Here is a 57671-nt window from a genome sequence, read left to right as displayed (position 1 = left end):
CTCACCCGCCATCCGCGCCAAGAAACCCGCCAGCAAGCCAAGCGCTTGCTGTTCATTCTCGAAGCCCCCAAACTCAGTATCCCTGATGAATGGACGGTAAAAATCCCCGATTTAGCAGCTTTAGATGAAAATCAATCAATCAGTTTTCAAGCAAATCCCAACGCTGATATCAAGTACGCCAAACCAAAGCCCGCCGTACAAGAACCTGTAGATTTGAGTCAGGTGAATACCAAAGATAATAGGTTTATCTGGGTGGCGTTAATTGCCATATTTTTGATTTTAGGTGGCTTGTTTATTAGTTATTAAGACCAACTGTTGGTTCAATCCAAAATTTAAAATCCAACATCTACAATCTACAATCCGATGACTTCACTCCCCACCAACCGCGCCAAAACACTCAAAGAAGCTTACCGCGCTTGCGATGTCAAGCCTCTAACGGGCGATGATATTGCACGATATTATGTGGATTTGTCCGCAGTACGCAACACAGTAGCGATCGACGATGTTAGCACGGATTTGGATCTTCAAGAACCGGGAGAATTTAACACAATTTTGTTTACGGGACATCGGGGATGTGGCAAAAGTACAGAATTAAAACGGATTCAGTCGCGATGGGAAAATGAATATCGGGTGATTTATATAGAATTCGATCAGGAACTAGATGTTCTTGATGCTGAATATACCGATTTATATTTGTTAGTTATCAACAAAGTAGCTGATGATTTAACTGAATTAGGATTGAAGTTTGATCAAAAACTATTACATAGTTTTGAATTGTGGTTTAAAGAAGTCACTAAAGAAACAGAAGAAAGTGTTCAACTTTCCGCTAGCATCGAAACCGAAGCAAGTGCAGGTGCAGAAATTCCGTTTATTTCTAAGTTGACTGCAAAATTAATCGGTCAAATCAAAGGTTCTAGTCAACAAAAACAAGTGATTCGCGAAACTCTTCAGCGTAATCTATCCCGCTTGCAAGCAGATATTAATCTGTTATTGAAAGATGCTTTTAAGAAGCTGAGACACAAATATCCCAACCGTTACCAAAAAGGATTTTTGCTGATTGTTGATAACTTAGACCGGATTCCTCCAAATGTTGGTAATCATTTGTTTTTTGATTACGCTCCTCAACTCCAAGAACTAGACTGTACAATCATCTATACAGTGCCGATTTCGGTAATTTATTCATATAAAAATGTTAGCAACTTGTTTAGCAATCCCAATATCGTGCCAATGGTGAATATTTATGAATTTAATCGTAGTGAGTGCGATTTAAATTACAATCAGCAAAGATTAGAGGGAGTTGCCCGTTTAATTGAACAGCGGGTTGATATTAGTGCGGTATTTGACGATCGACAACGGCTGCTAGATTTGGCAAAAGCTAGTGGCGGTCACGTCCGACAATTGATGCAGATAACTCGATCGACTTGTCGCACAGCCATTACTCGCAAACACAGTAAAGTTTTGGCTGAAGATGTCACTTACGCTTTAAATCAACAGCAATTTGATTTTGAAAGGTCTACTCCTACGCCAGAATATTATACTATATTAGCGCGAGTTTGCATCGACAAAGATATCGATAAAGAAGAAATCGGACAAAATTTATTATTCAATCTTTCTGTCTTGGAATACAACGGGAGTAGTCGGTGGAATTATGTCAACCCACTCGTAAAACAAAGTTATGCTTTCCAACAAGCCCTTAGATCAATTCAAGGAAATCCCTGAAATAGATAGACAAAGGATTGTTGAATTCAATCAAGAATCTTTTGACCAATTGCTGACATTTGTTGATATTGTTCCCGACAATGCCTTTGATTTGGGATTTATCCAAAGTAATTTTGCGAAGGATAGAGATGCGATTATTCAGGCATTGATTAACCATCCCGATTGTCAAGATATGCAGTTTGAGATTTGGGATTTTCCCGATTCTGATATGCGCTTTTTGATGGATGAAATTCTGAAGGTTTTGCCAACAGTTGAGGTTCAAGCAGACAAGAAGTTGATTTTCATTGTGCGGGGGGTGGAAAATGCGATCGGGATGACGGGAGAATATCCGCCGATGTTGGTTGATTTTAATTGGGTACGAGATGCTTATCCGGTTAAAGTACCGCATCTAATGCTGTTTTGTTTGCCAGATTATGCGATTACGCGAGTTGCTAATTTTGCGCCGGATTTCTGGGCCTGGAATTCGGGAACTTTTGTATTCAAAACTCCTGCAAATACTAGAGATGATGCGATTTCTCAAACTCTGGATGCTCGCAAAGGGATTAGCAATTGTGAGGTTCCAGAAAAGCAGGAACGGATCGATTTATTGAAAAGGTTATTGATTGAATACACTCCCTCGAATGGGCGGGAGCAAACTCACGAGGATTTGAAAACTCGCATTAGAGTTTTGAATGATCTGGCAATTGCTTATCGCAGCCGGAGTGAATACTCGACAGCAACATACTATTTGAAACAAGCGTTAGATTTGGTGAAAGATGATGAAGATTTTATATCTTTAAAGGCAAATACTTTATATCAATTAGGATGGATTCAGGACGATTGGGGAAATCCCAAAGAGGCGATCGCATTTTATCAACAATCTCTCGAAATTTACGAAAAAATTGGCGATGTTCAAGGGAAAGCTGCTACTTTGCACAATCTAGCAATAATCTATGCCAATCAAGGGGATGTAGAAAAGGCGATCGCATTTTATCAACAATCTCTCGAAATTTACGAAAAAATTGGCGATGTTCAAGGGAAAGCTGCTACTTTGCACTGTCTAGCAGGAATCTATGCGAATCAAGGGGATGTAGAAAAGGCGATCGCATTTTATCAACAATCTCTCGAACTTAAGGAAAAAATTGGTGATGTTCAAGGGAAAGCAGCTAGTTTGCACCAACTAGCAGGAATCTATGCGAATCAAGGGGATGTAGAAAAGGCGATCGCATTTTATCAACAATCTCTCGAAGTTGAGGAAAAAATTGGCAATGTTCAAGGGAAAGCTGCTAGTTTCGCAATGCTTGGACAGTTGTTAGCAGATGAGAAGGGAGATTTTGACAAAGCTTTGAATTATTTGCAGCAATCTTTAGAGATTTTACAGCATTTGCGATCGCCTGATGCCGAGATAGTGAAGGAAATTATTGCGGATGTTCAGGCGGGGGCGGGTTTATGAGATTATCGATTATGGGCAATTATTGCTGGCATCGCCCTACAAAATTTAACATCATACAAGTCCGAATCAAACAGAAATGATCTGATATCAAATCAGCTAGCATCGTCCTGTATTCATCTCTCAATACTCTTCCTCTGTGTCCTCTGCGCTCTCTGCGGTTAAATCATTCCGATGCAATTCCTCCAAATTTTGCGAAAAAACCCAGTTTCCGCCCACACCCAAAATCGCTAAAATAGAACAAAGACCAAACCAGAAAGGCGATTATTGTGAGCGATTCCACCATAGAACAGATATTGAAATTGGCAAGTCAGCGAGCTGATGCTGCTGAAGTATACTACCTATCCAGTCAAGACACGCCGATCGAATTTGAGAACAATCGCCTCAAATCCCTGCAAACCAAAGCACTGCAAGGCGTAGCACTCCGGCTGATTTACAAAGGCAAAATCGGCTTTGCTAGTTCCACAGACTTAACCCGGATAGACGACTTAGTAGATGCAGCGATTCAAACAGCCGAAATCGGCGACCCCGCAGAATTTGAACTCGCCTCCAACTTCCATCTAAAAGGCCCGGAAACCACCTACACTCCGCCCACAACCCAAGAATTAGTCGAAAACGGCAAAAACCTCATCGAGCAAGTTCACGCCTACAATCCCGATATTATGGTAGATGTAGGCTTTCACGTCCGCAGCGGCCGGGTGAAAATTGCCACGACGCGCGACGTGTATGCCGAAAGAAGCAGCCAAATAGTCAGCGGGACGATCGCAGGCAACTTGGTAGTAGGAGAAGACTTTATGCAAGCATACAGTTATGATGTCGCGCGCGATCGACCCCTGGACACCAACAGCATCCTGCAATCACTCCTCGAAAAATACCGCCTCGCCGAACATCCAGCCAGCATCACCAGCGGTTCCTACCCAGTCTTATTTACCCCCAGAGCCGCCGCCAGCACATTAGGCAGCCTCTTTGATACAATCCTTTCAGGTCAAGCAGTAGTCCAAAAAGCCTCTCCCCTAGCCGACAAAATCGGCGAAACCTTATTTGACGAACGCTTCACCTTTTTTGAAGACCCAACTTTAGGGCCTTCCGCCTGTCCCTTTGACGACGAAGGTACACCCACCACCCGCAAAACCTTGATTGACAAAGGAACCGTCACCGGATTTTACTGGGATCGCAGATGGGCCGCTCGCGCCGGTGTACAATCAACCGGTAACGGTTTTCGTGGCGGATTGTCTCGCCCAGGCCCAGATTTGACTAACTTCTGCATTTCCCCAGGAAATACCAGCACCCAAGACTTGATTGCTAGCATGGACGAAGGCCTGATAATAGAGCAAGTTTTAGGTGCCGGCCAATCCAATCAGTTAGCTGGCGAATTTTCTGTCAACTTGGACTTAGGCTATAAAGTAGAAAAAGGCAAAATTGTCGGTCGCGTCAAGAATACAATGGTGGCAGGCAGCATTTTTGAAGCCTTTAAAAATTTGGCAGATTTAAGCAGCGAAGCCGAATGGGTAGGCGGTGCAGCATATTTGCCGAGTATGCTGTTTCAACAGTTGGGTGTAGCTTCGAGGCAATCTTAAATAGTTGACAATTGACAGTTGACAGTTGACAGTTGAATGAGTTCTTCAGTCCTCTTGAGATGACTTCAGCTTTGAGGCAGGGGTTTCAACCCTTGCCGGACTATTGGTTGTACCTTAAACAGTTGACAGTTGACAGTTGACAGTTGACAGTTGACAGTTGAATGAGTTCTTCAGGTTTTTAGAAGCGGTTTAAAGGTAAAAATAGGAAAAAAGGTAAAATGAAGCAGGAAATTGTCAAGGATGGAACTGGGAAGAGGAAAAAAAAGTTTTTCTTTCTTTTACCTTTTGTCTTGTGTCTTTTAACTCTAGTGACTGGCTGTGTTCAGTACGATGTCGGAGTTAACTTTGAGAGTCAAACTCGCGGCGAAATCGTGCAGCACATTAAACTGGGGGAAAGGTTGACGAGTTTCAGCAGCGAAACCGTTCGAGATTGGTTGAAAAGCGTAGAACAGCGGGTGAGATTGCTGGATGGAAAAACTAAACGGCTTTCCGAGACAGAAGTTATGGTGACTATTCCTTTTAATAATGGAGCCGAGTTAGAAGACAAGTTCAACCAATTCTACAATCCGATCGCACAAACCAACAAATCTCGCGTCGCAAGTCCCCTAGAAACAGATTTACCCAAGTTTGAATCTCACCTGAATGTCAAGCAGAATAATTTGTTATTGGTGCTGCGCAATCGGTTGAGCTTGGAATTGGATTTGCGCTCACTTTCTCTGCTTTCCTCAAACGGCAGTCCGCTGCTGAGTCCGGGGGGACTTTTGGAGCTAGACTTTAGCTTGAACACGCCTTGGGGTGCCGAAAATATTGAAACTACTGTCGCCGGTGCGCTGGTTCCCCAAAGCTATCAGCAGGGAAAGCAGTTAGTTTGGAAGCTGAAGCCGGGGGAACTTAACTATTTGGAGGCGACATTCTGGATTCCCAGTCCCGTAGGCATTGGGGCGCTGATTATTGCCTTATTTGTAGCGGCAGGTATTGCTGTGAAATATCAAATATTGCCAGCGCTGGGAATTAGCAAAAAACCGCAAAACATCAGCCAAACCTAAAAAGGATATGTTCGCTCCAGGGCGGGTTCGCGGTTCAATAAACTCTCAAAGTTCCCATAAACCCGCCCCTAGGATATTATCGTTCATTGACCAGATTTGATATTATCAAAAAAAACTGGGAGCCTCTGCAAAAAAAGTTGACAAATGGCAAATAATTTGCATAACCGGAATTGAGAATTAGGAACAGAAAATGCGAGTATTAAACTTCTTCTTCATCTTTCTGATTTGCTTGGCTCTAGTATTATTCAGCATCGAAAATACAGAGCCGACTACCGTTCAAATTATCAGAAAATTGGGTTTAAAACCCAATTTTCTGATCAAGCAGAAGTAGAAGCTAAACCACCTTTGTTAGAAAGTGCAGATTCGACTGAGGTCAAGACTGCTGAAATGAGTACCAATTAAGTTGATATGCTCTCTCGTTTTCGGAGAGTACAAATCTAAAATATAAAATATAAAACATAAAATCGAATGGCTGTTTCCAGAGATCAAAATGGTTTAGAAACTATTTCTGAGGGGATCGCAATTTTAATTGACTTAGCAGAACGGGGAGAAATCGATCCTTGGGACGTTAAAGTCATTGAAGTGTTTGATCGATGTTTGAGCCAACTCACCAACGCCTCCGATGCCGATCAGAGTTCGGATTTCTCCGATTTGTCCCACTCCGGCCAAGCGTTTTTGTACGCTTCAATGCTGGTTTTGCTCAAAGCAGAAAGTATTGTCCTCTCAGAACCCCCGCCAAATCCCGAATTGGACGAAGCCGCCCTCGAAGACGCAGAACGAGGGCGAAATTTGCCGCAGCATCTGGAGCGGCAATTGCGCCGTCGCGGTGTAGCTCAACTGCCACAAAAACGCCCGGTGACTCTCCCAGAACTGATCGAGCAGTTGCAGTTGATGAAAGCTGCAATGGAGCAGACAGTTGCTCCCCGGCGCCGCCCGACCTCAAAAATGCGATCGCAAGCAGCCCAGGCTATATTTGAGCTGGCTCACCAAGAAAATCTCGTGGAAACGGCTAATGAACTCGATCAGTTTCTCGCCCAGCGCGGCTCAGAAATTGACGAGGGTTGGCTCGAATTGGACAAATTGCTGGAACTCTGGCATCATAACGGTTTGCATTCCTCTGTTGACCATCAGCCCCCGCTATCGACTGGGGAAGTTCCCTTGCCCAATTATGACCGCGTGGGTGTTTTTTGGGCGCTGTTGCTGCTGTCGGCTCAGTCTAAAGTAGAGTTGCTTCAAGAGGAGTTTTATCAAGACCTCAAAATCAGGGCGCTGTGAGCTTGGATGTGCATCAGATAGGCTTCCGGGGCGGGTTGACCGGTCTCTGGAACTCTTGACGGATATCCGGGCGAACCCGTCCCTAGCGCAATGTACCTGCATTCACCCTGACTTGATATTATTTCTGATTTCTGATTCCTGGTTGGTTAAATCCAGGCAAACAGGCAAATTGGGCATAAATGATTGATAGCCTGGTACGATGTCGCCTATAAACAGGTCAGGATTTTGCTGCGATCGCCATCGATGCGATCGCAACCGCTAGCATCTAATTGTTGAGTTGATATCAATTAACAGAGGGTTGAGGAAGTTAAGAATGAAAGCGATGATTCTGGCGGCAGGTAAAGGCACTCGCGTCCGTCCCATTACTCAGACAATACCCAAACCGATGATTCCCATCCTGCAAAAGCCTGTGATGGAGTTCTTGGTAGAATTGCTCCGCCAGCACGGATTTGACCAGATTATGGTCAATGTTTCCCACCTCGCAGATGTGATTGAAAACTACTTCCGTGACGGTCAAAAGTTTGGGGTACAAATTGGCTATTCTTTTGAAGGGCGAATTGAGGACGGAGAACTGATTGGAGAGGCTCTCGGTTCCGCTGGCGGCATGAGGCGAATTCAGGACTTCTCGCCGTTTTTTGACGATACTTTTGTGGTGCTGTGCGGCGATGCTTTGATTGACTTGGACTTGACTGCTGCTGTGAAGTGGCATCGGGAAAAAGGGGCGATCGCTACTATTGTGATGAAATCAGTTCCCCGCGAGCAGGTTCCTAGTTACGGAGTTGTGGTAACAGACGATTCTGGCAAAATTAAAGATTTCCAAGAAAAACCTTCTGTAGAGGAAGCTCTGAGTACCGACATTAACACTGGTATTTATATTTTTGAACCGGAAATATTCAATTACATCCCTTCGGGTGAGGAATACGATATCGGTTCGCAGTTATTCCCGGCCCTAGTAGCAGCAGGAGCGCCTTTTTACGGGATTAGCATGGACTTTGAGTGGGTGGATATCGGAAAAGTTCCTGACTATTGGCGGGCTATTCAGAGCGTGCTGTTGGGAGAAATCAAAAATGTTTCGATTCCGGGAATTGAAGTGCGCCCGGGTATTTACGCTGGTTTGAATGTAGCTGTGAACTGGGACAAAGTTGATATTACCGGGCCTGTTTACATTGGCGGGATGACGAAAATTGAAGACGGAGCAAAAATTGTCGGCCCGACAATGATCGGCCCAAATTGTTGGCTTTGCAGCGGGGCGACTGTGGAAAACAGCGTGATTTTTGAGTATTCCCGTTTGGGGCCGGAGGTGCGGTTGGTTGACAAACTGGTGTTCGGGCGCTACTGCGTTGATAAAACCGGGGCTTCGATCGATTTGCAAGCGGCGGCTCTCGATTGGCTGATTACTGACGCTCGCCAAGTTTTACCAACTGTACATGGAGAAGAGCAGCGGACGATCGCACAAATTCTCAGCGACACTGGTGGTGAATAATTGGTAATTGCTAATTGGTAATTGCTAATTGGTAAATTTCTCCTTTTGCACTCTACCTCATCCAAGGTCATTAGTCATCAGTTGTCAACTAATGACTAATGACCTTGGATGAGGTTCGCGATCGGGGACAGCACTCCTAATGACAACTGTCAACTGTCAACTGTCAACTGCCAACTGCCAACTGTCAACTGTCAACTGTCAACTGTCAACTGTCAACTGCCAACTGTCAACTGTCAACTGTCAACTGCCAACTGCCAACTGTCAACTGTCAACTGTCAACTGTCAACTGTCAACTGACTAGGACTGCAAATAAGTATATTGACTGAGACTCCGCTCGTAATTTTGCAGCAAAAGTTGGGCCTCGGAAAGAGTAATTTTATTTTGCTGCAAAGCTGCTTCTGTCTGACGGCGGATGCTTTCAACCAAACTTTCTGCATCATATTGTACGTAGCTGAGAACTTCTTTCATAGTGTCCCCTTTCACAACGTGTTCGATATGATAGCCAGAAGGCGTTAGCTGAATGTGAACTGTATTTGCATCGCCGAATAAGTTGTGAAGATTGCCCATAATTTCTTGATAAGCACCTCCCAAAAATAGCGCCAAATAGTAAGGTTCTCCGGGTTTGAGAGTATGCAGCTCCAAAACCGACTTGACATCTCGCAAATCGATAAATTGGTCAATTTTGCCGTCGCTGTCGCAGGTGAGATCAGCTAAAATTCCTCGTTGAGTCGGTTCTTCGTCGAGTCGGTTAATTGGCATAATTGGGAACAATTGGTTAATTGCCCAACTGTCTGGTACTGACTGAAAAACAGATAAGTTGATGTAATAAATGGACGCCATCACCTTTTCCAGGTCTTCCAAATCGTCCGATACGTAGTCTTTTTGCCGCGCGATTGTCTGTATTTTATCGCAGCAAGCCCAGTACAACTGTTCGGTTTTTGCCCGTTCCGCAATTCCCAAATAGCCTAAGTTAAATAAACTGATTGCTTCTTCCTTGAATTGGATAGCATCGTGATAGACTTCTTGGTAATTTTCGGGAGTGATAGATTGGTAGATTTCGTAAAGATTGCGCGGAATTTGGTGTGCGTTTTCGTCTACTGGTTCTGGTACTTCTCTGGGGACATCGCTAGTACCGAGTACGTCAAAAACTAAGACTGATTGGTGAGATGCGATCGCCCGCCCGCTTTCACTAATGATAATTGGCACCGGCAGTTTCCGCTCATCACAGGCATCTTTAACTCCCGCTACTACGTCGTTTGCGTAGTTTTGCATATTGTAGTTTTTGGAAGCGTGGAAGTTGGTTTTAGAGCCGTCGTAGTCAACGCCGAGCCCGCCACCTACGTCCAAGTAGTTCATGTTAGCTCCCAATTTCGCTAATTCTACATAGATGTGGCTGGCTTCCCGAATGGCGTCTTTGATGACGCTAATTGAGGAAATTTGAGAGCCGATGTGGAAGTGCAGTAACTGCAAACAGTCGAGCATTCCAGCTTTTTCTAGTTCCCCGACGGCGCGGATAATTTCAGGAATTGTCAAGCCAAATTTTGCCCGATCGCCCGTGGAACCTCCCCAGCGGCCAATACCTTTGGTAGTGAGTTTGGCTCGCACCCCCAAAATCGGTTTAATTCCCAATGCTTTGCTCGCTGCGATTGCGAGTTCTACTTCCTCAATTTGCTCCAGCACAATCACGGAAGTTTGCCCTAGCCGCTGAGCCAAAATTGCGGTTTCGATGTATTCGCGGTCTTTGTAACCGTTGCAAATTAACAAAGCGCCTGGGGTTTTTAAGGTCGCCAAAGCGATCATTAATTCTGGTTTTGAGCCGGCTTCTAGTCCGAAGTGATGGGGTTGACCGAAACGCACCAAGTCTTGAATTAATTGTCGGTGCTGGTTGCATTTGACTGGAAAGACACCGCGATAGACGTTTTTGTAATTGTAGCGGGCGATCGCTCTGGCAAAACAGGAATTTAGGCGATCGATCCGATCTTCCAAAATATCAGAGAATCGAATCAGCAGGGGCAAAGCCAAATTTCGCTGTTTGAGCGATTCTACCAGTTCGCACAAGTCGAGGGAACCGCCGCGATCGCCCTTGGGAGAGACTGTAACGTGACCGGCGGCATTGATCGAAAAATAGGGTTCGCCCCAACCTTGAATGCGGTATAGTTTCTCGCTATCTTCTATTGTCCAAGATTTTTGTGGCAGTTGAGAAGCGGCTACCAAAGCACTGTGCGATACAGCCAAACTCGTGACTGTTTGTGGCTGAGTCGATAGCGGATCGAGATCGGAGGAAGCAACGGTGGCAGGGGAACTCATTTTCTCGGAAACCTCGAAATGACTGGTCAAATAGATAGTTTATCGCACATATTGGGTTTCCTGATGTAATTGAAAATTCACTTTGGGGACACGATTGGGGGATTTGAGATTTTGAAACTTGGCCTGTGCCTAGAGTGTTGTCGGGCGATCGATCGCCCAACAACACTCTAACCAAAAATCACCTCCGGCGGAGCCATGTCAGCCCCCATAATCATTCCTCCGTGACTGTTAGACTTCTTCAAACCCGGTTGAGGTGTCGGGGCTTGGCTTTTCGGAGACGGTGCAACTGAGGCTGGCGGTGTCACCTGCGTTGGAGGTGCTGCATTTGCCCCCGGCACCACGGGTTGCTGCGACAGCCAACCTACACCTCCTATCGCCCCCGCCATCAAAGCGGTGTAGCCGATGTACAAATGCACTGGACGCATTTGAAAGCCTTCGTCTGACTGTGAGTTGGAAATAGACAAATATGTGCTAGAAATGTCGCTCGGAGCGGGTTTGGGCAAAGCATTCGCCATCGCGGTGCCGTCTAGCCCCAAAGCGTCGCCGAGTCTGCGGATAAAACCTCTAACGTAAATATCTTGGGGCAGTTTCTCCATTTCCCCATTTTCGATTGATTCGATGTGGTGCAGCGGGACGAGAGTTTGACTGTGGAGTTGCTGGAGGGATAGCGATCGAACTTGTCGCCCCTTGCGCAATTCTCTGCCCAACTCCTGCAAGCACTCTTCTCGCTGTTGAACTGCCATTACTGCTGCTTCTTCGTTGGTGAGTTTTTTAGGTTTCTTGGGAAAACCGAACCCTGGCAAGGATTTGGCGGGGCTGATGACAGTTGCAGTTGCAGCCGACTCGACTTGAATTTCGTCTTGGGGCGCTGGTTTGTTGTCTTCTAAAGTGTTAGACTCTCGATCGCAATTTTCATTATCGGACTCGGTGTTAGAAGGCGCTTCGACACTAGCACTGCGCCAATAGAAAACAGGAGCATCTACTGGTGGCTCTAATTCTTTAACAGAGGGTGCGGCGCCAATTGCAGTCGCCAAACTTTCTTGGGCAACTTGTATTTCCGTTTTGTTTGGTTTAGGAAACCGATCGAATGCGAGCTTAACGGCTTCTCTGCTAACTGCTCTAATTAAAATTTCGGCAGCGGAGGCTGCTTCACCCAACATCGTTTGCAAGCTAGCTAGAGCTTGGCTGTAGGTGTCGCTACAGAGGAGTTCAGCTTCTATTAGACCGAGGACAGAACGAAAACTTTCTTGAGAAATTTCAATAGTTGCGTGATCTGTCACCCCAAAATAAGCCTCGGGTTTCAGTGCCATGATGTTTATGTTGTCTTGCTAGAAGGTATCTGAGTAAGTTCTTCTAAAGCTTGGCAGTGATTCCGGATGTCAGTTGGGGGAGAGGGGGAGAGTCGCAATTACCAATTCCCAATTCCCAATTCCCAATTCCCGATTTTCTATTGCTTGTGGATGCGATCGAGCAACCAAAGAGCACCGATAATCCCGACAAAGTGGGCAACCGTGGCGTGAGTATTGGCTAGTACCACAAATATGTCTAAAGGCTGAATAAATCTGCTGAAATCGACTGCCGCACCGAACAAAGCTTGCGGCTGAGCTAAAGATTTGGCTAAAAGCGTGCCACTGATTGCCTCTGCACCGATCAGTGTCAGGAGCATTCCTGATAAGTTGCTGATCAGAGTTAACTGCACTTGTTTGATGGTGTCTGCTTTTTTGGGGCGGACTGTATTGGCGGCGGGCGATCGCAATTCTCTCGACAAGCGGGTGAAGCGGAAAGCGCGATATACGCTGTAAACCAGCACTGCCAGCCCGCAAAGGGCAAAAAATACGCCGCCGCCGGTGCCGGCACTGGTTGAACTCCCAGGGGCCGTGGCGCTGGGGATAGCGAAGGGGATGGCAAAGAGCAAAATGATCGTCGCCACCACCGCCAGCACTGACTGCACCCAGAAGCACACCCAGCCTGCTGTACGAAGGGCAAAGGCAACTCGCTGTGCGGCTACCGGAAGCTTATCGTTATCTAACTGATTAGTCATATTTTGAGCGGATATAATTGAGTGGCTTTAATTGGCAGCAGTTTTTTGAGCGGGGACGGTTGACGGTGGTTAACCCTCCTTATAATAGAAGCAGAAATGTTTAAGATTTGTAACTAACATTCGATTTCACATTTGAATAGCGTCGATCGCAAGGTATCCAAAGCAATGGCACAACTACAACCCACCGTCACTCCCAAACTGGAACAACCAAAGTTTGGCTTCAACAGCTACGCGGAACGCCTGAACGGTAGAGCCGCGATGATCGGTTTTTCCCTAACTTTAATTATCGAGTATGTCACAGGGCAGGGGTTGCTGGCCTGGTTAGGTCTCAACTAATCTTAGCAATGGCGCGGTCAGCCTCACACTCAATGCTGACCAGGCAACAGTGGGTGTCACCTCTGCTGACCGCGACACGTGCAATTGATTAGAATATTAATTAGGAACCAGCCCAACGGCTTGTCTGTCGAGAGATCTAAGTTCGCCGAAGGCAATAGTTGGCTTGTGGAGGTGTATTTGGGGCAAATATTTTGATTGGACAAGCTTGGCAATTTGACCGTGCTCCCGTACAATTCCGCACAGGCGAGAATATAAATTTAGGTTCAGCTAGTTTCAAGACTAGAAATCCCGATCGCACCGCCAACTCTAATTTTTAGAGCTTGCAAATAAATATAGAACAGAGTAAAACCAAATGAATGCTTCGTGGACGCGACTTTTGAGGTCTGCTTACCGTAAAGAGCCAATTACCAGCTTTATTGTGACGGTGGGCGTTGTCGATGCAGCGATCGGCAGTATCGGTGCCAGCGGCTCTTTATTCGCTTTTGGGCTGGGTACTGCTGGGGTGGCGATCGCCCTCCGCTGGTGGCAAATTTACCGCTCTGGAGCCGAACAACCCGCACCTGCGGCCGAATACTATCTTCCTCCTCAGTCTTCTCGACCTCAGTTGCCCACGCTCAACAACGTGTCCAAGAAAAATCCTCCTTATTAAGATTAGCGGGCAACGGCGACTCGGTGAGGTGGCGATCGCGCCAGCCTGCATCTGAGGCAATACTAAAAGATAGGATCAAAAAAGTCTTTCGATCTTCGATCTTTGAGGCTTGGTTATGAATATTAATGTTGCCGACAAACTCTACAAAATTGGCTCTGTAGCGGGTTGTAGCGGTTTATCGGTAAAAACTGTTCGTTACTATGAGGAGATGGGCTTGCTGTCTCCGGCGGTAGAGCGCTCGCCGGCTGGTTATCGCTTGTTTAGGGAAGCGGTATTCAACAGGTTGGCGTTTATTAAACGATCTCAGGCTCTCGGTTTGAGCCTTCAGGAGATTAAGGATATTTTACAGGTTCGCGATCGGGGAGAGTTGCCTTGCTCTGAAGCAAAGCAGCATCTAACGGCGAAGGTAGAGGCAATTTCCGGGCAAATTGCAGCGTTAGAAACTTTGAAAGGGGAGTTGCAAGGTATTCTGAACCGCTGGCAAGAGCAACCCTCACCCGCGAGCATTACTCGCACGATTTGTCCGAACATTCAGCGGGATTGAGCAACGGCAGGAAGATACAAAAAAAGGGAAGGAATTATCGGTTTCCTTCCCTTGCTGTTTTGGTTTGTGGTTTTGAGCCTTTAACTTTTTCCGTAGAGTTTGCTGTTGCTTTTTGAGCTGTCGAGCTCTAGCCGAGCCGCCTTTGCCTTTGGAGTTTCTGCCCTCGCTTCGAGGAGACTCCCAACTTTTTAGTCTCATGTTTTTATTTGTTAGCACTACTTCCATTATAAATTACCACAATTTTAGTGTCAAGTAGTTGGTTTAACCAATTTCAAAAATTAATGCAATATATGTACAGTACGTCGCCATCGCTCGTACTAAAAACATAGCGAAAATCTCATGACGACGCACAAGCGAAAATATTGAACTATACAATCCTCCATTTCACTTCGCTTAAACCTTGTGTGATAGCAAGATTTTTTATGGCTTGAAAATATTGTGATCAGTCCAAATATTCCCTCGGAATTGCAGCATCTGTGAAAATTGGCAGCATTTCCCAAATTTTCACCCATTCCGGCAATTCAGCTACTTTTTTGAGCTGAAGCGACATTTCTATTAAGGAAAATTCTAAATTGTGGAAATCTTGAATAAGTTCGGCTTTCAAGAAAATTTCATTTCTAGCTAAATCTGGAGCATTCGTGGCGAACGCAATGCTGTTACCAGCGTCTAAATTACATATATAAACTTGTGCGAACACAGTTTGAATCGTTTTCACCGCTGCCGCATTAAACTCTTGTTTGTGGAACAGGTGAATAGCTACAACACCCGTATTTGATAAGTGAGTTTGGCAGAGTTGGTAAAATTCTTGTGTCACCAATTGATAGGGCATATAGCCGCTGCCAAAACCAGCATCCACAATAATTATATCATTTTTTATAGTGGGATTTTGTGCGGCGAGATATTGACGACCATCTTGAATAGCTACTTTTAGTTTGTCATCGAATTGAATGCCAAAAAACTTTTGAGCAACTTCGACTACTGTGGCGTCAATCTCAGCAGATTCGACTATCGCGTCAGGGAAAGAGGAGTGAAAATATCTGGGAAGAGTGCCACCGCCAAAACCGATTATATAGATATTTTTTGGTTGATTTTTCCATAATAATGCTAGCAGCATTGATCGGGAATATGGAAAGATTAATTTGAGTGGATTGTTGAGGTCTAGAATTGATTGAGCAACACTTGTACTCAAAGTTTCTCTGTCTACCAAAACCATGAGTAAGCATGATTTGTCTTTTTTGACTGCTACAATGCTGTCGCCGGAATTTTGTTGAAATATGATGCCATCTGGCTGTTGTTGAAGCCAGTTGATTTGTTGGCAGGTAACTGCTAAACTGTTAACTTGCCGCTCGTTTGGAGCATAACTCATACTATTTTAAATTTGAGAATTACTGACGAGTATCGTGATTTGAGGCTGATATATAGTTTTATTCTTGTTGGGAAGTTGTATCAAGTATAAAATCTGAAACTTAAAATCTCAAATTTCAAATTGAATCACCTTAAACCCAATAATAGCGCGATTCCGGCGATCGCACAAACCACGCCCACAACAGCCCGGAGACTAACCTTTTCGCCCGCGAGCACGGCTAAAGGCAATATAAATAGGGGACTGGTAGAACTCAGTGCTTGAGCGATGGCTGCGGGTGCATATTTCAGCGAAGTCTGTTGCAGGCAAATTCCGAGATAGGTTCCTAAAAAAGCTGCTAAAATTATTGCACCTAATATTTTTGGCGCTTTTAATTGTTGGAAAGTGTCAAGGTTTGTGGGGTTGAGGAAGCACAGCATAACTGCCATACCGCCGCTCAAACGCAAGGCCGCTGTCCACAAGGGGTCAATATCTATTTGAGTGAAGGCGGCGCGGGATAAAACTGCTCCTCCGGCGTGGGCTGTTTGTCCTAATAAACTAATGCCTAATCCCTGCCAAAGATGTTTGGATGGTAAGGTTGTTTCGGCGGTTCTTTCGGCAATTACCCAAGCTACACCGCAGATTGTTAAAAGGATACCTGTACAAGCAATGGGCGATAGCTTTTCTTGTAAAAATATGAAGCCGAATAATGCTGTTAAAGGGGGAGATAGGGTTTCTAAAAGCAGCGCTCGTCTTGCACCTAAATATTTTAAGACAATAAACCAAGCGGTGTCTCCAATGCCAATTCCTAATGCGCCGCTGATGAGCAGCATTGCTAAAATATTGGGGTTGACTGCTGGTAAGGATTTGCCTAAAATTAGTATAGTGGCGAGGAGCATGAAAAGTGCGATCGCACCTTTGACCAAGTTTAATACGACTGCGGGGATTTGCTGTCCGACTCGCTGCCAAATTGTGGAAGATAGGGCCCAGACAAATGCAGCACCTAAAGCGGCAATTTCACCCATAAAATCTGTTGACGGTTAACGGTTGACTGTTGACTGTTGTTACCAATTGCCCACTCCCTATTCCCCATTCCCCATTCCCCATTCCCCATGCCCCATGCCATATAAATTAGGGTTCCCGGTGGCCTACCTGGAACCCTAGATTTATTAAGCTTTTTTAGCAGTGGGCGGTGAACATAAATCAATACCATCATGTCCGAATAGAGCAACGAAGCAATTCGCTTGCGGTTTGGGATGGCTTCGTTCCTTTCTTCGGACACCCAATATATATGTCTACCTACTGATTAACGTTGTGGTAATTGCGGAGGTTGCATAGGTTGAAATTGTGACCGCATATCTGTTCTTACCCAAGAAGCAAAACGATCGGGACGAACGCATTCAGCATTATCTAATTCGTCTTTGAGTTTATTGGCGAAAGATTCAAACATTTCCACTAAAGCCTGACGATCTGTTAAGCAACCTTGGAGAGCAATAAGTTGTTCCAGCGTCCAGTTATACAGTTGAGTGTCCCCTTGTTCAATGCGTAAATAGAACTGATTCTCAAACTGTGCAAGATTAGAGTAGAAGTTCTCAACTTCTGACTTAATCAAGTTCATGTCCAGGTAGAATTGTTGCTGTCTCAATTCTGCAAAAATCGTATTTTTGAGGTTCTGCGTGAAGTTTTGGTTCAGCTCCTGATTGACGAGAGTAGAGACATCATTACGGAAGTTGAGAATCTTGTTATCCAAGCTAGTATTAATGCGATTGTCAAGATCGTTGACAATATTAGTAGTCACTAACTGCACGTTGTGATTGCTAGATTGATTAACAACCGTACTGATGCGTTGATCCATGTTAGCTTCAATCTGCTGAATGACCAGATTTTTAATGTTTTGGCTTTGGTCAGCAATTTTGAGATTAACTACCGCATTAATCCGCTGATCCATGTCGTGTTGAATTTGCTGAACAATTTGAGTGTTAATATCTTGAGAGAGATTAGAAACTTTGAGGTTCACGACATTATCGATGCGTTGATCGATGTAGGTTTGCATTTGCTGAATCACCAGATTCTTCACATTCTGGGTTTGATCAGAAATCTTGATGCTCACCACATTCTCAACACGCTGATCAATATTATGTTGGAGTTGCTGAATTACCTGATTAGTGATCTCTTGAGATTGATTCGCGATTTGGACATTAACGGAGTTACTAATGCGCTGATCAATATCAGCCGACATTTGATTAATTACCTGGGTATTAATCTCTGTAGACTGATTGGCAATTTTGATGTTAACTGCATTCTCAATCCGTTGATCGAGTTCAGTTTGCATTTGCTGAACTACGAGGTTCTTAACTTCTTGAGTCTGATTAGATACTTTGAGATTAACGACGGACTCAACACGCTCATTGAGTTCGGTTTGCATTTGTTGGAGCACTAAGTTTTTAATCTCTAGGGTTTGTTCAGAGATTCTTAAATTCACCTGCTCACTAACAATGCGGGGGATTCGGGAAATAAATAAGTCGTTGAGATTTTTGTTGAAGTGCGCCGACCAATTGTGGAAATTCTGATTAAAACTAACTTCCATTTGTTGGGTAACAGTCTTCAGCATAAACTCCAGCCGTGCTACCTTCATCCCTAAGTCTTTAGCTTGAGTTTGATAGCCTTTAAGCAGCCATTTTTCCAAATTGTCCCAATAAGCTTCTTTTTTCTCGTTCGGGTCACCTGTTACTGTGATGGAAGTATTGATTTGGGCTGCCATTTGCTGCCACATTTCTTCCATCTGAGCTTGGTCAAAACTGAAGTTAGGTCCACTGCTAATAGTGATATTTTCATTACCAGAGCTAGTTGTACCACCAGAGCTAAATCCTGTACTACTAGAGCTACCACCAGAGCTAAATCCTGTACTACTAGAGCTACCACCAGAGCTAAATCCTGTACTACTAGAGCTACCACCAGAGCTAAATCCTGTACTACTAGAGCTAGTTGTACCATCACCCACTACACTAACAGTGCTTCCGCTGCTGCCCATACCAGCTTTTACTGGTAACTTTGCATATTCTTGGGCTACTTCTACATCACTGATGTTGTTGATTTCTAAAACAACTTGCCCTTCGTTATCTTCTATGTAGGTATCAAAAAAGAAGCCGGAGATGGTTGTTTTTTGTTTGACTTCAAAAATAACTTCATCTTTGAAGCCATTTAAGGAACACCAACTTTCGCTAAGTTCAATTCCTGTCAACTTGGAGATAAATTTTCCCCCTTGAATCAACAGTAAGGCCCAAGGTTCTAATTGGAAATTTTTTGCTTCTGCTCCATAAGTGGCATTGCTTTCCCGAATCTTGACGCGATAGTTTCCTGGGGCTAACTCGATAGAATTAGCATTGGCTTTTTTAAGATTTGAGAGAGAATTGCTATCAAGCGGATAGCAGTTTGTCTTGCTATCAACGGTTAAAGTTTGGGGATTCTGTTGATTGCCAGTGATTGAAACAGTGACTTGTCCTTGATTATCAGCACTATAGATATCAAAGAATAAAGCACAGACTACAGCTTTTTCTTTGATATCTAACTGCAATTTGTCGTTATTGCCGTTTAAAGTGGCCCAAGTTCCACCTGTCTCAACACCTGTCTTTGTGTTGATAAAGGTACTGCCATCAAGTCCATAAATCCAGAGAAAAACAAAAGGCTCACCGACGGTATCGGCACTATAACTGTAGCTACCACTGGTAATTTGGATGTCAAAAGTTCCTTTGTCTAATGTCAGAGACTTAGCAACATTTTGTTGCAAGTTATTCATCTGATCGGTATTGATAAGGTAACAGTTTTCTTTGGTATCAATTGTTAACAGTTTCATAGTTTCCTCACGAGTTGTAGTAGTTGTTTGTGCCGCTTGTGTAGCTTCAGTGTTAACTTTTGGAGTGATAGTTGCGATCGCTTCTGCTGCTGGTTGATAAAGTGCAATTCCTGCCCAACGACCGCTAGGCTTGGTTTGAGCCACTAATGTGCCTTTACCTGTCTGGGTATTAATGCGGATTAATTGACCGTCTTTTCCCAAGTTAAAAAATCTGCCCGTAACGCCATAAAGGACATTGCCAACAAATTCCATACTACCAATACCAGGAAATCCGGTATCACCAATCGTTTTAACTTCGCTAGTATCGAGATTGCATCTAGCAAGTAATTTCTTCTTTTGGTAACCAATTAATGTGATATATGCTATGCCATTGCTATCAAAGGCAACTTCACCACAGTTGTAGTCTTTATTAGCTATGGTAGCTACTGGTGTACCTTTTCCTGTTTTGATATCAATGGCAATCAGTTGTTTAGCTGTGCTGGCATAAAGGGTTTGACGTTGGGCATTATAAGCCAAGCCGGCTGTAGCAAAGCCCGTATCCCCAATCACAATCGTATCGCCCGTTTTGATGTCTATTTTAACGAGCTGCGTTGTGCCGCCTTCTTGCTCAATGCCATAGAGTTGTGAATCAACAAAGGCAATATCATACACTTCTGTAATGATCTCACCGATGAATGTTGCTTTACCTGTGGCTAAATCAAGAGTATACAGTTTACTTAACTGATTCGAGACACAATCTTGGATATAAACTGTGCCTGGAACGATAGCTAAATCCACAGAAGGTATATTGCTTGCCTGATTACTCATCTTTTTCTGTTTTTATTACCTAAAAAAGCAGATGAAAGTAATAGTGCGGTTGCTCACCAGTTATTTCAACTGAATTTTGGAAAATACTCGGCTAGCAACGACAGCCACCAGCAAGGGCGAGCTCAAGTGATGAGATATGCACTCGGAGCTAATGGGCTACCTAGCACACAGTTCTTTATTAATACATCACTAGCTTTTCTAGTAGTGGGCGGGGAGAGAATCGAACTCTCATACCTTTCGGTGTCAGATTTTGAGTCTGATGCGTCTACCAATTTCGCCACCCGCCCTTTTTGGTGTCACCATCATAAAACGCCGATCGATTTTTGTCAAGCAAAGATTCATAATCTTTTGAACTTGCCCAGCGATCGATCTATCTGGCGCGCAATACTGGTACAGAATGGGACAACTGAGCCGTCTGAGCTTGGTTTGAGCATTTCTCCCAGTTGAGTGCTGCTCACAGAGTTCTTTATTAAGACATCAGCATCTTTTCTAGTAATGGGCGGGGAGAGAATCGAACTCTCATACCTTTCGGTGTCAGATTTTGAGTCTGATGCGTCTACCAATTTCGCCACCCGCCCTTTTTGGTGGTGTCAGCATCATAATACACCGATCGACTTTGTGCAAGCAAAGATTCATAATCTTTTGAACTTGCCCAGCGATCGATCTCTCTGGCGCGCAATACTGGTACTGGATGAGATAATTGAGCTGTTTGAGCTTGCTTCAACATTTCCCCAAGTTCTGTACTGCTGAGGTCATCGTAAGCTCGCGCTTGAACCAAGAACGCATCTAGATTAAGTTTCGGTGCTAACGTCGGCGAACCTCCGGCCAGTTTCATCAACACCGATGCTACCACTCTGGGGTCTTGGGTGGCGAGTAAGGCTGCGCGATCGCACGTAAATTCGGCACACCGCAGCCATTCCAACATTTGCGCCTGCAAACCCTGGGCGAGTATGGTTCCCACAGGCGAAATTTGACCGGCGGCCAACACAATTAAATTAGCCAGAGTTAGGTAAACTCCGTGCTCGCACTTCAAATGTCCCAATTCATGACCGATTACTGCCTTAACTTCCTCGTCTGTGAGCAAATCAATCAGGGAAGTGTGCATCACCACAAACGGCTGTTTTCCCCGCATCGCAAAGGTGTAAGCATTGGGCATCGGATGCTGGCGGACATAAAGCTGCGGCACCTCCAAATCCAGAGTTTTGCAGGCATCCACCAGCAATTGATGCAGGTGCGGCAGTTGATTTTCGCCGACTTGGACGCTGGAAGCCAGATTTTCGAGCCTGAAAAACTGTTCACCAAGTTGTCCCAGCAACTGCCGCACCATCAAATCTAGTCCGGGCAGTTGTTTGAGAGTGTTGGTGGCTTCCAAGTCTAGCGGGTGGCGAAACTGGTCTGCTTTCAAACCGATGAGCGGTATGTTCGACATTTTAATCCTGAGTCAATGGTCAACAGTTAGCAGTCAACAGTTAACCGTCAACTGTCAACTGTCAACTGTCAACTGACTACTTAACAGTTTAAACTCGATCGCACGGGATTGACAGGAACCTCAGCATTAGCCGGGTCTGTGCCCTCCTTGACGCGCCGCAACTTAGCTCCCAATTTTTGGAGTTTCACCTCTAACTGCTCGTAGCCACGGTCTAAATGCTGCAAGCTGCTGATTGTGGTGACACCATCGGCTGCTAGTCCCGCCAGCACCAAAGCCGCCGAAGCCCGCAAATCTGTTGCGACTACTGGCGCACCAGACAACATCGGCACTCCGCGCACCACGGCGACATTGCCTTTAACCCGAATGTCGGCGCCCATGCGGTTGAGTTCTGCTACGTGGCGCAAGCGGTTCTCAAATACGGTTTCTTTGATCATGCTATCTCCTTCGCTCAGCGTCAGCAAAGCCATAAACGGAGCTTGCATATCTGTGGAGAAACCTGGGTAAGGCAGAGTTTCGATGTCTGTGGCGGTGTGAATTTTGCCTGGAACTATCCGCACAATGTCGGATTCTACAATTATTTTCGCCCCCATTGTCTGTAATTTGGCAATAATTGCCGTCAGGTGGTCGGGAATTACCGACGACAAACTGATTTCTGAGTGAGTGATGGCTCCTGCTAATAAAAATGTTCCGGCTTCGATGCGATCGGGAATAATTGCATAGTCTACCGCGTGCAGTCTCTCAACTCCCGAAATGACGATCGTATTTGTGCCTGCGCCTTGAATTTTGGCTCCCATAGCGCGGCAGAAATTCGCCAAATCGACGACTTCCGGCTCCTGGGCCGCGTTTTCAATCACCGTTTCTCCCTCAGCCAGAGTCGCCGCCATCATCAAAGTTTCAGTTGCGCCGACGCTGGGGTAGTCCAAATAAATTTTGGCTCCTTTCAAGCGACGGTTCGGCCCTTTGACGTAAGCGTGAACTGTACCGTGCTCGATGTGGACTTCGGCGCCGAGAGCTTGCAGGCCCCGAACGTGAAGCTCAACGGGCCTGGCTCCGATGGCGCAACCTCCCGGTAAAGGCACTTTGGCAAATCCCAAACGCGCTAGCAGTGGCCCGATGATGAAGAAGCTCGCCCGCAGTTGGCTGACTAATTCGTAGGGGGCTTGAGCGTCTATGAGGTTGCTGGCGTTCATATCTAAAACGTCGCCGTTCTGCTGTACTTTGACTCCTACAGCCGAGAGAATTTGCCCCATGCGGGCGACATCGACTAGGGCGGGAACGTTGCGGATGTGGCAATCGTCGGGACACAGCAGAGCTCCGGCCATGACTACTAGGGCCGAGTTTTTGGCGCCGCTGATTTTTACCTGTCCTTTCAGGGGCTGGCGACCCCAAATTTGCAATACTTGTTGGTCGCTTTCGGGTGAAGCTGGCAGGTTAGACGTGTTCTGAGCTGGTGTAATGATTTTGCCCTCCATAATATTCGCTTTGCTACTTTATACATTATTAATTTTGGTTCGATTTTACCGGAAAGTTTTTATATGTCTAGGGGTAACATTAGGAATTCTGGGAATTATATTTGCTAGCATTGAGTCTGGGTAAGCTTTTCAGGTTTAATCGCACAAATTATGTCGATCGAGTCTCATGGAGTTATTTGTATCAAAATTTACGTTCATTTGTAGCGATCGCTCGGATCACAGATATTGTACCTTTGTCAATGAACTTTTTAAGTAAAAGCCGGCTGGGTTGTTGACAAAGGTGTAAGATATCGGTTCGATCGACAATGCCGGAAATTTCATAAGTTGTCGATCGCCCCAATGCCTGTGCTACCCTGTGACAACACCCTAGAGCCAAAGCTACTCCTAGCATATGGTTCACATTAAGCGGATCGAACTAACTAACTTTAAATCTTTTGGTGGCACAACGTCCATTCCCGTGCTGCCAGGTTTTACTGTGGTTTCCGGGCCCAACGGTTCAGGGAAGTCCAACATCCTTGATGCTTTGCTGTTTTGTCTCGGACTTTCGACTTCTAAGGGAATGCGGGCTGAACGTTTGCCGGACTTGGTGAACACCGCCCAAAATAAGCGCGGTACGATTGAAGCTAGCGTGACTGCTACCTTTGCGCTGGAAGATGTGGGTGATGAATGGTTCGCCCAGGATGAAGATGAGGACGAGGATGAGGAAGAAAAGGCAGCGGATGATTTGTCTGTTGAAGCAGAAGATGTAGAAGCGGTCGAAATTCCAGAAACTCAAGACAATAAGGGACAATCATCTACTACCAATCCAAAATTGGAAGAGTTATCTGCTGAAGAAGTCGAAGAAATAGCAATTGCCACAACTCAAGACAACAACGGACAACTACTCGCTACTAATCAAAAATCGAAAATTAAAGATCAAAAACCGGACGAGTGGAGTGTGACACGCAAACTCCGAGTCACTCGTCAAGGAACTTATACGTCAACTTATTACATTAATGGCGCACCTTGCACACTCACTCAACTGCACGAACAACTTAACCGTTTGCGAATTTATCCCGAAGGTTATAACGTTGTTTTGCAAGGAGACGTTACCAGCATTATTTCGATGAATGCTAAGGAACGCCGAGAAATTATTGATGAATTGGCAGGAGTGGCTCAATTTGATCGCAAAATCTCTCTCGCAAGGCAGAAGTTGGATGAAGTTAAGGAAGTGGAAGAACGCAGCGGGATTGTCGAAAAAGAACTGATTTCTCAGCGCGATAGACTTGCTTCTGATCGCACAAAAGCCGAAAAGTATCAAAAATTGCGGGCGGAATTCCAAGAAAAGTCGCAGTGGGAAATTGTGCTCAAGTTCCGTCAGTTGCAAAAGCAAGAATGGAAACTGCGGGAACAAATCGAAACGGGCGATCGCAATTCTACCTCTCTCACCGAACAACTGCAAGCAATTAGCACCCAAATTCAAGCCTCAACTGCCGAACTTGACGCGCTGAATGCCCGCGTGAAAGCTTTGGGAGAGTCGGAATTGTTGGCTTTGCAAGCGACGATTGCGACTCAGGAAGCGGAACGGCGACAACTCCAAAATCGCAAACAGGATTTGGAAACAACTGCTGGACAAATGGCGGCAAACATAGCACAAACTGAGCAAGAAGTTCGGCAATTTCGGCAAAGTTTGGAGCAAATTGAGATTGAAATATCCTATGTTATGTCTCAAATAGGCACTTTTCAGGAACAGCGGGATGAAGCGCGGGAAAATTTAGATAAGAGTCGGGAAGTTGCAAATGCGATCGCCTCGACGGCCGAAGTTTGGGTACAGCAGCAAACGGAACTGCACCGCCAAATCGAAACAATTCAACAAACTTTGGAACCGCAGCGTACAGAACAAGCTACCATTGGCGAAAGAGTCGATCGCCTCCAGAGTCAAATTCAAGAACAAAACCAATCGCTGCAAGGATTGGAAGAGGAAATTGCAGGCAAAAAAGTTCAGCAATCTCGCCTTGGGGAAACCAAAGGCATCGCTGCTTTGCAAGTAGAATCGCTGAATCAGATTTTAATCCAAGCTGAACAAGAATTGCAACTGCAACAGGAAACTCAAACTCGTTTGTTGGAAGAACAACGGGAAAGACAGCGCAAGTTAGATAAGCTCGAAGTGCAGTTTCAAGCACTGCAAGAAGCGACTGGCACGTTTACTGCAAAAATTGTCGCGCAAAGCGGAATTGGCGGAGTTTGTGGCTTGGTGGCTCAACTGGGCAGGGTGGAGCCGCGTTTTCAGTTGGCGCTGGAAATTGCAGCGGGCGGACGGATGGGTAATATGGTGGTGGAAAATGACAGTGTGGGGGCGGCGGCGATCGAATTGTTGAAACAAAAACGGGCGGGAAGGATGACGTTTTTGCCTTTGAATAAGATTAGAGGTGGCAGGTTTTCGGTGAATGAAAATTTGCGGCGGGCGGCTGGGTTTGTGGATGCGGCGGTGAATTTGATTGATTGCGATGCGCGCTATCAGGAGATTTTTGCTTACGTTTTTGGCAGTACGGTTGTGTTTAGCAATCTCACTGATGCCCGCCGCTATTTGGGACAGTATCGGATTGTCACTTTGGATGGGGAAATTTTGGAAACCAGCGGCGCGATGACTGGGGGAAGTTCTACTAATAGGTCAACTTTACATTTTGGCACGGTTGATGCTAGTGTGGCGGCGGATGAAGCGCGGACAATTGCTTCTCTGCAAGAACGTCTTGAGGAAATTGAGCGGATTTTGGAACGGTGCAAAATTGCGATCGATCGCGCGGCTGTTGCTGTCAAAACTCGCAGCCAAGAATTGATGGAGGCGAAGCAAAATTTGCGCGAACATCAGTTGCGCTTGGAACAGTTGGAGTCGGAAATTAGGAATTTACAAGCGCAGCAGTCACAAGTGCGATCGCAAATTACGAAAAATACTCAGGAATTGACTAATTCGCAAACCCGATTGCAGTTGCTGGAAGCAGAATTGCCCGCACAGGAAACTCAATTGCAGCAGTACCGCCAAACTTTGGCGCAGTTGGAAGAGTCGAATAGTCACAGCGAATGGCAGCAAATGCAGTCTGGTTTGCGGACTCTGGAAGCGCAATTGCAGGAGCGAGAATTGGCTCACAGAAACGCCCAGCAGCGCCAAGGAGACTTGCAAAATCAATTCGGGCGTTTGGAGGAGAAAATTAAGGAAGGTAGCGAGAAATTGCAGGAATGGCAAGTGCAGCAAAATGCGGGAACTGATGCTGTAAACCGGATTGTTTCGCAGCAGTTGGAACTCGATCGCCAAATTGCGACAGCTAAGGCGGCTTTGGCCCAAATTGAGGAGAAATTGGGTGTGGAAAAGGGCGATCGCGATCGGGCGGAATCTCAACTGCGAGAGCAGCATTTGGCGAAACAACAGTTACAATGGCAGTTGCAAAAACTGCACGAAACTCAGCAGGAACGTCGCGAACAATTAGCCGCAGTTCGCACTCTCATGGAAACGCAGCGGGCGGAAATGCCCGATCCGGTGCCGTCGATTCCAGAAGATGTCGAGAAAGCTAATTTGACGGAGTTGCAGCAGGAAGTAAAGGCGATCGCCAAACGCATTCAAGCCCTAGAACCGGTGAATATGTTAGCATTGGAAGAGTACAATCGTACTCAAGAACGCCTGCAAGAATTGAGTCAAAAGTTGACGACATTGGCAGGAGAACGTACTGAACTGCTGTTGAGAATAGAAAATTTTACCACACTCAGGCGGCGCGCTTTTAAGGAAGCTTTCGATGCGGTTAATGAGAACTTCCAGACTATTTTTGCGGAACTTTCCGAAGGTGATGGCTATCTCCAGATAGATGATCAGGAAGACCCCTTCAGCAGTGGCTTGAATTTGGTCGCTCACCCGAAGGGGAAACCCGTTCAGCGGTTGGCTTCTATGTCGGGAGGCGAAAAGTCGCTGACGGCGCTGAGTTTTATTTTTGCGCTGCAACGCTACCGCCCGTCTACGTTCTACGCTTTTGATGAGGTGGATATGTTTCTGGATGGGGCAAATGTGGAGCGATTAGCTAGAATGATAAAACGACAGTCTGAACAAGCCCAGTTTATTGTTGTGAGTTTGCGGCGACCTATGATTCAATCGGCTGAGCGTACAATTGGTGTTACTCAAGCGCGGGGAGCTTATACTCAGGTCATAGGACTGAAGTTGTAGTCCCGGAGTCTCTGTTAACGATCGTGTTGAGTGATATATGTACTTAATAAATCAGGATTAAACTTAGAATGACATCCGAACAAATTTGCCAACGCTCCGATATTCTCGGCACTCAGGTCATCACCCGCGACAGAGGTAAACGCTTGGGTGTAGTCAGTCAATTGTGGGTGGACATCGATCGGCGGGAAGTTGTGGCGATCGGTCTACGTGATAATATATTTGCGGTCGCTGGACTACCGAGGTTTATGTTCCTCAGCAATGTCAGCGAAATCGGCGACGTGCTGTTGGTGGAAGATGAAAGTGCGATCGAAGATGATGTTGATGTTGAAGTCTACAGCATTTTGATTAACAGCGAAGTGATCACCGAAACCGGCGAACTTTTGGGAAGGGTGCGAGGCTTTAGGTTCGACCCCGAAGACGGTAAGTTAGTTTCTATAATTATCGCTTCCCTGGGAATCCCCCAAATCCCCGACCAAGTTCTCAGTACCTATGAGTTGGGGATTGAGGAAATTGTCAGCAGTGGCCCGAACCGCTTGATTGTGTTTGAAGGTTCCGAGGAAAGGCTGAGACAGCTTAGTGTGGGTTTGCTGGAGCGCGTCGGTTTGGGCCAAGCACCTTGGGAACGCGAAGAGGACGAGCAAGGTTATTATCCGAAACCCGTGGCTACGGGAAATCAATTGGGCCCGGGCGTGCGGATTCCTGCACCGGAAATGCGCAGCCGAGTAGCGCAGCCTGTGGTTGAGGAAGTTCCTTGGGATGAGGATTCGCAGTGGAATCGGCCACCGGTGCGCCAGCCGCAGCAGATGCGCGTGATGCAGCCTCAGCCGATCGACGATTATGATGAGTACGAAGAGGATAATTGGGGCGGCGAGGATGACGATTACGAGGACGATGAGTACGAGGCGAAGCAGTACAGCCCTGAGGTTTCTAGCCCGAAGGAGTCGGTGGTTGAGTACGAGTACGAGGATGATGTGGAGGCTGATGCTTGGGCTGACGATGAAGCGCCGAAGCCTTACAAGGCTCCTCGCGTGAATATCCCTGAGAAGACTAAGACTCCTGAGTATGAGGAAGAGGCTGGTTATTAGGAATTAATCAATTAGCTCAAACCAATATTTTGCACTCTTCTTAAGGACGGGCAAGATGCCCGTTCCACAATCAAGTTTATTTTTTGTGGAACGGGCATCTTGCCCGTTGCTGATGTCAAGAACAGGCTTTCCGGCCTGTTCCACAATAAAATTCATCTCTTGTGGAACAGGCCGGAAAGCCTGTTCCTAAACAAGTAATTGAGAATGGTGCAATATCTCAGTTTAAACCAATATTTTGTAGGCACGGGTTTTACGAATAATATTTAATTCTGGCAAACAATCGAGTGGGGTAGATTGGGGGATGCAGTAAAGGCGCTGAATCTAATTAAATTAGATCGATGAACTATAGCAATCCTAAATGATTTTCTGTAGGGACACGGCATCTTGAGTGTCCCTACAGATGGATTTTGGGGAAATCACATTTATGTTCGCGGTAGGGATAATGATTTAGGATTGCTATAGATAATACTCGCATGGCAGTTTACTATACTTTGGCTGACATTTCATCTTATGTTAATGATCCAAAAAGATTTTGCTAAAAATGTTGTTTTCAGATTAATAACTTATATAATTATCCCAATATTTATATCTGCCGGCAGTGCTGAAATTGTCTTGAGAGTTGCGGGATACAAACCCTGGCAAATAGAAAATGTCGATGTAGCAGTCGAACCAAAAGGTAACTTTTTCACCAAAGATTCGGATCTCGGCTACAAGCATTTGCCGGGAAAGTTCAAGGTCACGCTTAACGGCAATTACTCATTTAAGGCAACTCATCTCAATAATAGTTTAAGGATAACACATTCACTCAATACTTACAATCAATTGTCAAACAAGCCGGAAATATGGATATTTGGCTGTTCTTTTACCTACGGTTGGTCATTGAATGACAGCGAAACTTATGCTTGGTTGCTGCAAGAGAAATTACCTAAATATGAAATAGTAAATTTTGGCGTTAACGGCTACGGCACGCTGCACTCGTTTATTCAATTCAAAGAAGCACTGAAACAAGGAAAAAACCCAAAATAGCGGTGATTGCTTATGCGGGATTTCACGATAGGCGCAATACTTTATTGAGGGCGAGAAGCAAGCAAATGGTTGCTTGGAATAAACTCGGCATTCTCTTGCAGCCCGATGCTAGGCTGAGTGGAGAAAATAATTTTACCTACAGCATGGCTAAACTGGAATATCGCGAGTGGCCGCTGATGCGGGTTTCAGCATTGGTGAATTTGCTGGAGGTTAATTACAATCAATTTGAGGAGGGATTGTACAAGAGTCATGATGTTTCTAAGGCAATTATTAAAGAGTTTCACCGCGTGGCTGAGGCTAATAATGTTAAGTTGGTTGTGGCGGGAATTAATGCCGGTTCTGCTAAGATGTTGGATGAGTTGAGTCAGGAGGGAATTGCTACGGCTGATATTTCGGTTGATTTGAAAATACCGGGAAATAATAATTTGCCTCATGATATTCATCCCAGTGCGGTGGCGAATCGGCAATATGCGGAAAAGTTGGATGTTTTTTTGCAAGGTACTGTTTTAAAGTAAAGTTAACGAACCGCGTGTAGGCTGCGCGAAGAACGCGAAGGAAGAAAGAGGAAGTTTAGGAATTATTTGGGGTTGTTCGAGTGATGGGATTATTTGATTTTAAGTTGCGTCGCAAGTTTCTGATTGATGGGTTGTTCCTGTTTTTGCTGGTTCTGGCAACGGTTGGATTAACGTCAATTTATGTATCTAGCGAACGTACTTTTTATTGGTGGGATTACGCGGGATACAACACCGCTACAGTTAACACAGCTAATTTATTTCGAGACTCGCCGGATCAAGCATGGCGCGGAGTTATAGATTCGCTATCTAAAGAAAAAAACCTGTTAATCACGCTGCCATTAGTGCCGTTTATTCTGTTATTTGGCGAATCTCGCCTGAGTTACATTCTCAGCATTTCGCTGATTTATGTGCTGCCGTTTCGCCTGTTGTTGGGGGCAATTTCTGTACAGCTAATTCCAGTTGATCCGCGCCGGGTGTTTTGGTCAACTGTGCTGCTGAGTTTATTGATTCCGATGAGTTGGATACCGACTCTGCGGGGATATCTCGATACTGGCGGCTGTGTGTTTATAGCGTTGGCAATTTGGGTTTATTTGCAGGATGTTAAGCTGAAATTTTGGTGGAAGATGCCGTTAATTGGATTGTTTCTGGCGGCGGCGATTCTGTTGCGGAGACATTTTGCTTATAGTGCGATCGCATTTTTGGGTGCGGCTAGTTTACAGGCTTTGGTGGAGTTTTGTGTACAGTATAAAAATCCCAACTCAGTTATGAATTTTGATGGGGACGCTGCTCAAAGCCATCCCACAATTTATTTAGGATTTCTAGATAAAATTATTCAAAACAAAGCGTGGAAAAATTTGTTTGAATCTGGCGTTAAATTGGGTTTGATAGCTGCAACTAGCTTGACTGTTTTAATGTTGGTAGCGGGGGATTTTACTCGCAGTGCTCTGACAGTTAATTACGGCAATTTGTATGCTGCTTGGAGTTTACCTGTTAATGATATTTTAACTCGTTATGCGTCTTTTTACGGTTTGGGAACTTGGGTGCTGGTACTGATTGGTTTTTCGGCGGGGATTCTCACCCGAATGCTGGTTCCTAGGGCGACTATTTTTGTTTGTTTGTTTGGGGTTTTGTCGCTGGTTGAATGGTTGTTGGTGTTGCGTTACGGCTACTTGCACTATACAATTCATCTGACACCGATCGCACTTTTGGGTTTGTCAGCATTTTTCTGGACAACTTGGCTGACACTCAAGGGAAAAATCCGCTATTTGATGCTGGGCGGGGCGGCTTTTTACCTGATTGTGAATGCAGCCGTCGGGTTGATTCCTGTGAAGGTTGATTTGTCAAGACTGTTTGTGAGTAATTTTGGGCCGTTAGTGCGATCGGACTACGGCGAAGTGGTAAAATTAGTTGAGTTTCTGCGAAAATTAGCACCGGATGAAGAACCAATTTATATTGCAGGTGCTTCTAACAGCTTTAATGCTAATATACTCAGACAAGCTAATCGCAAATTAAACCCGCCGGAGGGTTGGTGGAAATTAAACACCATCGGGAGGCCGCAAATTGACTCCCGCGATACCTACCCGCTACCGGAGTTGTTACAGGCGCAATATGCGGCGGTTGCTACACCTTTTCAGCAGGTGTTACCGGGTGATGAGCAAGTTTTGCGATCGCACGAGCAAGATGTTGTTAAAGTTGTGTACGATGCTTTTACTCAAAACTGGGAAATTGCCCGCGATTTCCAATTGCTACCGGAACAGTTTAAGCTGGAAAACGGCGTAACTGTCAGCGTTTACCGGAGAATTCGTCCGACGGATACAGGCACAGCCGTTCGCACTTTATACGCGATGCAGCAGCAAATAGTCGATCGACCAGGCACACAGTTAGATTGGATTAGTTTGCAGCAGTCAGTCTACACAAGTGCTAATTATTCAGTCAGTCGAGAATCGGATAACCTATATAAAATTGTAACTCATCCCATTAAAAATAGCACGAAACTCGATACTTCTTTTCTGTATTTAGGTGCTATTTCAGACAGGGCGCAAGTTACCGGCAAACTCAGTTTACTTAACCAGCAATGTCCGGGAGTTGCCCTGCGCTTGACTTTGTGGAACAAACAAGGTAAGTTGATAGACTCTGCGAAGATGGAGTATGGTGGCAAAAGTGCGATCGATCTAAATCTATCTGTTGGGGGTAAAAATCCAGTTTATTTGCTGCTTGAAGTATTGAGTAACGACAAACAGGATTTAACAAAGCAATGTCAACTGGAGATTAACAATTTAGCTGTCGATAGGTAAGTTGAACCGCCAACAGACAAGTTTGCATCAATCATGAATTAATACGAAAACCGCAGATTGCAGGCGGATAAACACAGATGAACGCAGATATATTTTAGGATGATTTGGGAATGAGCGATCGAGGTATAATGCAGAAATATCAAAAATCTAACAAGTATTTTAATCTATCTCTCTATACTTTTGTCATCATCGGTTCCCTGATGGCAACTGGCTATATTTTCCCCATTGGTGGCAATTTTCCCGAAGTGCCACCAATTGAATTTATGCTAAATCCTGAACTGTACAAAAACGATTATTACGTTCAGGAAATGGTTAAGTTTAATCCCCGATACTACTATTATTATATCATCTATTTGTTAGCAAACTTAGGAACAAGCATTCCCCTAGCACATTTTATTTATCAATTCCTAGCCTTCGGTTCATTTATCCTAGCTTGCTACGCAATTATCAAGATTTATACTAATTCCCAACTTCCCGCAGCAGCTATGGCTTTTTTATGTATAGCCGCTTCATTTACAGATGTTGGCAATACGCTGATATTTTCCACTAAATCAGTACCGAGTACCTTCGCGATGGGTTTCGCAATCTGGGGAATTTACTTTAGTTTGCGTCAAAAATGGTTGAGAGGATATTTCTTTTTTGGACTAGCTTGTCTGCTGCAATTCTTAGTGGGTTTGCTACCGGGATTGATGATGGTTCCCGTTTTAGTGATTGAATCTGTAAGACGGCGGAAGATTAAAACGTTGATTTGGGCGATCGCGCTTTTAGGCACAATGGCAAGTATAGTATACGTACCGATGTTATTGACAGGTACTACCAGCACTCACACTATCGACAATGCCGAGTTTGTCTTCATTCACGCCCAAGTCCGCAATCCCCACCACATCCTCCCGTCAAATTGGGCTGTCGGGAATTGGTTCAACTTTATCTGTTTTATTCTTGGCGGCTTGCTTTGCATCAAAAAAACAAATTTACTCCCAAAAGAAGACAAAATAAATTTTTACGTAATTCTCGGAACCTCAATCTTTGCACTATTCCTAAATTACATATTTGTCGAAGTTTACCCCCAGGCTTTTATTGCCAAACTACAACTAGCTAGAACAGTACCTTTTGCTCAAATAATTATATTTATTGCTGTTGCTTTGACGTTAGATGAAGTTGACCCACAAAAACAAGCACCTGTTAGCTTGCTGGTACTCTCTGTAATGACTTTGCCTTTTCGAGGTGTCATTTTCTTAGGATTCGCAGTTTGGCAAAATAAAAACTACATACTCCCCAAAAGATACAATATATTGTTGTGGATTTTGGCAGCAGGAACGTTTGTATTTAGCTTAACATATCCGCTGACTGATTCATCGGAAATAATAGGCGATCGAATAATCACCCTCCCAGTCTTTTTCTCAATCCTTACTTTTCCATTCATCCTAGAAAAAACATCATTGACTACATCTATAAAACAGACTATAACTCATATTTTAGCATTGCTAACTACTGCAATTTTAGTTTTAGGAGTAGCCGGAATTCTACCCAAACCCATATTAAATGTATTTCAAACAAGAATTAATATCAATGCCGTTCCCACGGACGATTTAAGCAGATTAGCTGTGCGATTTTCGCAAGTTAGCAGCCGCGACGCACTCGTATTAATTCCACCATCAGTTACCAATTTCCAGTTTTTATCCCAAAGAGCAATTGTCGTCAACTTCAAAAACTTTCCTTTTACCGACAAAGGCATTAAACAGTGGAAAAATCGCATGGAAGCTGTTTTAGGAGTTCCCTTAAACCCACAAATGATTTGGGGAGGAAATGACTTATTCATCCGCCGTAACAGTGCGGATTTAGTCAAAGTAGCCATAAACTATCATGCCGATTATATCCTGACTCGCAGCGATTGGCATCCAAATATTGACGGAGAAATAGTAGATAGACAAGGTAAATGGATTATCTTTAAAATCAGGTAGCCGACAGACAGGGCGGGTTTTTGAGATTGTCAATTATTGGCAAATATTGTTGGTGAACCCGCCCCTACCATAGACACATCTGCGTTTATCTGTGTTTATCTCCCCGACATCTGCGGTTAAACATCAAAACCCGAATCATCAATAATTTCACAAATCTGCTTGTCCACATAATCAGCAGCCACATTCCGCGCAATCAACTCAGCCAAAATCCCTAAAGAAATCAATTGTACCGACAGAATTGTACACAAAATTCCAAAAAATAACAAAGGTCGATTACCGATAGGCCCAAAACTCATCCCCGCCAAATTGAGAAACCAAATAACAATCAAATAACCAAGCGAAATAGTGCCCACCAAGCCAAAAGACAATCCCAATCCCCCAAACAAATGACCCGGTTTGTGCAAATAGTGCGTTGTGGCTAACACCGTCAACAAATCAATAAAACCCCGCGCATAACGTTCCCAACCATAATTAGATTTTCCATATTTTCGTGGATGGTGTTCGACGACTACTTCACCAATTTTAAAACCCAAATTGTTTGCTAAAGCGGGAATGTAGCGGTGCAATTCTCCGTACAATTTAATCGACTGCAAAACTTCCCGGCGATAAGCTTTAAAACCGCAATTCATGTCGTGCATTTTTACTCCAGTCATCAAACACGCAACGGCATTAAATAGCTTGGAAGGTAAGGTTTTAGAAAGCGGGTCGTTCCGCTGTTTGCGCCAACCAGAAACTAAATCGAATCCCAATTCTAAACTATCTAAAAATTTGGGAATTTCGGCTGGGTCGTCCTGCAAATCGGCATCAAGAGTAAAGATAATTCTCCCTGCTGCATTGCGAAATCCGGCTGAAAGTGCGGCGGATTTGCCAAAGTTGCGGCGCATTTTTATGGCTTTAATGAGTTTAGGATGTTGGCTGGCTAATTCTGCAATTTCTTGCCAAGAAGCATCGCGGCTACCGTCGTCTATAAAAATAACTTCGTAACTGTCATTTCCGGTTTGGGACATGACAATTTGGATTCTTTCAAACAACATTTTGAGCGTTGCTTCTTCGTTGTGAACGGGAATTACGAAACTGAGATTTTTTGGCATGGGGCTATTCTATTTCATTGGTGTTGTTAATGATATTTTTTTTATTAACCGCAGAGGGCACAGAGGAGAATACAGGGAGGTTTTTTAGTTTGGATTGATAACTTGGGAGTTTCGCAAAGCTACCCAGCCTTGACGGTTTTTAAATGAGGCATAGGCTGTCAATAATGTATCTGTTGGTGATGTTTGAACGTATCCTTTCCAAGCTGCTAATTGATAGGCTGGGCCAAACAATTTCACTAAGTCTGGACGCGGAAATCCTGACATTGCGAAACCTCGAACGACATTTTCTTGGTTAAGAATGGCAATACATTTGACATTATTTTCGGGGTCTCCCACCCAGCCAATTACTCTGGAGGCGGCTGGTGCGAGGGTAGTTACTGTATCAAAATATCCGGGTACTCCGTCTTTTGGTGCTGAGAGTAAATTGGGATTAATTTGTGTGTCTAATGCTGCACAAAAATTGTTTTTTTTGATGTTTCGATTGAATGGTACTAAGTTGTTAGTTTTTAAAGCATCGATTAATCCGACAAAGGCCGCCGGTTTGTTGCCTACTTTGTCTTTAATTAATGTTATGTCGGTGATGCCTAATTGCAGTGACAGTGCTACTAATGGTTGATAGGTTGCTCTGCGGGCGATCGCCATTGCAGTTTCGCCACCCATCCCGTACATTAAAATCACGGCGACTGTGGCGACTGCAAACAGTGGTGTCAGCCAACGTCCTTGAATTCTCGGTGTCGGCTGAAACTCACGTACAGCAAGCACTGTGAGAACAATTGTACTCATCCAAAACAAGGCTGGGAGTGTGGCGTAGCGGGAAGCGGTGGCCTGTTCGATGCCAAATCCCGATCGACTAACTGCGGCCATTAACGCCGTTTGCAGCGCGTACAATTGGATTGACAGCCAAGGCAGCCAATTTAGGCGATCTATTTTTTTTATAAATAGCCAATAACAGACCAAACCCATTACAGCAATCAAACCAATTATACCAATAATTGACGCAATGATAATATTTTCGCTAAAAATTCCACCGAGATAAATCGGAATATATTCGAGAGCTTTGAGTGGGTTAACTTTAGTTAAAGAAGGGTGATTTGATGGTGTTTTATAAGTTAAAAAATAAATACCAATTACTGCAATCGAAGCAGTAAAATACAAATAAGTTACCCGCCGAGGAAACCGCAGCACAATCGCAGCGCCACACAATATCGGCCACAAACCCAAAGGAGTGCTGTAACTAACACAGCCTAAAATCCCAAACACAATACTACCAATTACCCAGTTATTTGGTTTCCATCCCTCGTTTTTAGGCTCTGCCTGGGAATGAATATTTAAGAGTTCCGCCTCTTTTTTATCTGACAAAAATTTCGCATAAAATTGCAAACAAAATATCGAACAAATCACAAATAAATTAGCAATTATCCAGTGAACACCGCTGAATCCCCGCATCCAATTGTGAGCCGCCGCCGGAGTAAAGCTAAAAATAGAAATGCTAAGGACAATTAAGATAAATTGCAGAGGATCGCGCCTCAATTTTAATGGCAGCAAAGCAATTAATATGTGGCATTGAATCAAAGCCAAAAACCAGGCAACTAAGCACAAGCCAATATTTGAACCTTGAGTGACAGCGATATTCAAGGCATAGATAATTGCCGGAATGAAGACAAAATGCTCGTTTGCCCGAAATATCCAATTAAAAGGATTTGTTGAAAAACCATCTACTGAATAAAAATTCCATGTCATCCACCAATAATCAAAATTAGACAAGTCTCCGGCTTGCGATATCAAGTACAAAATATATGAAGCTGGTATGAGAATGCCGAGCACTGATGCGGCAATTAAAATAGATTTTTCTTGAAGTTTCATGAATTAGTAAACACAAATAATTTTTATTCCTAGGGGCGGGTTTAGCCGAGAAACCTTGCATATAACAGATAATTTCTGAACAAAACCCGCCCTCGCCTCGCTTTTTCAATTTTTTACTTACTTACTTCATTTCTCTTGCCAGCATTTGTCTGAGCCCTTGCCGCCAGTGGGGAGGATGCGCGCCCAGAAGTGCTGATATTTTCACTGTAGAAAGAACTGAAAAAGCGGGACGTTTTGCGGGTGTCGGATATTCGGCGGTAGTGATAGGAATTACGCGCTTAATTTTGAGGGGAAAACCCAGTTTTTCTGCTTCTTCAAAAATGGCGATCGCAAAATCGTACCAACTACAAACACCGCTGTTAGTATAGTGGTAAGTTCCAAAAATTTCCGACCCTAGATTCGGGATAATTTGGGAAGTCGCAGCAGCCAAATCTGCCGTCCAAGTTGGACTGCCAATCTGATCTGCTACTACTCTAATTTCTTCTCTTTCCTTTCCCAACCTCAGCATGGTTTTGACAAAATTACCTTTGCCGCCGTTACCGTAAACCCACGCGGTTCTAATAATAATATGTCTGCTTCCCGCTTGCCGAATTGCTTCCTCACCCGCTAATTTTGACTTGCCGTAAATTCCCAGGGGATTCGTAGAATCTGTTTCGAGATAAGCAGAACCGCTGCTGCCGTCAAATACATAATCAGTGGAAAAGTGAATCAAACTTGCTCCCAATTTCTCGCATTCTTCTGCAAAGATTCCGGGTGCAATGCCGTTGACTGCGAGTGCTAATTCTGGTTCGCTTTCGGCTTTGTCTACCGCAGTGTAAGCGCCGGCATTCACGACTAAATCTGGTTGAATGTCAGCCATTGCTTGACGGATGGTTTCGGGTTGGGATAACTCGACGCGAGTGCGATCGACTGCAATAACCTCTCCCACAGATAATAAGATAGGCTGTAATTCTTGAGCTAGCTGTCCGCTGCCGCCTGCGAGTAAAATTTTCATTGTTAAAACACTTGAGCTCTTTTCAAGGTTTGTCCGGCTTTGTCTTTAGCTGATAAAATTGGTTCGGCACCATCTAGCGGCCAGGCGATCGCCAAATCTGGGTCATTCCATACAATACACCGTTCGTGTCCCGGTGCATAGTAATCTGTAGTTTTGTACAAAACCTCAGCAATGTCTGATACTACTAAAAAACCGTGAGCAAAACCCACAGGCACCCAAAATTGCCGCTTATTTTCAGCACTAATCAAACAGCCCACCCACTGTCCGAAAGTCGGCGAATTTTTTCTAATATCGACCGCCACATCATATATTTCGCCCGCCACAACCCGCAGCAATTTACCTTGAGGCTGCTGCATTTGGTAATGCAAACCGCGCAGCACATTTTTAGAAGACTTGGAATGATTGTCTTGAACGAATTCTGCCGTCACGCCTGTTTTTTCGACAAAAGCTTGGTGATTGAAACTCTCGAAAAAGAAACCGCGATCGTCTCCGAAAATTTTCGGCTCAATTATCAGAACTTCCGGTATTTCGGTAGATATAACATTCATAGTTAGCTGTGACAGTGATAAACTCATACTCAGTCTATGGTATCTTACTATGAAAACTGACACATATCTCAAAAAGTTGTACGCCAACCGCTTTGATTCCCGACAAATGCAAGCCAAGGTGGCACTCTGGAAAGTTTTGATTGACGATTTTTTGCAAAATTATGTTCCTCCCAAGTCGGCGGTTTTAGATATTGGCGGCGGTTATTGCGAGTTTATCAATCAAATTCGGGCTCAAGAAAAATGTTTAATTGACCTAAATCCTGATTCCAAATTATTTGCTGAGGCTGATGTCAAAGTGCTGAATATTGATGTGCTTAACTTAGAAGATCGTACTTTTTTTAGCGAACAGTTCGATCGCATTTTTATCTCAAACTTTTTTGAACACCTCCGCAACAAAGAGGAACTTGTAGAAATTATCTCGTTTTGCTTTGACGCGCTGAAGCCTAGCGGTTCTCTTTTGGTAATTCAGCCTAATTTTAAATACTCTTACAAGGAATACTACGATTTTATCGACCATCAATTACCGATTACGCACTTATCGCTGCAAGAGCTTTTACAAACTGTGGGGTTTAAAGTTGAGGAAATGATACCGAGATTTTTACCGTTTTCAACGAAAGGGCGGCCGGCTTCGCCGTTGCTGTTAAAGATTTACTTAAAATTGCCTTTTTTGTGGCGGTTTTTGGGCGGGCAAATGTTTGTTAAGGCGTCGAAGTTATAAGTTATAAGAGTCGGCGGTTGAAACCGCCCCTACACCAACGAAGTCCGCCTTCGCGGACTGAAGAACGTGCGATCCTCTGCGAGGGCTTCGGTAACGCAATTCTCGACTCACTACCCAATCCAATTTTCTTTAATATCTGTTAAAAACCCGGTTTCTTTGACCTTGATCTGTAAGTCCATCATCAATTCAAAAATCAATGAATTATCGCAAGCTGATACCGTTAATATTCACAGCACTAATCCCAATTCATAGTGCAATTTCCCCCTCCGTAGCCCAAAGTATCCCAACACAAAAACAAAACATCGCCCAATCCGAAACCAAAGGCAATATACCGCGTCAAGCAGCCGTACCTGCATACTGTGCGCCTGATGAATACAAACAGTTTTTTGAGAATTTTGTGAGGGGAAAAGACCGTCAAGGGACGGATATGCGATCGACTTACACAGCAAATCGCATTGAAGTGCGAAATTATGAAAATCCCAGCCAACTGCTGGAAGTGATGCGCCGCCAAGACGATGAATTTAGTATTAGCTTGCGGGATTATCGTTGGGTTATCCTTGTCCCTTCTAGTGTCGATAATAGTCCTTATACCAGGCTAAAAATTGATTTGAGGCGCGTCTCTAAAGACAGGTTTCGAGTGGATTATATCAAGGCTCAATACAAGTACACTGGAAATATCACTGGTACGGAGTCAGAAGATTTAGTCAAAACCTATGGACAACCGGGGGCTTATGTTTTTCAGCATCGTAATGGCTGCTGGAATTTGACGCAAAAATTGCGATCGACAAAGCGATAGAAAATTTCGTTTATATCTGATATGTTGCACAATAGTCAGAAACCGGGAATAGGAGCAAAAACTCAACGCCAAAACGTATATTTTTCGTGATAATTATCGGCAAAAATCAAATAATAGTTGATATTAACCTGCGAATAATAGCCTCTTCACCTTCAGAAATTCCCATCATCCAAAACCTCGACCTCAACGGCAATAATTAACACTGCCGATAATGGCGTTACACCCGAAGGGATGAAGCAGGACACGTACCGTTTCCCTACCGCAGAATAAATGGTTTTATTACCAAATTTCACCAAATATCTGCGGTGCAAAAAATCCCTACAAAATCGAACTTAAAATCACCTCATTAGCCGCAATCCAATCATAAATATCCTGCAAAGCCGCCTCCGGCCCAATCCTAGGCTGCCATCCAGTTTTCTCCATCACCCTAGAAGAATCGGTAATAAAAATCGGAATATCCCCCGCCCGTTCCTCCAAAACCGGATTAATTGCAATCGATTTACCCGCAATCTTGCGGCACAAATCAGTTGCTTCAACCAAAGAAAGACTGTTTTTAAAACCGCCACCGACGTTGAAAACTTCGCCGTCAAATTCAGCAAAATGTTCTAACTGATAATTAACTAACCTCAGCAAATCTTCAACGTGCAGCAAATCCCTAACTTGCTTCCCGCTGCCGCCAAAACCGATATAACTCAGCGACTTTTCAAAATAGTGCGCCGCCACCCACAAACCGTAAACTCCCTGATCTACTTTACCCATTTGCCAAGCACCGGTAATTAAGCCACATCGGTTAATAATTGCAGGGACGTTGTATGCTTCTCTGTATTCCTCAATCAGTAATTCGGAAGCTAATTTAGTTGCTCCGTAAAGCGAACGATGTCCTTTTAATGGGAAGTCTTCTGATATGCCCAACTCGGATATACCGGGTAATGTTTGCTCAGGGGCGATCGCAAATCTATCATCCAACTCCAACAGCTTAACAGATTTCACGCTGGCGATCGGATAAACTCGACTCGTAGACAAAAACAGCAAACTCGCACCAGTCTGTCTCGCCAACTCCAAAACATTCACAGTACCCAGTAAATTCGTCTGCAAAACGTACTGAGGCGAACTAAAACCAGCCAATACCGAAGGTTCCGCAGCGCAATCGATAATGCAATCAGGATTGAGTGCAACTGGATCTAAGTCTGCCGCCGTGCGAATATCCCCGTAAACAAACTGAATCCCGCAACTTTTCAGCCTCGGAATATTCAATTCTGAACCCCGGCGGCGCAGGTTATCCAAACAAATTATTTGCCATTCCGGGTGCAGTTTCTTTAGCCCAATTGCCAAACAACTGCCGATAAAACCCGCACCACCAACAATTAAAATTCTTTCAGGCATTAACTCAACTTTCTTAGAGGATTAATTACTGCTGTTAAATTATTGAAACATTGTGTTGAGGTATGCCTCGCATTAAAACTGAATCATCTTGTCAATGAATTTTGACAACTATTCTGGTTCAATTCCCAAAGCCCGCAACTGATTCGCTAATCTATCGGCCCGCTCGTGGGCTTGTGCAGCTTGTTCTTGGGCCTGTGCAGCTTGTTGCTGTGCTTGCAGTGCAGCTTCCTCTGGCGTAGCAACTAACTGACCATCTGGGGTAAAATAACGCAATTTCCCATCGTAAATTCCCAGATATAATTCTAGTACCTCACTCCACAATCTACCAAATTCATTGGCAAGAATAGCTTGATATTCTTGACCAATTAGACGAAAACCAGCAAATTCCAAATCTTCAGGATCGAACCAAAAGTATTCGGGCGTTCTAAACCGATTTTGATATAATATCTTTTTTTCGTTGCGATCGACTCTGGCGGTAGAACTAGATAGCAATTCGATAATTAGATCGGGATATCTCCCCTCTTCTTCCCAAACTACCCAGGAACGACGCGGACGTTTTTCGGTGTCGGCGATCAGAAAAAAATCAGGGCCGCGAAAATCCCGATTTTTCAATTGTTGCTGGCTGTAGTAAACCGTCAGATTTGCTCCAACAAAAAAGTCATTGCGTCCGCGCCATTGCCATTCCAAACAGGCAACTAATAATGCTAATTGAATATAATGTAGGGAACTTTCCATTTCTGGCTCATCACTTTCAAGTTGACTGGCATCTGGCATCAATCTTGCCATTTCTTGGGCTGTAAAAACCATGACTTAATCCTCCCAATTTAGTATTTTTTTTTTCAACCAAATTTCCCCATAGCCTCCTAATTTAAATTTTACCGCGCGATCGCACTTTTGAGCCATTTGACCATTTTTTCGTAACCATTCCGCAGGTTGCGCCCATTACCTAAGTTGCAGTCCCGATTTTGGTACGCAGTAGTATCGCCATCAAAGTATCAATGGCGGCGCTGCCAAAATCATTAGTCATCATTCCTTCGCAGTCAGCACTTCAGTCCTTGACTTTTGCAACAAATCTAATTTTAACTCATTCATCTTTCTAGTTCGGTGATAATCGCCGCGAGAGAGATGTTTTTCCAGCCAGACATACAAGACAATAAATAAATATCGGCTGCCCATCTCTTTGATTTTCAGCTTAGAAATACCAGCAGTCCGATTGTACCACCTCAGAGGAATCACCGCATAGGAAAAACCCCGGATAATTGCTTTTAAAGGCAGTTCCACAGTCAAATTAAAATGATGGCTCAAAATCGGCTGCACGCCTTCAATCACTTCTCGGCGGTAGAGTTTAAAAGCATTGGTAACGTCGTTGTAGCGCAAGCCGAAAATACTTTTGACAAACCAGTTTGCTAAGCGGTTAATTGCTAACTTGTGAATTGGATAATCAACGACAAAGCCGCCTTTGATAAATCGGGATCCGAAAACGCAGTCATATCCTTCTTGCAATTTTCGGTATCCTGCTACCAAATCTACGGGATCATCGGAAGCATCCGCCATCACAATTGCTACAGCATCGCCTTCAAATTCTGCCAATCCTCGGCGCACGGCAAATCCGAAACCGTTGGGAGGTTGATTGTTGATGTATCTAACTGTGGGGAAAGTCTCTGACAATTCCTGGCAAATGTCAACTGTTTTATCAGTGCTATTGTCATTTACAATCAAAATTTCGTGCGGAATCTCTTCTAAATCGAGCGTCTGGGCGATCGCCCGCACAGTAGCATACAAACAGCCCTCCTCATTGTGGGCTGGTATAATCACCGAAATTTTCACTTTTCATCCTCCGCGCAACTGGACAAACTGGTTGTCAACAGGATTATACACCCAAGCTTTGATATCGGTTTGGGCGATCGCCCAATCAGCACCCGACACATCAACCGCCCACCTCGCATTATTGTACAACTGCGATTTCAAAATCTTAGCAATATCCGGGCTGTCCAAATTCACATAAGCGTTAGCAAAAAAAGATTGTTTGTCACCGACAGATAGCAGTACGATATTCGGCTGTTTTTTATTCTGCGGGAAAACAGCCCAACCAGCAGCCTTGAAAGATTTTTGGCTAGTTTTAGGTTTGTCTAAATAGCCGTAAACTTTCTCGGAATTAGAAATAAACTCTACATTTTTTGCGAATTTTCTCCAACCTATGCGATCGATAATTGCAGCGCCATCTCTCACCAGCCAAGTTTTTTTGCTCAGCACTCTCAAACAGCTTTCCGGCGAATTCTTGAAAAACTCCGACGGTTCCAGATAGTTAATCAATTGCAAACAATCTTGAGCACCTTGCTTATAAAGAAGTGCCGAGCGAGTTTGGGCGATCGCCTGCTGGGAGTTAACAATAATTATACCAATTAATAGCCCTGCAAATCCCCTATAAAAAAAATTATAGTTGCGTTTTAATGCGACAGTTGTTTCTCGGACAAACAACTGTCCTAGCTGAACCAAAGCAATTAACAGTAAAATCGAATTAGTCGTATATCTCGAAGATTCGATCGCCTGAATCGCACCAAATTCCGCCCTACCAGCCGTAATAAACAGAGCCGACAAAACCGAAAACAAACCTATTGATAGCCAAGGTAAAGCCTGATATCCCCATCCCAAAGGACTTGTGGGATGGGCATCTTGCCCGTCCCCACCCCATCCCAAAGGACTTGTGGAATGGGCATCTTGCCCGTCCCCACCCCATCCCAAATCAATTGATAGAATCTTCTGCCCAAAATGCCATACAAAAAATACAAAACTTGCAAATATTACCAATCCCACAAATGCAGCAAATACAGGTAATCTAACAATTGGCGAACCCAACAAACTTAAAAAGTAATCAATCACCACCAGCGGCTTACTCAACAATGAAATAATACTTGTTTTCCGGCTCGGATGATAATCAATTGAGTAAATAGCACAAGTTGCCACAAACAGTAACATCCATGCGATCAATCTTCTTTTTTTATGTACTCGATTTCCCTCCACAGCCACCACCGCCGGAATCATCGCCAACCAAGACAGCAAGCCTTGAGCCAGGGAAAAACTAGCAATAAAGCAGAATATAGCAGCAATAGAAATTCTAATAGTAGGCAATAATTTGTGAGTTAAAACCAGCGCATAAACCGCCGCAACAAAACACAAATTTACAAAAAACCACGCTAATTGAAATCCCCAAAGCCAGTTTTCATGCTGAACTAGGGAAAATACCAAAATACAAGTTAAAATATTAGCTAAATGCCACAAATCATCCCCAACATTCTTAACCTGCATCGAGGATAACTTGTACATAGCGATAAAAGTTATCAGCGCCAAACCTATGCTGAGACACAACTGATAATTAATATTCCATTGGGAGGCAAAAACCAGCACTGCAATAATGATTTTCGGAAACACTATACGGTGATTGCTGTGCAAAGCCCAAAAATCTTGGAAATTTACATTTCCCTGTGCTATTTTTTCAAATAGGCTGGCTAATCTCCACTCGTCGTCAATGGGAACGTTAACGCTAAAATTGGCTACAAATCCGATTAACAGGAGAAGAGGAATTAGATAGAAGGTGAATAAAATATATTTTTTCATGGAAGTGCGATCGCACCAATTGCCATCACCATTTTATCTCAAACCGGCTTAAATACTCGGTACTCTAAAACTCAAGAAACCGGGTTCTTACTGAAATTGACGGTTGGGGGCGCGTATCTGGGTGAAAAACCCGGTTTCTGCTGCTCCCTACTCTGAGACTCAAGAAACCGGGTTCTTACTGAAATTGACGGTTGGGGGCGCATATCTGGGTGAAAAACCCGGTTTCTAGCTACCCCTAAATCATTACTTAACAGTCTTGAACGTATCCAGTTTGCCAGTAAATCGGTTGATAAACATCTGCAAAACAGTCCGCTTGCCGATATTGATATTAGAGCTTACGGCCATTCCCGACTGCAAGTTAACTTCTTGTTGATTTGGCTTGTCCTTGTTCAACACAAACTTTTGAGTCTTGAGCTTAATTTTGGTTTTGAAAGCGTAGTATTTCCGCAGTTCCGTAGGAGGCTCAGCATCCTTGCTAATCTCTTTCACTTCACCCTCAGCAGTACCAAACTCCATCGCCGGGAAAGCTTCAACATTTACATCAACAGGCACGCATTGGTATTTTGTCAAACCCAATTTCTCTCTATTAACTTCCTTCTCAGGACAAACGCAGCTTTTACCTTTTTCGCAGTCAATCTTTTCTCCGTCTAATTGTTTTCCGTGATACGGCTCCAATTTCTCGCGCTTTTGTCTCAAAGCATCCAATACCAGAGCCACATTGCTGTTTTCCAGGTAAACAACTGCTTCCAGACCGTTTTCGTCGTCCAAAACCTTGAGCAGCTTCTCAGTTTGCTGCGCTTCATAATAAGCTTCTTCACAGCGTGTTGGGCGTGGCTCCCCAGGCTTCACGACTGAGTTAATGATGGATTGGCAAATCGGATCTTTCGCTATATCCAACTTCGCATTCTCCTTCTTAGAAGGTTTCAAATCAAAGATTACCCCAGATACAGGAGACTTCAGAATTTGAGTATCGCGGTTTTGTTGGGCCTTTTCTAACTGAGCATTTACCTCGGACAACTTTTTCAGGTTTTCCACTTTGAAGCGGCTGAGTTGAGAATCGCTGCTGGCAATTTGTTTTTCGTTGTCAGCAATTTTGGTGTACAGTTCTCTGGCCCAGGCATCCTTGGTGTTTTTTAACTGTTCTTGGGCGCGGGCGATCGACTCCTGAATGCGCGCTTGCTCTCCTTGCTGGCGCTGTACTTCAGCGGTTATTTTTTGGATGTCACCTTGACGCGCATTAATTTCGCCTCGGCGCGTATTGATCTCACCTCGGCGGGTGTTGATTTCGCCTTTGCGGGCGTTGATTTCTCCTTCGCGCTGCTTGATTTGATCTTGCTGTTTCAGAACGTCGCTTTGGCCTCTGAAAACATCTTGTTCCTGTTTTTCTTTTTGCAGTTCAGCGATGGCTCCTTGCTCCACCAGCGGGCCGAGTCTGCCCAAAATGCCTTGATTCGACTTCAATACTTGTTGGGATTTCACTAATTGTTCGTCAGCCAAATCTCTCTGAGCCAGGGCTGATTTGACTTGCTCTTGTGAAGAAGCTAACTGCTGCTGAGAATAATTTAATTGGTTCTGAGCAAAACCAAATTGTTGCTGTGCTACCGTCATTTGATCGCCGGCGGCTTTTTCAGCATTCTCAGCTTGCTTGAGTTGTTTGTCCAACTCCTGAACTTGACCTTGGGCTGCGGCTACGCGAGACAGAAATTCCGATCGATAATTAACATACAGTCCTTGCTGAGCGGCATCAAAATTTCCGCTCGATCCCCTGTTGAGGTAAAGCTCGTCAATCAGAGCTTGCAGCACTTGATTTTGTGCAACCAGGCTCTGTCTGTCCTTGATGGTAGATTCTAGGTTAGAAGGAATAGGGCCTTGAACTTTGCCGCTTACAACATCTTCGTAAAATTTATTTTCCTTTTCCAGCGCTTCTTTAGTTTTCTGGATCGACGTTAAATCGGCACCGGGTGCGAGGGGGTTGAAAGTAAGCAGAGGCTGGTTTTTTTCTACCCGATCGCCATTTTCAACGTGAAGTCTCACCACAGCGCCCGTAGCAGGTGCTTGGATGTCTCTAGCACCATCTTTGAGTTCCAATTGGCCGACAGCGGGGACAGCTTGCTCTACGCTAGCAAAATAAGCCCAAACCACCGCAGAAGTGGTCATCAGCATAATCATCCACAAAAACAAGTGCGACCAAATCGCTGGTTTTTCGAGAATAATTGGTTGCTCAGAAAGTGTGATCGATTTCATAGCCATATGTTACTTCTCAATTACTAATTGTTAGCGATCAGTTGTGTGTTTTGAGATATCAAGTATTCGATGACTCTTGTTGTTGGAAGAGGCAATAATAACGTCCTTTAAGAGCCATTAATTCTTTATGACTTCCCTGCTCGACTACAGAGCCTTGATCCATCATAATAATTATGTCGGCGTTTTGAATTGTAGTCAGGCGGTGAGTAATGAAAAACACCGTGCGACCGGCGAAAGATTCTGCTAAGTTATTGCAAACCTGGCGTTCGGAATGGTAGTCCAGGGCGCTTGTAGCTTCGTCCAAGATTAGCAGTTTCGGGTTTTGCAAAATCGTCCGGGCGATCGCCAAACGCTGCCTTTGACCCCCAGAAAGCGACGCACCCCGTTCTCCCACGATCGTATTGTAGCCAGCGGGCAAACCCATAATAAAATCGTGAGCCACTGCTAGTTTCGCAGCTCGCACAATCTCATCCGTACTCGCATCAGGATTACTTAGAGCAATGTTTTCTTGTACCGAGCAGTTAAACAGTAAAGTATCTTGCAGCACTACCCCAAGTTGGCTGCGGAGCGAATATAACTCCACCTTAGCAATGTCGTAACCGTCAATAAAAATTCGTCCCGAAAGCGGGGCATAAAGACGCTGCAACAGCTTCATCGCCGTACTTTTACCGGAACCGCTTCCCCCCACAATTCCCACAAAACTGCCAGCGGGAAAATCCAAATTCACATTCGCCAATTGTAGAGCTCCGCTCTCCAGGAATCGGAAGGAAACCTCCTCATATGTCACCTGCCCTTGAATTGCGGGCAACGGAATATTGTTGCGGTCTTCATCGCTGGTTTCCGTCGGCGTATCGACGATATCCTTGAGCATATCGATCGACATCGAGACCTCTTGGAAACTCTGCCACACGCTCACAAAACGCAGCAGCGAACCAGTCACGTTCCCGGAAATAATTCGGAAAGCAATCAACTGACCCAAAGTAATGTCATTGCTCAGTACCAAATAAGCTCCCACCCACAACTGAGCCAAGTTACCCACCTGGTTTAAAAAGCTGCTAATGGTACCTGCCGTAGTCCCTGTGATAATTGTTTTAAAACTAGCTGTAATGTATTTAGCGTAGCGGCTCGACCACTCCCAACGGGATTTCAATTCAATATTTTGAGCCTTAACAGTTTGAATCCCGCTGACTACTTCCACTAGATAAGATTGAGAGTCAGCAAAACGCATATTTCTCTGTTTGATCAGGCGCAGCACCAGCGGATTGATCAGAATAATCATCAGCGCCAGTATCGGTACCACTGCCAAAGATACAAAGGTTAGCTTCACGCTGTAGGAGAGCATGACGGCGACGTAAACCACAGAGAATACTGCATCGAGAACAACTGTCAAAGCTGTACTCGTCATGAATTCCCGAATCTGGCCCATCATGCTGAATTTATAAACCATGTCTCCGACGCGCCGATTATCAAAGTAATTCTGGGGCAGCCGGAGCAAGTGGTCGATTACCTCTGCACTCAATTTAACGTCGATGCGGTTTGAGGTGTCTATAAACAAGAAGGTACGCAAACCGTTTAGCAGTCCTTCAAACAGGGCAACACCTAACAAAAACGCCCCCAAAATATCCAGGGTGTCAATGCTGCGCTGACCTAATACTTTATCAATAATTACTTGGCTGATTAATGGGTTTGCCAGACCGAATAGCTGCACGAAAAATGAGGCGAGCAATACCTCAAAAAACACTGTCTTGTGTTCCATCAGCGCCGGCACAAACCACCAGAAGCTGAACTGCTCTTTTTGTTCGACTTGCGGAGCTTGCAGTAGCAGGACTTCTCCTGATTCTCCCCAGATTTCTTTAAACTGAGGTACTCGCTTCCGCATCAGCCCTTTTTCGGCTGTCGCTATCACCAATTCTTGCTCGGTAATGCTGTAAATAATGGCAAAGCTATTTTCCCATTTAATCATTACCGGGGCTTTGATGCGGTTGATGGCTTCTGCGGGAACTTGCGCCAATTGGGGCGTTAGGCCGATGCTTTGGGCGATCGCACCGCAGGCTTGGATACTGATAGAACCCGCAGTTTTTAACTGATTTTCGAGAACTTTGCGGATAATATCTCGCCGAAATTTTAGGCCGAAATACTTGCTCAACATCTGGAAGCAAGCTAGGGGCGCGTCAATCTGCCCTTTGCCCCGGAAAATTGGGTATCTCGCCGCATCCTTTGGTTGGTTGTCTCCGGGTTCTGGGGGACGCTCTGGGGCGATCGTAATGTCGAGCAATTTTCCACCAGGTGGCTTCTCGCCAAAGCCTGCTATCTCTGTCTCGGCATCTAATACGCTTGATGGGTCTGGTTGAGATTCTGGGGGTTCGCGGAAGCCAATTAAGCGAGCGCCCGCGCGGCCTTCTACTTTTAACGATTTGGCTGCATTTTCCATAGAGAAGCGGCTGCCGGTGGGAAACTCGCCCAAAACGCCGCTGCTGACGAGCCAAATTCGATCGGCATCTAGCTCTTGTGCGAGATCCTGAGTTTTTTTGTTACCGCTTGGCACGTTGACAACTGTCGCGTCTTGCCAAGCGTGCATAGTCAGTTCCTTGAGATTAGAAGTACCATCGGCTTGGCGCTGCAATTCCAGACTCAACAGTTCAAATACTTCGCTCAAGGAACAGTGATCGCGAAAAGCTTCTCCAAATGTCGGCTGTTTTTCCAGTACACTCAAGAAATCTTCGGCAGGTATGACGATCGCGACGACATCCGTAGAGGCGATCGCAGTTTCGCAGGGAACACCCCTGAGCAAGCCAGCCCAGCCCACAATTTCCTTTGACTGCACCAATCGTAAACTCACGTGGCGCTGCGAGCGCTGGTCAAAGCCCAACAGCCGGGCCTGTCCTTGATAGATAATTGCCACCTGAGTCGGCATTTTTTCGCGTTCAAACAGGGGTTGCCCCGTCCGGTAGCCAAGGAGCTGGCATTTAGCCACCAAGGCCGTGAGAGCCGTCTCTGAGAGACGGTCAAAGGGAGGTGTTTGAGCTAAGAAATCCTGAATTTGGGAGAGGGAAACAGCGGAAGAAGTCATGATATTGAAGACACAGAAGAGAGGGGCTGTAGCGGGCCTATTTGCGATATTTGTTCGGCGAGCCAGCTTTCAAAGAGTTCGTTAATCAAGTGCAGCCGCATCGATTCATCGAGCTGGGCTGGCATGAACTTTTCTAGTCGAATAATTACCATCCATTCTGCCAGAGGACGCGGCGTCCAGAGTTGATTTGGCTGGCTGACTGATAAAAGTTTACTGATTGCTGGGTGAGGCTGACTCAGGGGTACTGGGCCCAACAAGCCGCCAGACTTGGATTCGGGGCCTTCCGAGAAGTCGCGTGCCACTTCGGCAAAGCTTTGTTCCCCTTCCAGGATGCGAAAGTAAAGTTCGTTTGCCAGTGCTGGGTTTTTGGTGCGCACCAGGGAATAGACTACGTGGTCTAGGCTGGCTTTGCGGGTTAAAAAATAATTATCTACTTTAGGTCTCCAAGTCTCTTGCTTGAATTTTTCGATCAGCAAGGGCCTGACGGCCATCTCTTGAAGTTCTTCTTCCGTCATATTTTGACTGCGCAGCCAAGCTTCTTTGGCTTCAGGGGCTGTCAGTTGGTGCTGTGCCAGAAAGTTCTCGACGGCGGAGTGGCCTTCTTCGTCGCTGCAACTAAAGGATGCGATCGCTTGGTCGATGATTACACCCCGTAAGAATTGGGGCATCAACTGGTAACGCTTCAGGAGCGATGGCATATCCTGAGCTTGCAGTAATTTATCGCCTATTTGAAAAAGTCCTGTCATTTTTTAATCTCCAACTGACTTGCGCTTCCCCTTTTAATTTAGGTGTGGCAGGAAAAGAGCGACAACCACTAACCCGTCGATTCCCCGATGATAGCAGAGCCTCAAGAAAGCTAGCGCTATTGCTGTCTATTTCTTGACGCTTTGCATCCTGACGGGGTTCCTTTCAAATAGTTGGCCTATCTGATGGGAGTAAGCGCGGCTGTCGAGAATTTTGGGATTTGCCAGCATTGTTTGCTGGACTCGATCCCGATAGCGCCGGCGCAGTTCTGGATTGGTTCCCAGTGCTGTACTCAGTTCTATATAAGAGTTCTCGCTGTTTGCTACCAGTTCCGGAAGTTGTAATTCTTCGAGGACTGCTGCGACGCGCGAATCGCGAGTTTCTTGCCCTTTTCTTGCCACTACAGGCAACCCCACTAACAGCGGTTCTACTAAGGAGCCGACATCGCTGTATGGATAGGAGTCTAAGTATATATCAGCCAATTCCAGACATTTTATGCAATCTGCGCGATTTGGTAGCGCCCGTATCACAACTAACTGCTTTTTGTCAATCCCAAATTCCCCGAAAGTCGATCGAATTTGGTGATAAAAAGGCACCGTCGGATAGTTTTCGGCGCGGGAGCGAAAGGGATACAAAACTAAAATAGAATTCGGTACGGCGGCAATAATTTTTGCCCAAGTTTCTCGCAATTCTGGGATAATTGTCCAAGCCCGAGCACAGGAGATGAACACTACAGATTCATCGGTGGCTCCCCAACTGCTGCGAGTCGGTTCAACTGTGGCAGGTGCTAACTCTACAGTAGGATAGCTGAAACAAACTCCCGAACCTTCTAAAGTAATTAATTGTTCGCGATACTCTGCTGCTGCGCCTGCGGGCAATGTCAAATCTCCGACAATCAAATAATCGATATTGCGGGCTGCGGTGGTGGCGGGATTTGATGCAGCGGTAGCCATTTGCGCGCGCGCCAGTCGGTGCAAGCACAGCAGCGCGGTTGGTTGAGATGTGTCGGCGATATTAGTGCAAATTAGCAGAATATCTAAATCGTGCGATCGAACTTCTTGCACTTGCTCTTGCAAATCTGCCGGCAATTGCACCAGTTGGTCAGCGCAACTTTCGCAATATTTCGCCAGTCGCTCATCTTCTACCTGGAAATAATACACGATAACTTCAAATTTGTCTCTTTCTAAATATTCAAAAGCTGGAATTGCAGCAAAAGTCTCTAATTCAGCACTAATTTTATCGAGCAAAAAGCCGACTCTAATCTTAGTTGGCTCAGGTTTTCTATCAGCAAAATCCCAGTCTATTTTAGATCCGATATTTTTTAAATGAAATTCCAGAATATCAGCTCGCTGGTTCAATACATTGAGCAAATTTGCATCGTTCAAATACAAAAATTTGAAGCTAACACTCTTGGCAATAAATGCCGCTACATAACACCAAACTTCTGCATCGGGAAAACGGGCGATATTCGCAGCAACATACTCGATTAAATCCTCGAAATATTCAGAATACTTTTCAACCTCTCCCGTTTGTTGAAAACAAGTCGGAGACTGAAATAGAAATTTCAGGAAATCATCAAAAAACCACTGGGGAATCGCTGAATTTTTATACTCTAACGGCAACTGATAAGCCTCGCAGTACAGCATCGCTGCCAGAGAATATTGAATCTGATCGGCAACTTCCCCTGCTTCAGCAAGTTTCGAGCATAACTGCTGGACAAAACTTTGTTCCGACTCGGTTAAAATTTCATGTTTGAGGTGGCTATTTAGTAGCAATTTATGAGCTTTCCCGGCTGCTTGCGAGTAAGCATTTTCTAATTTTTCTATGGGATAATTCAGCCAATATTCAGCTAGTTGTTGGCGGTGTTGGCGCATTTGCGCCAGAAGAGAATGGTTTGATGGCAATTTTTTGTACTTTTCAACCAGTGCTGACAAGTCAGATATATTAGGCTGGGTTCTCGATGCTAACTTTTGGCGGATTGTCTGTTTAATTTGTTGATTCAGGAAACTGTAATCAGGACTATTTAGTAATTTCTTGTAAAATCTGACGACATCTTTATGATTTTCCCCAGCAGCGAAGTTTTTCCAAGTTTGTTGTTCGGGATGAATCCGCAGTGACGACAGTTTTTCGTCTACAAACCCGATGTGATAATTCCCCATAATCCGCCACCACATATCTAAGTCTACATATTGAGATAATCCTGAATCAAACAATCCTATTTCTGCAAAGACTCTGGCGGCAATTAAGACGGTACTCGGTTCGCCAATTTTGTTAATGGGGTTGTTCAAGCAGTTAGTATCTGCTAGTAATTCTTTTCCAGGCTGAATTGATTTTAGATTTGACCAACTTTTATGCAAGTCTTTGATTGATTTGGAAGCTCTTCGCAAAATTGGGTGAGATTCATCTTCATCGATTGTGATAGCGCGCGGGGAGAAAACCATGCCAATTTCTGGGTTTTGTTGGGCGACGGCGACCATTTTTTCGATACATTCTGGTGCGAGTAAGTCGTCTTGAAACAGAAATTTGATGTATTCACCTTTGGCTTGCTTGATGCAGAAGTTCCAGTTTTGTGATAAGCCGTAGTTGCGGTGCAGGATGATGCTGAAGTCGGCGGATGTTTGGGATTGGAAGGTTTGGGCGATCGCAATTGTGCGGTCTGTGGAGCCGTCGTCGGATATAATCAGTTCTATGTTAGAGTACGTTTGGGCGATCGCGCTTTTGATTGTTTCTTCAATAAATGCTTCTCCGTTGTATGTCGGAATGCAAATGCTCACCAAAGGCTGCCAGCTTCGCAATTCAACTTTTGATTTAATATTGGGCTGCGATGATTGCAAGTCGGCTTGGGGAGGAGATTGTTTCGTTCCTCGCAATGACAAGGAATGTTTATACAAGTCACCCTGAATTTTTGCAGACTTTGCTTTGGCTGTTCCTGACAGAGGCAAGTTTTGAAAATTATCGGTAATCTCGGCAATATATTCGAGACGTTTTCTAATTTTACTACCTGTAAATTTCGGATTGAGTAAAGTTTGAATTTCCGCAGTAGCTACCACTCCAATTTGTTGAGCTTCTTGGTAATTATTGAAGACATATCGCATTAACTCAGCAGCGTGTTCGACATCCGGGTTAGCCCAAACATTACCTTTTTTATAAGGCCCGCAATCTTGCTCAATTGGAATTAATTTATACTTAACTAAAAAGCTATTACCGACATTCATAAATTCTGTATTTGATGAATAACCCGTGGCAATTACAGGTTTGCCGTAAAACATCGCCTCAGCCATTGTCAAGCCGAATCCTTCGCAGCGGTGCAGAGATACGTAACAATCGCAATTGTCAAGCAAACCGTTAATTTTATTCTTAGACAAATACCCGTCTAAATGTTTGATATTTGAAGACTTAGCTATGGCAGAATTTAATAATGCTAAATCTTGGAGATTTTTGTCTGAGTTGGAAGATTTGAGAACCAATAATACGCGGTCATTTTCGCCAAAAGCTGCTTTAAATGCTTGGATTGTCGCCAAAGGATTTTTGCGCTCAATGCGGCTGCAAAAGTCGAATACAAACAGGAAAATAAATTTATTTTGAGGTAAATTCAGTGCTTCTCTGCTCAGGGAAGGTGCAGGTAAAGAAATACTGGGCATGATTTTGATGACGGGAATTGGCGAGACTTGGGCAATTGCTTCGGCACAAAAATTGCTGTAAGTCCAGATTTCGTGAAAGTGGTTAAATGCTGGCTGCCATTTTGGGGGGAATGCGGAAATTTCCCAGGCCCAAAAGCCGATATTATATTTATGCTCAAAATAGCTGGAACCTCTATCTTTGATAAATGTTTCAACTTCATCGGCGTTGACTTGAATTAAATTTACTGGATGGGGATTGTCTGGGCTAAAGTTTTGATATGTGGTGTCTTTTTTACGGTGGGGACTGCGGGTAAAATTGTTGATGACGAAGGGAATATCGGCGGCTTCTGCGGCTCTGATGTTTGCTCTTACTCCTTCTCCTACGCCAAATTCGCCGTTGATGTAGCCGGCGATGTTAAGTCCTAGATTATAGTTCATAGTTTTTTATGTATTTAGGGCAGTGTTGTGTTTGTTTTTGAGTAATAAGCTGAATTAATTGATCGTCTCAATTGCGTTAAGCTGTTGCGTATTAAAATTGCATATTCTGGGCGGGCTAGAAGCCCACACCACAAGAGTTTAATTATTTCTTGACATAGGATTGAAATGCCGCAACAGCTTAGAGGGTTGAGACGAAGTTATCATTTTGTTCAATATTTGCTAATATATAGGAAGAATCTTTGCAGGATTGGTGAATAAGGTTTAAATGAACGGTAGATGACGCAGAGAAGCCAGAGTTAGAGAAGAGAGGGAAGAGAAAGAGTTGGTCACTGAAAATTTAGTCCTTGACAAATGTGCCGATCGCCATTGTATACTGGCATCGAAATGCTAACCTTCGGCTGGTTGTCGGTCGGCATGGCTTGTTCAGTTTGATTTTACGATAACTAATCAGGAATTTTAGGGAAAGTGATCGATCGCGTCAACCACGACCTCTTCAAGCTGCTACCGCCGGATGCTAAAGTCATTGTCGAAATTGGCTGCGGTACGGGTTCTAGGGGCGAACAGTACAAGCTGATTAATCCCCATTGTCAGTATATTGGCATTGAATGCGATCGAGAAAAAGCTAAAATTGCAGTCGATCGGCTAAACTGGGTGACGGTAGCCGATATTGAAGAAATTGCGATCGCAAGTCTCGACATCGCCCCCGGCAGCGTCGATTGCTTGATTTTTGGCGACTTGCTACCCTATCTTAAAAACCCCTGGGAGATACTACAGCAGTACAGTGCTTTGCTGAAGCCGGAGGGGCAAGTTTTCGCGACAATTCCCAACGTTCAATACTGGCGGCGTATTGTTAATCTGTTGCGGGGACATTGGGAAAATCCCGACAGCAAGATGCAGCACTGGTTTACCCTTGAAAGTATTAAATCATTATTTGCTCAAGCCGGATTGCAGGTGTACGAATTGCAAGGGCAGGGACACAAAACGGAAAATTTTGCCCAATTCCAGCAATTGCTGTATCCAATGGTGAAGGCCTTAGAGCTCAAATCCAGCGATTTTGCTACGGAAACGGGTGCTGAATATTATATCGTGCGATCGACCAAATCGACCATACCGCCCCGCAGACTACTGATCCAAACCATTATTATGGCTCCTACTGGGTGCGATCGCGTGCGAGTTTTGGAACCGGACAAATTTAGCGCCACAATTCCCGGTGTCCGCACCGTATCCGCAGTAAAAGCAGCAGAATTAATTCCTCCGTTACCTGGAGAAGAAAAAGTCTTCATCTGGCAGCGGACAATCATGCAATATCCAGGCTACATTCCCAAACTGAAAGAACTACTACAACAAGACTATTTAATAGTAGCCGAAATTGACGACAATCCCATCCGCCGTCGCGAATACGCAGACAATAATTACCTCAGCTATCGCGGCTGTCACTGCGTTCAAACTACAACAGAACCGCTAGCCAAAATTTTGCGACACTACAATCATAATGTTGCCGTATTTCCCAATCAACTAGCTTATCTACCTCCGCCGCGAATCTATCCAGCAGAACATACCGTCACAATATTTTTTGGTGCGCTCAATCGCGAAAATGATTGGCAGCCAATTATGGCAGCACTGAATAGAGTTTTAGTTGCACACAAACACCGGATTCGAGTTAAAGTTATCCACGACCGCCGATTTTTTGAATCCTTGGAAATACAGCAAAAAGAATTTGAATCATTTTGCAGTTATGAACGGTATCAAGAAATAATGTACAGTTGCGATATAGCTTTGCTGCCGCTCGTTGCCAACCCGGTTAACGAAATGAAATCAGATTTGAAATTCATTGAATGTGCGGCGCGGGGAGTTGCGGTTTTGGCAAGTCCAACTGTGTACGAACATTCGATAGTCGAAGGTGAAACCGGATTGATTTATAAACATGAAAAAGAGTTTGAAATCAAGCTAAATTCGCTGATTTCTGATACTTCTATGCGCCAAGAAATAGCCGCGAATGCTTATGAATGGGTGCGCGATAACCGCTTGTTGTGCGGACATTACGGCCAGCGGCGAGATTGGTACTTGCAAATGCGGGATGAGTTGCCGCGTTTAAATGCTGAGTTGCGCGATCGGCTGCCTGAGTTATTTAGCGACTGAATGCGGAGGGGGAGAGGGGGAGAGGGGGAGAG

Annotated in this window: 40 protein-coding genes and 2 tRNA genes (1 of these 42 running past the window's edge); 20 read left to right on the top strand and 22 right to left on the bottom strand. The window is 44.6% G+C overall.

Annotation, left to right across the window (positions count from 1 at the left end):
• The 7 genes from K4039_RS14290 to K4039_RS14260 form a co-directional block, all read left to right on the top strand.
• Positions 1-306, top strand: partial view of a tetratricopeptide repeat protein gene (locus tag K4039_RS14290; RefSeq protein WP_265235850.1) — the 3' portion only. 216 nt of this gene lie to the left of the window's left edge; the window shows 306 of its 522 coding nt (coding positions 217-522); the start codon falls outside the window, past its left edge; the stop codon is at positions 304-306.
• Between the two features lie 57 nt (positions 307-363).
• A complete protein-coding gene (locus tag K4039_RS14285; RefSeq protein ID WP_265235849.1) occupies positions 364-1719 on the top strand; it encodes a P-loop NTPase fold protein in 1356 nt (451 codons plus the stop codon).
• The gene (locus tag K4039_RS14280; RefSeq protein ID WP_265235848.1) at positions 1676-3151 is read left to right on the top strand and encodes a tetratricopeptide repeat protein; all 1476 of its coding nucleotides are present in this window, start codon (positions 1676-1678) and stop codon (positions 3149-3151) included. The genes K4039_RS14285 and K4039_RS14280 overlap by 44 nt, the downstream gene beginning before the upstream one ends.
• 266 nt (positions 3152-3417) lie before the next feature.
• Positions 3418-4725 (top strand): TldD/PmbA family protein, encoded by a 1308-nt coding sequence (locus K4039_RS14275; RefSeq protein WP_265235847.1) that lies wholly within the window; start codon positions 3418-3420, stop codon positions 4723-4725.
• A gap of 218 nt (positions 4726-4943) precedes the next feature.
• Positions 4944-5771, top strand: coding sequence for a DUF3153 domain-containing protein (locus K4039_RS14270; protein WP_265235846.1), 828 nt, complete (start codon positions 4944-4946; stop codon positions 5769-5771).
• A 468-nt stretch (positions 5772-6239) separates the two neighbouring features.
• Positions 6240-7046, top strand: a complete 807-nt coding sequence (locus tag K4039_RS14265) for a segregation/condensation protein A (protein ID WP_265235845.1) — start codon at positions 6240-6242, stop codon at positions 7044-7046.
• 313 nt (positions 7047-7359) lie between these two features.
• On the top strand, positions 7360-8529 hold the full coding sequence (locus K4039_RS14260) for an NDP-sugar synthase (protein WP_265235844.1): 1170 nt from the start codon (positions 7360-7362) through the stop codon (positions 8527-8529).
• A gap of 297 nt (positions 8530-8826) precedes the next feature.
• Here the strand turns inward: K4039_RS14260 and speA are convergent, their stop codons facing one another.
• The 3 genes from speA to K4039_RS14245 all read right to left on the bottom strand — a co-directional run bounded on the left by speA (position 8827) and on the right by K4039_RS14245 (position 12877).
• On the bottom strand, positions 8827-10836 hold the full coding sequence (gene speA, locus K4039_RS14255; RefSeq protein ID WP_265235843.1) for a biosynthetic arginine decarboxylase: 2010 nt from the start codon (positions 10834-10836) through the stop codon (positions 8827-8829).
• A 167-nt stretch (positions 10837-11003) separates the two neighbouring features.
• Positions 11004-12146: a RodZ family helix-turn-helix domain-containing protein gene (locus tag K4039_RS14250; RefSeq protein WP_265235842.1), complete on the bottom strand. Its 1143-nt coding sequence runs from the start codon at positions 12144-12146 to the stop codon at positions 11004-11006.
• A 137-nt stretch (positions 12147-12283) separates the two neighbouring features.
• Positions 12284-12877 (bottom strand): DUF3611 family protein, encoded by a 594-nt coding sequence (locus K4039_RS14245; RefSeq protein ID WP_265235841.1) that lies wholly within the window; start codon positions 12875-12877, stop codon positions 12284-12286.
• A gap of 165 nt (positions 12878-13042) precedes the next feature.
• On the opposite strand from K4039_RS14245, the gene K4039_RS14240 reads away from it, so the two are divergent.
• The 4 genes from K4039_RS14240 to K4039_RS14225 all read left to right on the top strand — a co-directional run bounded on the left by K4039_RS14240 (position 13043) and on the right by K4039_RS14225 (position 14406).
• Entirely contained in the window at positions 13043-13213 is a 171-nt protein-coding gene (locus tag K4039_RS14240) for a hypothetical protein (protein WP_265235840.1), read from the top strand.
• 158 nt (positions 13214-13371) lie between these two features.
• Positions 13372-13530, top strand: a complete 159-nt coding sequence (locus K4039_RS14235; protein WP_265235839.1) for a hypothetical protein — start codon at positions 13372-13374, stop codon at positions 13528-13530.
• Between the two features lie 35 nt (positions 13531-13565).
• Positions 13566-13862 (top strand): hypothetical protein, encoded by a 297-nt coding sequence (locus tag K4039_RS14230; RefSeq protein WP_265235838.1) that lies wholly within the window; start codon positions 13566-13568, stop codon positions 13860-13862.
• A 115-nt stretch (positions 13863-13977) separates the two neighbouring features.
• Positions 13978-14406, top strand: coding sequence for a heavy metal-responsive transcriptional regulator (locus K4039_RS14225; RefSeq protein WP_265235837.1), 429 nt, complete (start codon positions 13978-13980; stop codon positions 14404-14406).
• Positions 14407-14848: 442 nt separating this feature from the next.
• Here K4039_RS14225 and K4039_RS14215 read toward each other — a convergent pair whose 3' ends face one another.
• The 7 genes from K4039_RS14215 to murA all read right to left on the bottom strand — a co-directional run bounded on the left by K4039_RS14215 (position 14849) and on the right by murA (position 23309).
• On the bottom strand, positions 14849-15772 hold the full coding sequence (locus tag K4039_RS14215) for a spermidine synthase (RefSeq protein WP_265235836.1): 924 nt from the start codon (positions 15770-15772) through the stop codon (positions 14849-14851).
• A 125-nt stretch (positions 15773-15897) separates the two neighbouring features.
• The gene (locus tag K4039_RS14210; protein WP_265235835.1) at positions 15898-16773 is read right to left on the bottom strand and encodes a DMT family transporter; all 876 of its coding nucleotides are present in this window, start codon (positions 16771-16773) and stop codon (positions 15898-15900) included.
• A gap of 281 nt (positions 16774-17054) precedes the next feature.
• Complete coding sequence (locus K4039_RS14205) at positions 17055-20408, bottom strand: hypothetical protein (protein WP_265235834.1); 3354 nt, start codon at positions 20406-20408, stop codon at positions 17055-17057.
• Positions 20409-20613: 205 nt separating this feature from the next.
• Positions 20614-20695, bottom strand: a tRNA-Leu gene (locus tag K4039_RS14200).
• A gap of 209 nt (positions 20696-20904) precedes the next feature.
• Positions 20905-20986 (bottom strand) — tRNA-Leu (locus K4039_RS14195).
• Positions 20965-21837: a M48 family metallopeptidase gene (locus tag K4039_RS14190; protein ID WP_265235833.1), complete on the bottom strand. Its 873-nt coding sequence runs from the start codon at positions 21835-21837 to the stop codon at positions 20965-20967. Before K4039_RS14190 ends, K4039_RS14195 begins: the two co-directional genes overlap by 22 nt.
• An 80-nt stretch (positions 21838-21917) precedes the next feature.
• Positions 21918-23309, bottom strand: coding sequence for a UDP-N-acetylglucosamine 1-carboxyvinyltransferase (gene murA, locus K4039_RS14185; RefSeq protein ID WP_265235832.1), 1392 nt, complete (start codon positions 23307-23309; stop codon positions 21918-21920).
• 391 nt (positions 23310-23700) lie between these two features.
• Between murA and smc the strand changes: the two genes are divergently transcribed.
• The 6 genes from smc to K4039_RS14155 all read left to right on the top strand — a co-directional run bounded on the left by smc (position 23701) and on the right by K4039_RS14155 (position 34376).
• The gene (gene smc / locus K4039_RS14180; protein WP_265235831.1) at positions 23701-27495 is read left to right on the top strand and encodes a chromosome segregation protein SMC; all 3795 of its coding nucleotides are present in this window, start codon (positions 23701-23703) and stop codon (positions 27493-27495) included.
• Positions 27496-27563: 68 nt separating this feature from the next.
• On the top strand, positions 27564-28580 hold the full coding sequence (locus K4039_RS14175) for a PRC-barrel domain-containing protein (protein WP_265235830.1): 1017 nt from the start codon (positions 27564-27566) through the stop codon (positions 28578-28580).
• Positions 28581-29090: 510 nt separating this feature from the next.
• Positions 29091-29606 carry a hypothetical protein gene (locus tag K4039_RS14170; RefSeq protein ID WP_265235829.1) on the top strand — a complete coding sequence of 172 codons (516 nt, stop codon included), beginning with the start codon at positions 29091-29093 and terminating at the stop codon, positions 29604-29606.
• A 65-nt stretch (positions 29607-29671) separates the two neighbouring features.
• Positions 29672-30121: a hypothetical protein gene (locus tag K4039_RS14165; RefSeq protein ID WP_265235828.1), complete on the top strand. Its 450-nt coding sequence runs from the start codon at positions 29672-29674 to the stop codon at positions 30119-30121.
• Between the two features lie 83 nt (positions 30122-30204).
• Complete coding sequence (locus K4039_RS14160) at positions 30205-32415, top strand: hypothetical protein (protein WP_265235860.1); 2211 nt, start codon at positions 30205-30207, stop codon at positions 32413-32415.
• 128 nt (positions 32416-32543) lie between these two features.
• On the top strand, positions 32544-34376 hold the full coding sequence (locus K4039_RS14155; RefSeq protein ID WP_265235827.1) for a DUF6798 domain-containing protein: 1833 nt from the start codon (positions 32544-32546) through the stop codon (positions 34374-34376).
• 116 nt (positions 34377-34492) lie between these two features.
• Here K4039_RS14155 and K4039_RS14150 read toward each other — a convergent pair whose 3' ends face one another.
• The 4 genes from K4039_RS14150 to rfbC form a co-directional block, all read right to left on the bottom strand.
• Positions 34493-35467, bottom strand: coding sequence for a glycosyltransferase family 2 protein (locus K4039_RS14150; RefSeq protein WP_265235826.1), 975 nt, complete (start codon positions 35465-35467; stop codon positions 34493-34495).
• A gap of 84 nt (positions 35468-35551) precedes the next feature.
• The gene (locus K4039_RS14145; RefSeq protein ID WP_265235825.1) at positions 35552-37330 is read right to left on the bottom strand and encodes a hypothetical protein; all 1779 of its coding nucleotides are present in this window, start codon (positions 37328-37330) and stop codon (positions 35552-35554) included.
• A 121-nt stretch (positions 37331-37451) separates the two neighbouring features.
• Positions 37452-38324 carry a dTDP-4-dehydrorhamnose reductase gene (rfbD, locus tag K4039_RS14140; RefSeq protein ID WP_265235824.1) on the bottom strand — a complete coding sequence of 291 codons (873 nt, stop codon included), beginning with the start codon at positions 38322-38324 and terminating at the stop codon, positions 37452-37454.
• Between the two features lie 2 nt (positions 38325-38326).
• A complete protein-coding gene (gene rfbC / locus K4039_RS14135; RefSeq protein ID WP_265235823.1) occupies positions 38327-38872 on the bottom strand; it encodes a dTDP-4-dehydrorhamnose 3,5-epimerase in 546 nt (181 codons plus the stop codon).
• Positions 38873-38921: 49 nt separating this feature from the next.
• Here rfbC and K4039_RS14130 point away from each other — a divergent pair, with 49 nt between their 5' ends.
• Together K4039_RS14130 and K4039_RS14125 are read left to right on the top strand one after the other, a co-directional pair.
• Positions 38922-39590, top strand: coding sequence for a bifunctional 2-polyprenyl-6-hydroxyphenol methylase/3-demethylubiquinol 3-O-methyltransferase UbiG (locus K4039_RS14130; protein WP_265235822.1), 669 nt, complete (start codon positions 38922-38924; stop codon positions 39588-39590).
• A gap of 196 nt (positions 39591-39786) precedes the next feature.
• A complete protein-coding gene (locus K4039_RS14125) occupies positions 39787-40386 on the top strand; it encodes a hypothetical protein (protein ID WP_265235821.1) in 600 nt (199 codons plus the stop codon).
• Positions 40387-40704: 318 nt separating this feature from the next.
• Here K4039_RS14125 and K4039_RS14120 read toward each other — a convergent pair whose 3' ends face one another.
• The 8 genes from K4039_RS14120 to K4039_RS14085 form a co-directional block, all read right to left on the bottom strand.
• Positions 40705-41769 carry an NAD-dependent epimerase/dehydratase family protein gene (locus tag K4039_RS14120; protein ID WP_265235820.1) on the bottom strand — a complete coding sequence of 355 codons (1065 nt, stop codon included), beginning with the start codon at positions 41767-41769 and terminating at the stop codon, positions 40705-40707.
• Positions 41770-41877: 108 nt separating this feature from the next.
• Positions 41878-42576 carry a Uma2 family endonuclease gene (locus K4039_RS14115; protein WP_265235819.1) on the bottom strand — a complete coding sequence of 233 codons (699 nt, stop codon included), beginning with the start codon at positions 42574-42576 and terminating at the stop codon, positions 41878-41880.
• Positions 42577-42795: 219 nt separating this feature from the next.
• The gene (locus K4039_RS14110; protein WP_265235818.1) at positions 42796-43596 is read right to left on the bottom strand and encodes a glycosyltransferase family 2 protein; all 801 of its coding nucleotides are present in this window, start codon (positions 43594-43596) and stop codon (positions 42796-42798) included.
• A 3-nt stretch (positions 43597-43599) separates the two neighbouring features.
• Complete coding sequence (locus K4039_RS14105; protein WP_265235817.1) at positions 43600-45384, bottom strand: hypothetical protein; 1785 nt, start codon at positions 45382-45384, stop codon at positions 43600-43602.
• A 243-nt stretch (positions 45385-45627) separates the two neighbouring features.
• Positions 45628-47634: a chromosome partitioning protein ParA gene (locus K4039_RS14100; protein WP_375339806.1), complete on the bottom strand. Its 2007-nt coding sequence runs from the start codon at positions 47632-47634 to the stop codon at positions 45628-45630.
• A 52-nt stretch (positions 47635-47686) separates the two neighbouring features.
• On the bottom strand, positions 47687-50698 hold the full coding sequence (locus K4039_RS14095) for a peptidase domain-containing ABC transporter (protein ID WP_265235815.1): 3012 nt from the start codon (positions 50696-50698) through the stop codon (positions 47687-47689).
• Complete coding sequence (locus tag K4039_RS14090) at positions 50695-51444, bottom strand: peptidylprolyl isomerase (protein WP_265235814.1); 750 nt, start codon at positions 51442-51444, stop codon at positions 50695-50697. The genes K4039_RS14095 and K4039_RS14090 overlap by 4 nt, the downstream gene beginning before the upstream one ends.
• A gap of 126 nt (positions 51445-51570) precedes the next feature.
• Complete coding sequence (locus tag K4039_RS14085) at positions 51571-55500, bottom strand: glycosyltransferase (RefSeq protein WP_265235813.1); 3930 nt, start codon at positions 55498-55500, stop codon at positions 51571-51573.
• Between the two features lie 465 nt (positions 55501-55965).
• Here K4039_RS14085 and K4039_RS14080 point away from each other — a divergent pair, with 465 nt between their 5' ends.
• Positions 55966-57639 (top strand): methyltransferase domain-containing protein, encoded by a 1674-nt coding sequence (locus K4039_RS14080; protein ID WP_265235812.1) that lies wholly within the window; start codon positions 55966-55968, stop codon positions 57637-57639.
• Positions 57640-57671 lie beyond the last annotated feature (32 nt).

It is taken from the genome of Lyngbya sp. CCAP 1446/10 (genome assembly GCF_026130175.1).
Lineage (GTDB): Bacteria > Cyanobacteriota > Cyanobacteriia > Cyanobacteriales > Microcoleaceae > Microcoleus.
This window is presented reverse-complemented; position numbering and strand designations above follow the sequence as displayed.

Bases quoted from the DNA above. Each gene is read 5' to 3' on its own strand.
- K4039_RS14205 (WP_265235834.1), bottom strand. From the start codon at position 20,408: ATGAGTAATCAGGCAAGCAATATACCTTCTGTGGATTTAGCTATCGTT.
- K4039_RS14230 (WP_265235838.1), top strand. From the start codon at position 13,566: ATGAATGCTTCGTGGACGCGACTTTTGAGGTCTGCTTACCGTAAAGAG.
- murA (WP_265235832.1), bottom strand. From the start codon at position 23,309: ATGGAGGGCAAAATCATTACACCAGCTCAGAACACGTCTAACCTGCCA.
- K4039_RS14165 (WP_265235828.1), top strand. From the start codon at position 29,672: ATGGTTGCTTGGAATAAACTCGGCATTCTCTTGCAGCCCGATGCTAGG.
- K4039_RS14240 (WP_265235840.1), top strand. From the start codon at position 13,043: ATGGCACAACTACAACCCACCGTCACTCCCAAACTGGAACAACCAAAG.
- K4039_RS14090 (WP_265235814.1), bottom strand. From the start codon at position 51,444: ATGACAGGACTTTTTCAAATAGGCGATAAATTACTGCAAGCTCAGGAT.
- rfbC (WP_265235823.1), bottom strand. From the start codon at position 38,872: ATGAATGTTATATCTACCGAAATACCGGAAGTTCTGATAATTGAGCCG.
- K4039_RS14100 (WP_375339806.1), bottom strand. From the start codon at position 47,634: ATGGCTATGAAATCGATCACACTTTCTGAGCAACCAATTATTCTCGAA.
- K4039_RS14170 (WP_265235829.1), top strand. From the start codon at position 29,091: ATGTTAATGATCCAAAAAGATTTTGCTAAAAATGTTGTTTTCAGATTA.
- K4039_RS14085 (WP_265235813.1), bottom strand. From the start codon at position 55,500: ATGAACTATAATCTAGGACTTAACATCGCCGGCTACATCAACGGCGAA.
- speA (WP_265235843.1), bottom strand. From the start codon at position 10,836: ATGAGTTCCCCTGCCACCGTTGCTTCCTCCGATCTCGATCCGCTATCG.
- smc (WP_265235831.1), top strand. From the start codon at position 23,701: ATGGTTCACATTAAGCGGATCGAACTAACTAACTTTAAATCTTTTGGT.
- K4039_RS14210 (WP_265235835.1), bottom strand. From the start codon at position 16,773: ATGGGTGAAATTGCCGCTTTAGGTGCTGCATTTGTCTGGGCCCTATCT.
- K4039_RS14145 (WP_265235825.1), bottom strand. From the start codon at position 37,330: ATGAAACTTCAAGAAAAATCTATTTTAATTGCCGCATCAGTGCTCGGC.
- K4039_RS14265 (WP_265235845.1), top strand. From the start codon at position 6,240: ATGGCTGTTTCCAGAGATCAAAATGGTTTAGAAACTATTTCTGAGGGG.
- K4039_RS14215 (WP_265235836.1), bottom strand. From the start codon at position 15,772: ATGAGTTATGCTCCAAACGAGCGGCAAGTTAACAGTTTAGCAGTTACC.
- K4039_RS14175 (WP_265235830.1), top strand. From the start codon at position 27,564: ATGACATCCGAACAAATTTGCCAACGCTCCGATATTCTCGGCACTCAG.
- K4039_RS14095 (WP_265235815.1), bottom strand. From the start codon at position 50,698: ATGACTTCTTCCGCTGTTTCCCTCTCCCAAATTCAGGATTTCTTAGCT.
- K4039_RS14245 (WP_265235841.1), bottom strand. From the start codon at position 12,877: ATGACTAATCAGTTAGATAACGATAAGCTTCCGGTAGCCGCACAGCGA.
- K4039_RS14280 (WP_265235848.1), top strand. From the start codon at position 1,676: ATGCTTTCCAACAAGCCCTTAGATCAATTCAAGGAAATCCCTGAAATA.
- K4039_RS14285 (WP_265235849.1), top strand. From the start codon at position 364: ATGACTTCACTCCCCACCAACCGCGCCAAAACACTCAAAGAAGCTTAC.
- K4039_RS14155 (WP_265235827.1), top strand. From the start codon at position 32,544: ATGCAGAAATATCAAAAATCTAACAAGTATTTTAATCTATCTCTCTAT.
- K4039_RS14130 (WP_265235822.1), top strand. From the start codon at position 38,922: ATGAAAACTGACACATATCTCAAAAAGTTGTACGCCAACCGCTTTGAT.
- K4039_RS14125 (WP_265235821.1), top strand. From the start codon at position 39,787: ATGAATTATCGCAAGCTGATACCGTTAATATTCACAGCACTAATCCCA.
- K4039_RS14105 (WP_265235817.1), bottom strand. From the start codon at position 45,384: ATGAAAAAATATATTTTATTCACCTTCTATCTAATTCCTCTTCTCCTG.
- K4039_RS14270 (WP_265235846.1), top strand. From the start codon at position 4,944: ATGAAGCAGGAAATTGTCAAGGATGGAACTGGGAAGAGGAAAAAAAAG.
- rfbD (WP_265235824.1), bottom strand. From the start codon at position 38,324: ATGAAAATTTTACTCGCAGGCGGCAGCGGACAGCTAGCTCAAGAATTA.
- K4039_RS14115 (WP_265235819.1), bottom strand. From the start codon at position 42,576: ATGGTTTTTACAGCCCAAGAAATGGCAAGATTGATGCCAGATGCCAGT.
- K4039_RS14225 (WP_265235837.1), top strand. From the start codon at position 13,978: ATGAATATTAATGTTGCCGACAAACTCTACAAAATTGGCTCTGTAGCG.
- K4039_RS14190 (WP_265235833.1), bottom strand. From the start codon at position 21,837: ATGTCGAACATACCGCTCATCGGTTTGAAAGCAGACCAGTTTCGCCAC.
- K4039_RS14260 (WP_265235844.1), top strand. From the start codon at position 7,360: ATGAAAGCGATGATTCTGGCGGCAGGTAAAGGCACTCGCGTCCGTCCC.
- K4039_RS14160 (WP_265235860.1), top strand. From the start codon at position 30,205: ATGGGATTATTTGATTTTAAGTTGCGTCGCAAGTTTCTGATTGATGGG.
- K4039_RS14150 (WP_265235826.1), bottom strand. From the start codon at position 35,467: ATGCCAAAAAATCTCAGTTTCGTAATTCCCGTTCACAACGAAGAAGCA.
- K4039_RS14250 (WP_265235842.1), bottom strand. From the start codon at position 12,146: ATGGCACTGAAACCCGAGGCTTATTTTGGGGTGACAGATCACGCAACT.
- K4039_RS14120 (WP_265235820.1), bottom strand. From the start codon at position 41,769: ATGCCTGAAAGAATTTTAATTGTTGGTGGTGCGGGTTTTATCGGCAGT.